49 protein-coding genes and 2 tRNA genes (1 of these 51 running past the window's edge) are annotated in these 57,671 nt (G+C 62.7%); 35 read left to right on the plus strand and 16 right to left on the minus strand.

Annotated features, from left to right (window positions below):
* Window positions 1–171 precede the first annotated feature (171 nt).
* The gene (locus tag RBH19_RS02795; RefSeq protein ID WP_306727302.1) at window positions 172–966 is read right to left on the minus strand and encodes an inositol monophosphatase family protein; all 795 of its coding nucleotides are present in this window, start codon (window positions 964–966) and stop codon (window positions 172–174) included.
* Between the two features lie 269 nt (window positions 967–1,235).
* Between RBH19_RS02795 and RBH19_RS02800 the strand changes: the two genes are divergently transcribed.
* Window positions 1,236–2,027 carry an RNA methyltransferase gene (locus RBH19_RS02800; protein WP_445353960.1) on the plus strand — a complete coding sequence of 264 codons (792 nt, stop codon included), beginning with the start codon at window positions 1,236–1,238 and terminating at the stop codon, window positions 2,025–2,027.
* Window positions 2,028–2,037: 10 nt separating this feature from the next.
* Here RBH19_RS02800 and gshA read toward each other — a convergent pair whose 3' ends face one another.
* Window positions 2,038–3,612, minus strand: a complete 1,575-nt coding sequence (gene gshA / locus RBH19_RS02805) for a glutamate--cysteine ligase (RefSeq protein WP_306727303.1) — start codon at window positions 3,610–3,612, stop codon at window positions 2,038–2,040.
* A 171-nt stretch (window positions 3,613–3,783) separates the two neighbouring features.
* On the opposite strand from gshA, the gene RBH19_RS02810 reads away from it, so the two are divergent.
* The 11 genes from RBH19_RS02810 to RBH19_RS02860 all read left to right on the plus strand — a co-directional run bounded on the left by RBH19_RS02810 (window position 3,784) and on the right by RBH19_RS02860 (window position 18,215).
* Window positions 3,784–4,290 carry a GspH/FimT family pseudopilin gene (locus RBH19_RS02810; RefSeq protein WP_306727304.1) on the plus strand — a complete coding sequence of 169 codons (507 nt, stop codon included), beginning with the start codon at window positions 3,784–3,786 and terminating at the stop codon, window positions 4,288–4,290.
* On the plus strand, window positions 4,283–4,741 hold the full coding sequence (gene pilV / locus RBH19_RS02815; protein ID WP_306727305.1) for a type IV pilus modification protein PilV: 459 nt from the start codon (window positions 4,283–4,285) through the stop codon (window positions 4,739–4,741). Before RBH19_RS02810 ends, pilV begins: the two co-directional genes overlap by 8 nt.
* Entirely contained in the window at window positions 4,725–5,861 is a 1,137-nt protein-coding gene (locus RBH19_RS02820) for a PilW family protein (protein WP_306727306.1), read from the plus strand. The genes pilV and RBH19_RS02820 overlap by 17 nt, the downstream gene beginning before the upstream one ends.
* Entirely contained in the window at window positions 5,861–6,439 is a 579-nt protein-coding gene (locus RBH19_RS02825) for a pilus assembly PilX family protein (RefSeq protein WP_306727307.1), read from the plus strand. The genes RBH19_RS02820 and RBH19_RS02825 overlap by 1 nt, the downstream gene beginning before the upstream one ends.
* Before the next feature lie 31 nt (window positions 6,440–6,470).
* Entirely contained in the window at window positions 6,471–10,265 is a 3,795-nt protein-coding gene (locus RBH19_RS02830; protein WP_306727308.1) for a pilus assembly protein, read from the plus strand.
* A gap of 12 nt (window positions 10,266–10,277) precedes the next feature.
* Window positions 10,278–10,703, plus strand: a complete 426-nt coding sequence (locus tag RBH19_RS02835; protein ID WP_306727309.1) for a type IV pilin protein — start codon at window positions 10,278–10,280, stop codon at window positions 10,701–10,703.
* Window positions 10,704–10,837: 134 nt separating this feature from the next.
* The gene (locus RBH19_RS02840) at window positions 10,838–13,399 is read left to right on the plus strand and encodes a fused MFS/spermidine synthase (protein WP_306727310.1); all 2,562 of its coding nucleotides are present in this window, start codon (window positions 10,838–10,840) and stop codon (window positions 13,397–13,399) included.
* A gap of 50 nt (window positions 13,400–13,449) precedes the next feature.
* Window positions 13,450–15,111 carry an acyl-CoA dehydrogenase family protein gene (locus RBH19_RS02845; protein ID WP_306727311.1) on the plus strand — a complete coding sequence of 554 codons (1,662 nt, stop codon included), beginning with the start codon at window positions 13,450–13,452 and terminating at the stop codon, window positions 15,109–15,111.
* Between the two features lie 86 nt (window positions 15,112–15,197).
* On the plus strand, window positions 15,198–16,883 hold the full coding sequence (locus tag RBH19_RS02850; RefSeq protein WP_306727312.1) for a carbon starvation CstA family protein: 1,686 nt from the start codon (window positions 15,198–15,200) through the stop codon (window positions 16,881–16,883).
* Window positions 16,880–17,155: a cory-CC-star protein gene (locus RBH19_RS02855; protein WP_306727313.1), complete on the plus strand. Its 276-nt coding sequence runs from the start codon at window positions 16,880–16,882 to the stop codon at window positions 17,153–17,155. Before RBH19_RS02850 ends, RBH19_RS02855 begins: the two co-directional genes overlap by 4 nt.
* Window positions 17,156–17,330: 175 nt before the next feature.
* A complete protein-coding gene (locus tag RBH19_RS02860) occupies window positions 17,331–18,215 on the plus strand; it encodes an ArsA family ATPase (protein WP_306727314.1) in 885 nt (294 codons plus the stop codon).
* 11 nt (window positions 18,216–18,226) lie between these two features.
* Here RBH19_RS02860 and RBH19_RS02865 read toward each other — a convergent pair whose 3' ends face one another.
* Complete coding sequence (locus tag RBH19_RS02865; protein ID WP_306727315.1) at window positions 18,227–19,909, minus strand: ExeM/NucH family extracellular endonuclease; 1,683 nt, start codon at window positions 19,907–19,909, stop codon at window positions 18,227–18,229.
* A gap of 92 nt (window positions 19,910–20,001) precedes the next feature.
* Between RBH19_RS02865 and RBH19_RS02870 the strand changes: the two genes are divergently transcribed.
* Complete coding sequence (locus tag RBH19_RS02870; protein WP_306727316.1) at window positions 20,002–20,904, plus strand: 5'-nucleotidase; 903 nt, start codon at window positions 20,002–20,004, stop codon at window positions 20,902–20,904.
* On the opposite strand, the gene RBH19_RS02875 is transcribed toward RBH19_RS02870, so the two are convergent.
* On the minus strand, window positions 20,901–22,265 hold the full coding sequence (locus RBH19_RS02875; RefSeq protein WP_306727317.1) for a TIGR04283 family arsenosugar biosynthesis glycosyltransferase: 1,365 nt from the start codon (window positions 22,263–22,265) through the stop codon (window positions 20,901–20,903). The two genes, RBH19_RS02870 and RBH19_RS02875, sit on opposite strands and share 4 nt — an antisense overlap.
* Window positions 22,255–22,791: a protein tyrosine phosphatase family protein gene (locus RBH19_RS02880; protein ID WP_306727318.1), complete on the minus strand. Its 537-nt coding sequence runs from the start codon at window positions 22,789–22,791 to the stop codon at window positions 22,255–22,257. The genes RBH19_RS02875 and RBH19_RS02880 overlap by 11 nt, the downstream gene beginning before the upstream one ends.
* Window positions 22,792–22,955: 164 nt before the next feature.
* On the opposite strand from RBH19_RS02880, the gene RBH19_RS02885 reads away from it, so the two are divergent.
* The 5 genes from RBH19_RS02885 (at window position 22,956) to RBH19_RS02905 (ending at window position 31,457) form a co-directional block, all read left to right on the plus strand.
* Entirely contained in the window at window positions 22,956–24,341 is a 1,386-nt protein-coding gene (locus RBH19_RS02885) for an MBL fold metallo-hydrolase RNA specificity domain-containing protein (protein WP_306727319.1), read from the plus strand.
* A gap of 356 nt (window positions 24,342–24,697) precedes the next feature.
* Complete coding sequence (locus RBH19_RS02890) at window positions 24,698–25,600, plus strand: DmsE family decaheme c-type cytochrome (protein WP_306727320.1); 903 nt, start codon at window positions 24,698–24,700, stop codon at window positions 25,598–25,600.
* Window positions 25,597–27,825, plus strand: coding sequence for an MtrB/PioB family decaheme-associated outer membrane protein (locus tag RBH19_RS02895; protein WP_306727321.1), 2,229 nt, complete (start codon window positions 25,597–25,599; stop codon window positions 27,823–27,825). Before RBH19_RS02890 ends, RBH19_RS02895 begins: the two co-directional genes overlap by 4 nt.
* Before the next feature lie 446 nt (window positions 27,826–28,271).
* A complete protein-coding gene (locus RBH19_RS02900; RefSeq protein ID WP_306727818.1) occupies window positions 28,272–29,591 on the plus strand; it encodes a S8 family serine peptidase in 1,320 nt (439 codons plus the stop codon).
* 63 nt (window positions 29,592–29,654) lie between these two features.
* Window positions 29,655–31,457 carry a hypothetical protein gene (locus RBH19_RS02905; RefSeq protein WP_306727322.1) on the plus strand — a complete coding sequence of 601 codons (1,803 nt, stop codon included), beginning with the start codon at window positions 29,655–29,657 and terminating at the stop codon, window positions 31,455–31,457.
* Window positions 31,458–31,583: 126 nt separating this feature from the next.
* On the opposite strand, the gene RBH19_RS02910 is transcribed toward RBH19_RS02905, so the two are convergent.
* The 3 genes from RBH19_RS02910 to RBH19_RS02920 all read right to left on the minus strand — a co-directional run bounded on the left by RBH19_RS02910 (window position 31,584) and on the right by RBH19_RS02920 (window position 36,043).
* On the minus strand, window positions 31,584–31,949 hold the full coding sequence (locus tag RBH19_RS02910; RefSeq protein ID WP_306727323.1) for a cytochrome b5 domain-containing protein: 366 nt from the start codon (window positions 31,947–31,949) through the stop codon (window positions 31,584–31,586).
* Window positions 31,946–33,259, minus strand: coding sequence for a ferredoxin reductase family protein (locus RBH19_RS02915; RefSeq protein ID WP_306727324.1), 1,314 nt, complete (start codon window positions 33,257–33,259; stop codon window positions 31,946–31,948). Before RBH19_RS02915 ends, RBH19_RS02910 begins: the two co-directional genes overlap by 4 nt.
* Window positions 33,260–33,334: 75 nt before the next feature.
* Entirely contained in the window at window positions 33,335–36,043 is a 2,709-nt protein-coding gene (locus RBH19_RS02920; protein ID WP_306727325.1) for a cation-transporting P-type ATPase, read from the minus strand.
* 198 nt (window positions 36,044–36,241) lie between these two features.
* Between RBH19_RS02920 and recQ the strand changes: the two genes are divergently transcribed.
* The 3 genes from recQ to RBH19_RS02935 all read left to right on the plus strand — a co-directional run bounded on the left by recQ (window position 36,242) and on the right by RBH19_RS02935 (window position 39,907).
* Entirely contained in the window at window positions 36,242–38,392 is a 2,151-nt protein-coding gene (recQ, locus tag RBH19_RS02925) for a DNA helicase RecQ (RefSeq protein WP_306727326.1), read from the plus strand.
* Window positions 38,393–38,438: 46 nt separating this feature from the next.
* The gene (locus tag RBH19_RS02930; protein ID WP_306727327.1) at window positions 38,439–38,876 is read left to right on the plus strand and encodes an NfeD family protein; all 438 of its coding nucleotides are present in this window, start codon (window positions 38,439–38,441) and stop codon (window positions 38,874–38,876) included.
* A gap of 77 nt (window positions 38,877–38,953) precedes the next feature.
* Window positions 38,954–39,907: an SPFH domain-containing protein gene (locus RBH19_RS02935; protein WP_306727328.1), complete on the plus strand. Its 954-nt coding sequence runs from the start codon at window positions 38,954–38,956 to the stop codon at window positions 39,905–39,907.
* A 108-nt stretch (window positions 39,908–40,015) separates the two neighbouring features.
* Here RBH19_RS02935 and RBH19_RS02940 read toward each other — a convergent pair whose 3' ends face one another.
* From RBH19_RS02940 to RBH19_RS02950, 3 genes are all read right to left on the minus strand, one after another.
* Complete coding sequence (locus RBH19_RS02940) at window positions 40,016–40,855, minus strand: DUF547 domain-containing protein (protein WP_306727329.1); 840 nt, start codon at window positions 40,853–40,855, stop codon at window positions 40,016–40,018.
* Between the two features lie 84 nt (window positions 40,856–40,939).
* Window positions 40,940–41,584, minus strand: coding sequence for a VTT domain-containing protein (locus RBH19_RS02945; protein WP_306727330.1), 645 nt, complete (start codon window positions 41,582–41,584; stop codon window positions 40,940–40,942).
* Window positions 41,581–42,699: a PQQ-dependent sugar dehydrogenase gene (locus RBH19_RS02950; RefSeq protein ID WP_306727331.1), complete on the minus strand. Its 1,119-nt coding sequence runs from the start codon at window positions 42,697–42,699 to the stop codon at window positions 41,581–41,583. The genes RBH19_RS02945 and RBH19_RS02950 overlap by 4 nt, the downstream gene beginning before the upstream one ends.
* Window positions 42,700–42,762: 63 nt before the next feature.
* On the opposite strand from RBH19_RS02950, the gene RBH19_RS02955 reads away from it, so the two are divergent.
* Window positions 42,763–43,221 (plus strand): hypothetical protein, encoded by a 459-nt coding sequence (locus RBH19_RS02955; RefSeq protein WP_306727332.1) that lies wholly within the window; start codon window positions 42,763–42,765, stop codon window positions 43,219–43,221.
* A 51-nt stretch (window positions 43,222–43,272) separates the two neighbouring features.
* Window positions 43,273–43,491 carry a type 2 periplasmic-binding domain-containing protein gene (locus RBH19_RS02960; RefSeq protein WP_306727333.1) on the plus strand — a complete coding sequence of 73 codons (219 nt, stop codon included), beginning with the start codon at window positions 43,273–43,275 and terminating at the stop codon, window positions 43,489–43,491.
* A 487-nt stretch (window positions 43,492–43,978) separates the two neighbouring features.
* On the opposite strand, the gene RBH19_RS02965 is transcribed toward RBH19_RS02960, so the two are convergent.
* Both RBH19_RS02965 and ispB read right to left on the minus strand, forming a co-directional pair.
* Window positions 43,979–44,055 (minus strand) — tRNA-Pro (locus RBH19_RS02965).
* Window positions 44,056–44,114: 59 nt separating this feature from the next.
* The gene (ispB, locus tag RBH19_RS02970) at window positions 44,115–45,083 is read right to left on the minus strand and encodes an octaprenyl diphosphate synthase (RefSeq protein ID WP_306727334.1); all 969 of its coding nucleotides are present in this window, start codon (window positions 45,081–45,083) and stop codon (window positions 44,115–44,117) included.
* Window positions 45,084–45,334: 251 nt separating this feature from the next.
* On the opposite strand from ispB, the gene rplU reads away from it, so the two are divergent.
* The 3 genes from rplU (at window position 45,335) to cgtA (ending at window position 47,225) form a co-directional block, all read left to right on the plus strand.
* The gene (gene rplU / locus RBH19_RS02975; protein WP_306727335.1) at window positions 45,335–45,649 is read left to right on the plus strand and encodes a 50S ribosomal protein L21; all 315 of its coding nucleotides are present in this window, start codon (window positions 45,335–45,337) and stop codon (window positions 45,647–45,649) included.
* 66 nt (window positions 45,650–45,715) lie between these two features.
* On the plus strand, window positions 45,716–45,973 hold the full coding sequence (gene rpmA, locus RBH19_RS02980; RefSeq protein WP_306727336.1) for a 50S ribosomal protein L27: 258 nt from the start codon (window positions 45,716–45,718) through the stop codon (window positions 45,971–45,973).
* 169 nt (window positions 45,974–46,142) lie between these two features.
* Window positions 46,143–47,225, plus strand: a complete 1,083-nt coding sequence (gene cgtA, locus RBH19_RS02985) for an Obg family GTPase CgtA (protein WP_306727337.1) — start codon at window positions 46,143–46,145, stop codon at window positions 47,223–47,225.
* A 64-nt stretch (window positions 47,226–47,289) separates the two neighbouring features.
* On the opposite strand, the gene RBH19_RS02990 is transcribed toward cgtA, so the two are convergent.
* Window positions 47,290–47,376 (minus strand) — tRNA-Leu (locus RBH19_RS02990).
* Window positions 47,377–47,512: 136 nt separating this feature from the next.
* Here RBH19_RS02990 and rnr point away from each other — a divergent pair.
* The 8 genes from rnr (at window position 47,513) to alr (ending at window position 55,638) form a co-directional block, all read left to right on the plus strand.
* Window positions 47,513–49,786 carry a ribonuclease R gene (gene rnr / locus RBH19_RS02995; RefSeq protein ID WP_306727338.1) on the plus strand — a complete coding sequence of 758 codons (2,274 nt, stop codon included), beginning with the start codon at window positions 47,513–47,515 and terminating at the stop codon, window positions 49,784–49,786.
* Window positions 49,779–50,501 carry a 23S rRNA (guanosine(2251)-2'-O)-methyltransferase RlmB gene (rlmB, locus tag RBH19_RS03000; protein WP_306727339.1) on the plus strand — a complete coding sequence of 241 codons (723 nt, stop codon included), beginning with the start codon at window positions 49,779–49,781 and terminating at the stop codon, window positions 50,499–50,501. Before rnr ends, rlmB begins: the two co-directional genes overlap by 8 nt.
* Window positions 50,502–50,807: 306 nt before the next feature.
* Window positions 50,808–51,173: a 30S ribosomal protein S6 gene (gene rpsF, locus RBH19_RS03005; protein WP_306727340.1), complete on the plus strand. Its 366-nt coding sequence runs from the start codon at window positions 50,808–50,810 to the stop codon at window positions 51,171–51,173.
* A 33-nt stretch (window positions 51,174–51,206) separates the two neighbouring features.
* Window positions 51,207–51,437 carry a 30S ribosomal protein S18 gene (gene rpsR, locus RBH19_RS03010; RefSeq protein WP_306727341.1) on the plus strand — a complete coding sequence of 77 codons (231 nt, stop codon included), beginning with the start codon at window positions 51,207–51,209 and terminating at the stop codon, window positions 51,435–51,437.
* Between the two features lie 65 nt (window positions 51,438–51,502).
* Window positions 51,503–52,411 carry a YybS family protein gene (locus RBH19_RS03015; protein WP_306727342.1) on the plus strand — a complete coding sequence of 303 codons (909 nt, stop codon included), beginning with the start codon at window positions 51,503–51,505 and terminating at the stop codon, window positions 52,409–52,411.
* Window positions 52,412–52,435: 24 nt separating this feature from the next.
* Window positions 52,436–52,885, plus strand: a complete 450-nt coding sequence (gene rplI, locus RBH19_RS03020) for a 50S ribosomal protein L9 (protein ID WP_306727343.1) — start codon at window positions 52,436–52,438, stop codon at window positions 52,883–52,885.
* Window positions 52,886–53,035: 150 nt separating this feature from the next.
* Complete coding sequence (dnaB, locus tag RBH19_RS03025; protein WP_306727344.1) at window positions 53,036–54,427, plus strand: replicative DNA helicase; 1,392 nt, start codon at window positions 53,036–53,038, stop codon at window positions 54,425–54,427.
* A 137-nt stretch (window positions 54,428–54,564) separates the two neighbouring features.
* Complete coding sequence (alr, locus tag RBH19_RS03030; protein WP_306727345.1) at window positions 54,565–55,638, plus strand: alanine racemase; 1,074 nt, start codon at window positions 54,565–54,567, stop codon at window positions 55,636–55,638.
* 23 nt (window positions 55,639–55,661) lie between these two features.
* On the opposite strand, the gene RBH19_RS03035 is transcribed toward alr, so the two are convergent.
* Both RBH19_RS03035 and RBH19_RS03040 read right to left on the minus strand, forming a co-directional pair.
* Window positions 55,662–56,321, minus strand: a complete 660-nt coding sequence (locus RBH19_RS03035; protein WP_306727346.1) for an FHA domain-containing protein — start codon at window positions 56,319–56,321, stop codon at window positions 55,662–55,664.
* 60 nt (window positions 56,322–56,381) lie between these two features.
* On the minus strand, window positions 56,382–57,212 hold the full coding sequence (locus RBH19_RS03040) for a Stp1/IreP family PP2C-type Ser/Thr phosphatase (RefSeq protein WP_306727347.1): 831 nt from the start codon (window positions 57,210–57,212) through the stop codon (window positions 56,382–56,384).
* A 158-nt stretch (window positions 57,213–57,370) separates the two neighbouring features.
* Between RBH19_RS03040 and radA the strand changes: the two genes are divergently transcribed.
* Window positions 57,371–57,671, plus strand: the 5' portion of a protein-coding gene (radA, locus tag RBH19_RS03045) for a DNA repair protein RadA (RefSeq protein WP_306727348.1). Its footprint extends 1,079 nt past the window's final position; the window shows 301 of its 1,380 coding nt (coding positions 1–301); it begins with the start codon at window positions 57,371–57,373; its stop codon lies off the right edge, out of view.

The raw sequence follows: 57,671 nt of genomic DNA on the forward strand, positions 1-57,671 counted from the left end.
CCCTGACCAGAACCGTGGGAAACAGGGATGTTTCCCTCGAGCCTACAGGGACGTATTCACGGCGTGTTCTGGGCAGGGCCGCCAAGACCCGCCCCGGCAACCACGCCCGAACTTCCTCCCCGCTTTTCCGCGAAGAACCTTTTCTATGAGGCAGGCAGTGGCGGAAGGTTCTTAACGCATTTCCGCGGGCAGATGAGGGCGGATTTCCCGTGCCAGGGCGGCAAAGACCTTGGGGTTGCCGGCCATGATGTGGCCGCTCTCCAGGTAATCGGTGCCGCCGGACAGGCTGCCCACCATGCCGCCGGCCTCGCGAATCAGCAGGGCGCCGGCCGCGATGTCCCAGGGCTTGAGGCCCATTTCCCAGAAACCATCGAAACGGCCCGCTGCCAGCCAGGCCAGATCAATGGCGGCCGCGCCGGGGCGACGAACACCGGCTGTTTTCTGGATGATGGCCCGGAACATGGCCAGGTATTCATCCAGGTAGCGGTGGTCGGTGTAGGGAAAGCCGGTGCCGATCAGGGCGCCGTCCAGGCCGCGCAGATTGCCCACGCGAATGCGCCGGTCGTCCAGGAAGGCGCCGGAGCCGCGGCTTGCGGTAAAGAGCTCCTGGCGCACCGGGTCGTAGATCACCCCATGCTCCAGCTTGCCCTTGTACTGATAGGCAATGGAGACGGCAAAGACGGGCAGGCCATGCAGGAAATTGGTGGTGCCATCCAGCGGGTCGATGATCCAGAGGTGATCGGAGTCGCCGCTGCTGCCGCTTTCCTCAGCCAGAACCGCGTGGTCACGATGATTCCGCCGGATCAGGTCTATGATCAGGCCCTCGGCCTCGTGATCCACTTCGCTGACGAAATCGTTGCGTTTCTTGCTGGAGACGGACAGGCGATCCCGGTCACCCATGCGGCGGATGATATGGTCACCGGCGCTGCGCGCCGCGCGCACGGCAATATTCAGTAACGGGTGCATCGACTCCCGACCTCCAAGGCGTTCTGGCTGATTGTTAACATCCCGCGAGCCCAATCAAAAAGCGCCCATCTGGGATGGAGAAGGGGCGTAGGATACCATGTCCGCAAAAATCGTTGTCGTTGTCGTTGTCGTAATCGTAATCGGGTTTTTTGATTTCCTGTCGAAAGGCGAAAACCCGATTACGACTACGACTACGATTACGACAACGACAACGACAACGACAACGACAACGAGCCGGTGGGGGGTGGGATGGAACTCGGAGGTAGATTGTGAGATTGGGTGTCAGGATAGTTCTTGTCGGGACGACGCATCCCGGCAACATCGGTTCGGCGGCGCGGGCCATGAAGACCATGGGTCTGCATGATCTGGTGCTGGTGAATCCGAAATACCCGCCGGATGACGAGGCCCGGGCCAGGGCCTCCGGGGCGGACGACGTGCTGGCCTCGGCCCGCATCGTGGGCAGTCTGGAAGAGGCCGTTGCCGATTGCGAGTTGGTCCTGGGGGCCAGTGCTCGCACACGTCGTCTAGGGGTGGAACCGGTGGGCCCGCGTGAGGCGGTGGCTTCGGTCATGGCTCTGCCGGTGGCTTCGAAGGCGGCCCTCGTCTTTGGCCGCGAGCGCACGGGCCTGACCAACGAAGAGCTGGATCGCTGCCACCAGCTGCTGCACATCCCGGCCAACCCGGAATACAGCTCACTCAACATTGCCTCGGCCGTGCAGGTATTGAGCTATGAGTTGCGCATGGCCGCCCTCGCCCTTGTCGGCGATCGGTTCACCCAGGCCGATACCACCCCAGGTGCTCGGGAACGCAAGCAGCCACTGGCCTCCGCAGGTGAACTGGAGCAGCTCTATGGGCACTTCGAGAAAGTGCTGGTGGATATCGGTTTTCTCGACCCGGACAATCCGCGCCAGTTGATGCGCCGCATCCGGCGCCTGTTCGCCCGCGCCCGGCCCGACCGCAATGAGCTCAACATCTTTCGGGGCATACTCAGCGCTGTGGAAGGTCGGGGCTCGGCTCCGCGCCGCCGCCAGCAACGTGGTGAAGGAGGAAAGCCGGACTAGGGGGTGTGCCCTAGCCCGTGGCGGTGAAATAGCGTGTCAGATAGGTGTGGAAATCCACCTCATCGTCTGCTTCCCGCTGGCGCTGGGCCGCCAGTGAGGCTTCGGCCAGGGTGCACAGCCGCTGCTCGCTTTCGGCGCTGAGCGGGTGCTTGAGGTGATGCTGCATATGCGCCTGGCTCAGGCGCATGGCGTAATCGAAGAAGCCCTCGCCTCGTTCCCGCATCTCCGCCAGCATGCGGGCGGAAGGGGTGCAGTCCGGATCGTCCAGCTTGGCCTTCTGGGCCCTGAGCGCCTCCGAATAGGCCTGCTCGCCATGGTTGGCATCCAGCAGCTCGCAGATGCCCTCCATGTCCGTGAGAATCTCCCGTGCCCAGCTGTCGAGACGCTGGTTGTCGCCATCCCGCAGCAGATGCAGGCCCGGCTGGCGGCCGCGGCAGGCCACTCGCTGCTGATTGACGTCGATCTCCCGCTCCTCCTGCTCGCTCAGGGGCGGGCTGTCCATCAGCAGACAGTAGATGAGGAAGGCCTCGACGAATCGCAGCTGGCTTTCGTGTACACCCAGGGGGTCGAAGGCACTCACGTCCAGGGCCCGAACTTCGATGTATTCCACCCCCCGGCGTCGCAGGGCATGCACCGGCCGCTCCCCCGGTCGTGTGGGTTGCTTGGGCCGGATGAAGGAATAGTACTCATTCTCGATCTGCAGCATGTTGCTGTTGAGCTGTCGCCACTCGCCGTCCACCTCGACCCCGATGCGCTCATATTCCGGATCCGGGGTCCGGGTCGCCCGTTCCAGTGAATCCGTGTAGCTCTTGAGATCGTTGTAGGAAATGCCCAGGCCCGCCTGGTTCTTGTTCTTGTAGCCGATGTCGCTCATGCGCAGGGAGGTGCCCCAGGGCTCGAACAGGGTGTGCTCGTCGAAGGCCTCGAAGTGGCTGCTGCGGCCTTGCAGGAAGGACTTGCAGACGGCGGGGGAAGCGCCGAACAGGAAGGGGATCAGCCAGCCGCTGCGCTGAAAGTTGCGGATCAGGCCGAAATAGTAGGTATCCCGCTGTTCCCGCAGCACTTCGGGGTCGCGGCTGTCGCTGAACAGACGCCAGAAGTTCTCCGGCAGGGAGAAGTTGTAGTGCACCCCGGAGATCACCTGCATGGCCCGTCCGTAGCGGTGGGCCAGGCCGTGGCGGTAGATGTGCCGCATGGTGCCGGCGTTGGAAGAGCCGTAGCGGGCGATGGGAATGCCCGCATCCTCGCCGATGGCGCAGGGCATGCTGGTGGCCCACAGCAGCTCGTCATCCGCCGCCAGGATTCTGGCGGTGAAGGCGTGCAGATCCTGGAGGTTGGCCAGGGTCTCGGACACATCCGTGAAGGGCGGGGTGACGAACTCCAGCAGTGCCTCGGAGTAGTCCGTGGTAATGTAGTCGTGGGTCAGCGCCGAGCCCAGGGACCCGGGGTGGGGAGTGAGCGCGATTCGGCCCTTCGGGGTCACACGGAGGCTTTCCTTTTCGATACCGTGCCGTCCATTCCGCAGGCAGTCGACACAGCCCTGTTCCCGCAGTCGTTTCAGGCGCTGTTCGACGCGCTTGGCCACCTCAGGCTCCTCGGATCTCGTCAAAAGGGCCTGCAATGATCCGGGCCCGGCCCTGTGCCGTCAAGCACCGATAAACGGGGCTTTGTGGTATTCGTCCCACTTGTCGGAATTTTCGTCCCGTCCGTAGCACACGGGGCTGCAAGGGATTTCAAAGGGCATAGAGTAGTGCACATGAAACAGCAGCGCGGTATCACATTGCTGGAGCTCATCATCACCCTGGCGGTGGTGGGGATACTGATCGGCCTTGCCACCCCCAGCTTTCGGGCGATGATCCAGAACAACCGCATCACGACTCAGGTGAACGAGTTCGTGACGGCGGTCAATATGGCGCGCAGCGAGGCGGTGCGCCGTGGCGACCCCGTGACCCTCTGTTCGTCCGAGGATGGGCAGAGCTGCACGGGGCAGGATGACTGGGCCATTGGCTGGATCGTGTTGGGGCAGGATACAGACGGTAACGACGAGGTGCTTCGGGTCTGGCGGGCACCCAGCGGCCAGCCGGTCATGGCCGAACAGGACAATGAATCCGAGGTGATCTTTCTGCCCAATGGCATGGTGGATCGGGAACTTCGGATCCGACACAGCATTCCCGATGCCACCTGCGACCAGGTGCGCATCATCCGCTTGATTCGCGGCGGCCGAACGGACATTCGCCGCCTGGAGTGTGACGAGGATGGCTAATCAGAGCGACAAGTTGCCATGGCCCGGGATGACACGTGGCTTCAGCTTCATTGAGGTCCTGATCGCCGTGCTGATTCTGGGCATTGGCCTGCTCGGCGTGGCCAGCCTGCAGGTGGTGGGGCTGCAGAACAACCAGGGTGCCTATGCCCAATCCCAGGCCACGACCCTGGCTTACCAGATCACCGATGCCATGCGGGCCAACCGACAGGCGGCGGTTGCCGGACACTACAACCTGGCCATGGGGGACGATGCGCCGACGGGCAATTCCGTGGCAGTGCAGGATCTGCAGGACTGGGTGGCCAATGTGCGGCAGTTGCTGCCCGATGGCCAGGGTGCGATTCGGGTAACGGGGGGCGGCGAGGTCCGGGTTCGGATTCGCTGGCTGGATGACCGGACACGGGAAGATGAAGCGGAACGCAGGCGGACTTATGAATATGCCACGGAAATCTGACATCCAGCGGCTGCTGCGACAGCGCCAGGGCGGCTTGACCCTGGTGGAGCTGATGATTGCCATGGTGCTGGGCTCGCTGCTCATGATCGGCGCCGTGCAGCTCTTTTCGGGCATGCGCACGGCCTACCAGCTCAACGAAGGGCTGTCCCGGGTGCAGGAGTCCGGTCGTTTTGCCATCGACCTGCTCAGCCAGGATCTGCGCATGGCCGGCTACATGGGCTGCACCTCCAACCCCAATTTCCTCGATATCGGCATCGCCCCCTACCTGGCCGATGATGATGTGGATCAGTTCTACCTCAATTTCACCCGTGGTGTGGAAGGCTATGAAGCGGTGGATACGGGGCCCGATGCAACTCTCACCATCACCACCCTGGCTCCCGGCGCCGGTGCCCTGAGCGATTGGAATCCGAGCCTGCCGAATGTCTTTTCGGGCGAGAGTGTCCGGCCCATCGCCGGCTCCGATGTTCTGGTCATCCGTTACATGGATCAGGACGCGGTTCGCTTCGTGCCGCCGTATACCAAGGGTAACCAGTATCACGTTACCAACAGCGAGCAGTATTTGCAGGATGATCTGCTTTTCGCCGCCGACTGCCAGGGAGGTGGGTATCTCTTCCGCAGAAACAACTCCAACAAGGCCGGTGGCAACATCCAGCCGGGACAGGGCACCGATCCGCAGTACCGCACCTTTGGTGCTGACGCTGAGTTGGGTCGTGCCCGCATGGTGATCTATTTCATTGGCGTCAATGTTAGCTCGGACAACCCTGACCCACGGCCCACGCTCTATCGGCGCTCCCTTACCGAGTCCGGTCAGAACGTTCAGACCGATGCCCTTGTGGGCGGTGTCGAAACCATGCAGGTCATGTACGGAATCGATGGGGGGGGCAACCGCGCCATCGATGATTACCAGACCGCTGGCCAGGTTCACGCAGGCAATCGCTGGAATTCGGTGAGCAGTATCCGGGTAGGCCTGCTGGTGCGCAGTGAGCAGCAGGTCGTACCGCCTGGCGAACAGACGCCAAAGCAGTTCAGCATTCTGGGAACGGACGTCACGGTGGACATTGACGACGACCGTCGCCATCGACAGATGTTCACCACCACGATTCAGGTGAGGAATCGCTGATGATCCCGAATTACCCACGGCCACGGCTCACCGCACCCCGGCAGCAACGCGGGGCGGCCCTGCTTTTTTCCCTGATCATCCTGCTGCTGCTGACCGTGATCGGGGTGACCGCGCTGCAGACCACGACCCTGCAGGAGCGAATGGCCGGTGCCCAGCGTGACCGTTACATCGCCTTCCAGGTGGCCGAGGCCACCGTTCGCGAGGTAGAGCGTTTTCTCGATCAACTGGTACTGCCGACCTTTGATGGAACCAACGGCCTTCATCACCATGCCTCATCACCACTCAATCTGGTGTATGAAGACGACAAGCGCCGCGTGGACTGGGTGGCAACGTTCGCGCAAAGCTCGGTCAACCCGAGAAGCTATGACGGGGCGGTAATCCAGTCCGCTCTGCCCGATGGTGCGGTCCGGCCCCTCTGGGTGGTGGAGGAAGTGCCCAGTGCCGGAGCAGGTGGGCCGGTTGCAGCAGATGAGGCCAGTGTCGAAGGCAATATTTATCGCATCACCACGTTGGCCAGGGGCCCAAGCGGCCGCTCCCTCGTGGTGTTACAGGTGGTCTACCGGCGAGGTGGCTGGTAACACCGAGTAGGCAGGAATGAGAGGAAAGACCATGAACGTTCATGCTGAAGGCCGAATGATCCGGTTTTCCCGCGACATTGCTCTTGCCATGTTGTCACTTGCTGTCCTGTTTTTTCTGGCTGCGGCCCCCAAGACAGCGACCGCAAGTGACGTGGCCCAGACGCCATTGACGGTGAGTACCGCCCGGGTTGCCCCGAACCTCATGTTCAATCTGGATGACTCCGGCTCCATGATCTGGGAGCTGACCCCGGACGACATCATGGCTGGTGGCGGTGTCATGTGGCTTTATCTGCCTGAAAGTGTCGATGCCACCGAGGCCACGGGGTACAATTTCGAAGTCACTCAGGTTGTTGCCCGGAGACAGTCGTTCTTCGATGATAACCAGTGTGGCGAGTGGGTGAACGAGCCCTATGAGCGCCAACATTGTCTTTACGACTGGGGCTATCCCAATGTGGCCACAGCCTGGGTGGATGACTGGTATGCGCGTTTTTCCCGAAGCCCGCAATTGAATGCTTCCTATTATGATCCCCGTCAACGGTATGAGCCGTGGACGCGATCAGATGGCACTCTGATGCCCGATGCCGACCCCGAGGCCGCGCCGGCGAGACCAGGTTTTGATTATAGTGATGGCCGCAATCTCAAGGAATTCCAGACCGAGTTGGCGAACTGGTGTACGGATTATGATGGTCGCTTTGGAAGGCCTTGCGGTGATGAAACCTATTGGTCAGCCGATTATGACTTTCTCCAGTGGGGCAGCGGGCACTATCAGACGGAGCAGACCTATTGGCCGGCCATTTACTGGGAGTACCGGGGTGATCCGAATAATCGGGACGAATATACCGATATCAACAATTACCATGCCGTCGTCATTGCGCCCGAAAGCCGGCGCCCTCTGGAGCTGGATTTCTCATCGGATCTGACTCAGGCCTTGACGAGTGTGACCAATAATGGTCACGACCCCTACGTGTACCCCAGGTATCCGAATCGAACCGACTGTGCTGCGGATCCTTGCACCTATGCCGAGGAAATCCAGAATTTCGCCAATTGGTATACCTATCACCGTTCACGCATTCTTGCCGCCCGAGGTGGCATAGGCAAGGCCTTCAACGACCTGGATGAGATCGTGCGTGTCGGTTATACGGCGATCAATGATGCTACGGTGCGCATGGGGGTGCGGCCATTTAGTGGTGAGAATCGGGAAGCGTTCTATAACTCGCTTTATAATGATGACATTGGAGGTGGCACCCCCTTGCGTCGTTCCATGCGCACAGTCGGGGAGTACTTCAGCGATGGATCCGCCGGCGGCCCCTGGAGTACGAATCCTGGGGACAGTGGCTCCAGTGAGATTCTGGAATGTCGTCAAAGCTTCCATATTCTGATGACCGATGGCTACTGGAATGACGGCTTGAGCGAGTCCATCGGGAACGTGGATGGCAGTGATCATGATGCCATCCCGAACCCGGATGGTGTGGACTTCAAATACACCGCCAAGCCCCCGTTCAAGGATGCGTATTCCAATACGCTGGCCGATATGGCCATGAAGTACTGGGTCAACGATCTCCTTCCGGATGTCGAGAATCGCGTCCCCACCAGCTCCATTAACCCCGCCTATTGGCAGCATCTGGTGACATTCGGTGTAGGACTTGGTGTTGAGGGAACGATTTCACCTGATGAAGCGTTCAAGGCGATCGAGACCGGCGACAATATTGACTGGCCGGATCCCCTGAGCAGCAATGCGGCGAAGATTGACGATCTTTTGCATGCGGCAGTGAATACAAGAGGTGGTTTCTTCACGGCTGGTGATCCGCAAACCTTTGCGGATGAGCTTACCGGAACATTGTCTTCCATCATTGACCGAACTCAGGCTTCGGCTGCCTCAGTGGCCACCAACTCGACCCGACTCGATGCCGATACCATGGTGTATCAGGCCCGCTTCAACACCGTCGACTGGTCCGGGGAGCTGCTTGCCTTCCCGGTAGATCCTGCCACCGGTGAATTGGAAGACGCGGCCTGGGACGCCGGGGACTCCATAAGCTGGTTCGGTCGTAATGTTGTGACCTGGAGCCCGGAGGAAAAACGGGGCATCAACTTTGTCTGGTCCGAGCTGACTGACCTGCAGAAGAAGGCACTGAACACGCCACCCGGAGGCACGGTTGATGATCTCGGCGAAGAACGCCTGCAGTGGTTGCGCGGGGATCAGTCATGGGAGCAGCAGAATGGTGGTGATTTCCGTGACCGCGGTACCCTGCTGGCTGATATCGTCCACTCCAGCCCGGCATTTGTCGGTCAGCAGGATTTCAATTATTACCTCCTGCCCGACAGCAAGCGCTCGGCCTATGTGGAGTTTCTGGGGAACACGGTGATGAATCGTGAGCCCATGCTCTATGTGGGGGCGAATGACGGAAAACTGCACGGCTTCAATGCCGTCACCGGTGAAGAGGTGTTTGCCTACGTCCCCAACTCTGTGTTCGACAATCTTTCCCGGCTCCCGGAGCCGGATTATCAGGAGAATCACCGCTTCTACGTGGATGAAACACCGCGCCATAGTCATGCCTATATCAATGACGAATGGCGGCATATCCTCGTGGGTTCTCTCGGCGCGGGTGGTGCCGGGGTATTTGCGCTTGATGTGACCGATCCCGCGAATCTCGGCCCTGATAGCGTTCTCTGGGAACTGACCGATGCTGATCTTCCCGATCTCGGCTATACCATCGGTTCGCCCACCATTGCCCGTACCCGGGTTTCCACGGACGGCGAGTTCGGTGATGAAGACCTGGATTCCGATACCCCGGGGCGCTGGGTTGCCATTTTTGGCAATGGCTATGAGAGCAAGAACGGCAAGGCCAAGATCTATGTGGTGGATCTTGCTGATGGTAGTCTGATACGCAGCTTTGATACGGAGGAGGATGGCGGTAACGGGATGTCCGAGCTCTTGCCGGTCGATCTGGATGGCAGTCGCATAACGGACATTATCGTTGGCGGTGATCTCAAGGGGAATCTCTGGCGTATTGATGTCCGTGACGCCGATCCGGCCAACTGGGATTTCATGGATCGCCGGAACCAGGGGCCTTTGCCGATGTTCAAGGCAGACGGCCGACCGATTACCGTTCGCCCTCAGGTTGCATCCTATGACGGCGGTAAGCACATGTACCTCTTCGGTACTGGTCAATATTATCGCGTTGGTGATAATGACCCGGGTAGCAATCCGCCTGTTGATACCTTCTATGGCGTCATTGCTCCCGGCACCAATTCCAATCCAGGAGGCATCGGTAACCTGAATTCGGTTCTGGAACGCGATGACCTGCAGCAGCAGGAGATCCTGGCGGAAGTGGCTTTTGAGGATTTCCAGGTGCGAGTTACCTCGGATGAGGAGGTCGGCAATAACGACGGCTGGTATCTGGATCTGGTTTCTCCCGTTACCGGGCCGGCGGGTGAGCGCATCATCTCCAATCCCGTATTGCGGGGTAGCCGTGTGATCTTTACCACGGTAATTCCATCGGATAATCCCTGTGCGGCTGGTGGTGAGAGTTGGCTCATGGAAATTGATGCGAAATCCGGTTCCAGGCTGGAGTATTCGCCGTTCGATCTCAATGATGACGGCGAATTTGACGAAAGCGACTACGTGACGGTGACGGTCAATGGAGAGACGATCACTGTGCCGGTATCCGGCCTGCGTTCCCGCGTGGGCGTGATTCGTACCCCGGGTATCATCTCGGCCGGTGGCACCGAGTACAAGTATGTGGCCGGTTCCACGGGGCAGATGGAGCGGATCGTCGAGCGTGGTGACTTTGCCGATGGCCGCCAATCCTGGCGACAGTTGCGATAAGGAGTAGATGACATGAAGGATCTGGCGAGACGGCAGTCCGGCTTTACATTGGTCGAGGTGTTGATCGTGGTTGCCATTCTCGGCATCATCGCGGCCTTCGCCTTCAATACCTTTACCCGCCAGGCGGATGAGAGTCGTCGGTCGGATGGCGCCACGCTTTTGATGGATGCCAGCCAGCAACTGGAGCGTTGCTATACGCGTTTCTATGACTATGATGCCGCGGAATGTAATGCCTTGCCTGGCGAGTCTCCCAGCGGACACTATCGCCTGGATGTGCAGAGAGATCAGACTACCTACAGGCTGCGCGCCATTCCCCAGGGTGCTCAAGCGGATCGTGACGTGGAGCGTTGTGCCTTTCTGGAGTTGGACCACACCGGTCGCCGTTATGCCGAGGATGGCGATGGCAATGATGTTACCGACGATTGTTGGCGTACCTGATAAGTAGTCCTGTCCTCTCACAGCCCCGCCGGGAAACCGCCGGGGCTTTTTAGTGCTCGTTCGGGGGGGTCCTGCTTTGGGGTGTGTGGCGGCTTCGGATATGCTGGCTCTTTGACGGTGAGGGAGAGATTCCTTTGAACTGGCAACGCTGGATCTTTCCGGTTTTCTTTACCTCCGGTGCCCTGGCGCTGATCTATCAGATGGCCTGGGTGCGGGCGCTGACACTGGAGTTCGGTTCCACCACCCTGGCCGTGGCCACCGTGGTGGCGGTGTTCCTCGCGGGCCTTGGCATCGGGGCGAAACTGGCTGGTGACCGGGCGGATCATTGGCGGCGACCGCTGGGTGTTTATGCCCTGCTTGAGCTGGGCGTGGCCTTCTGGGGCCTGACGTCACTGCTGTTCATCCACTTCCTGCTGCCGCTGTTCAGCGGTTTGGCCAGCAGCCTGGGAGGTGGGTTCTGGACAGTATCCCTTGTGCGTTTGCTGCTTGCCATGGTCATGCTGCTTCCCCCCACCATTCTGATGGGGGCCGGCTTGCCGGTACTGGCCCGTTTCTACGTTCGCATGCAGGGGGAAGGGCGTCGCGGCAGTGGTCTTCTCTACGGAATCAACACCCTGGGGGCCTTTCTGGGTGTCCTGCTGGGGGGGCTGTACTTCCTTCCGGTTCACGGACTTGTTCAGACCATCGTGATTGTCAGTGCCCTGAATACCCTGCTGGCCGCGGTGGCCTGGGTCGGTTTTCGCCAGACCGAGGTGCCTGAGACAGGTTCGGCGAGCCACGTTTCTCAGCGGGAGGGCCGTAGGGTCTCCGGTGAGGAGTCGGTCATGGTCCGGCTCTGGATGCCAATGGCCATCGCTCTGACTGCTTTCGCCGCCCTGGTATGCCAGGTCGCCTGGGTTCGCGTCATGGAGCTGGTGCTGGGGGCATCCGTGTTCGCGGTGACCATTGTGCTCGGCCTGTTTCTGGCCGGTCTGGGCCTGGGTGCCTTCGCCGTAGCGGCGCTGTTGCGACACGGGCAGCTGTTTGCACGGGCGGTGTTCATCATCCTGGCCTTGCTCTCCGCTCTGGCCATTCTTGCCTCCACCTGGCTCTTCCAATACCTGCCGGAACTCTATGTGCAACTGCATTCGGCCTGGTCCATCGCCCAGGTGCCGGGCCGGGTGTTGCAACTCCAGTTTCTGATTGCCGCCCTTGTTGTGTTTCTGCCCACCGTTTTTCTGGGTGGCCTGTTTCCGGCCAGTCTTCAGGTGGTCATCGCGCACAACGCCCAGACCAGTCGTCACACCGGTCGCCTGTTTGCCTGGGATACCGTGGGCTCCATTGCCGGCTCCGTGACTGCCGGCTTCTTGCTCATCCCGCTTTTGGGCATCGACAACAGTCTCCGGACAGCCATGCTCCTGTTGGTCCTGGCAGCAGGCGTGCTGGCATTGGCGGGGCGCGAGCGCCGGCTTCTGCGGGCGGTTGCACTCCCTGGGTTTCTCTTGCTGATGATCGGGACACTGCTGATGCCCGCCTGGGATCGTGCACTCATGACCAGCGCGGTGTACCAGTACAGTAGCGCCTACCTGCAGCATGGTGCGGAGAATCTTGCCAGTCACCTGCGCGGGCAGAGCGAGGTGATTTATTACCGGGATGGTCTGACTTCCACTGTGACGGTGCTGGAGGGCCGGGGCGGTGATGGCGAATGGCGGGCCATCGCCGTGAACGGAAAGATCGAAGGCAGCAGTGAAAGTGATATGCCGAGCCAGCGTTTGATCGCGCATATCCCGCTGTTGATGAGGCCGGTGACCGAGTCCGTGGCCGTGATTGGCATGGGTACCGGGTCCACGGCGGCGGCCGTCGCCACGCATCCGGTCAAAACGGTGGATGTGGTGGAAATCGAAGCGGCCATGGTGGAGGGCGCCCGGCTGTTTCATGATGTCAATGCACAGGTTCATGAGAATGAAAGGGTGACCCTGCATGTCACCGATGGTCGCCTGTTTCTGAACATGCACCCGGATCGCTACGATCTGATCATTTCCCAGCCTTCCAACCCGTGGATGGCCGGTGCCTCCGATCTCTTCACCCGGGAGGCCTTCCAGCGGGGTGCCCGGGCACTGCGCGAGGGTGGTGTTTTCGCCCAGTGGGTTCAGATCTACAACCTGTCACCCCAGAACCTGACCCTGTTGCTGCGTGGCTTCTCGGATGTCTTTCCCCACGTCTATGTATTCAAGACATTGGAAGATTCGGATCTGCTGTTGTTGGGGGCATTCGAAGAAATCACGATGGACATGGCGGCCATGCGGCAGCGTCTTCAGCAACCGGCGGTGGCGCGGGATCTGCAAGGCCACTACACGCAGACAGACGATGTCTTTGATGTGGCCGGTCGTCTCATTCTCGGGCCGGATGATGTGCCGCTGCTGGTGGGGACAGGGGAGTTTCACAGCGATGATCGACCCCTGATCGCCTATCGGGCCCCCTTCAACCTGTTCATGAATACCCGCCAGGTGAACAAGCAGTTGCTGGCTAATCATGCAGGTAACCCCCTGCGCTACCTGACGGGCTTGCCAGAGGGTGAGGATGAGCGTCGGGAATGGTTGCAGAAACTGAGGGAAGCCTGCGAGACACGGGTGGGAATTTATGAGCTGTGCTTGCATTATCGCCCTGGCAGGTCGATGGGTAATGAATTGAACAGCACGTCGCCCGACTTGCCGTGATTCTCCCTTCCCGGTTAGCTTGATGATCCCAAGCGAGCGAGGATCGACTCATGGCCAGATTCTTTCAGTCGCCGCCGGAACTGATGCACCCATGGAGTGACGATGCAGTGATGCAGGCCTGGTTGCGGAGCCGGGTGCCGGAGCATTGCCGTCAACGCTGGGAAGCCGGACTGGAATCCCTGGGACATCGCGCCAGGGAGGAAATGCCGCCGCTGGCTGAGTCTGCCGAGCGCTGCCCCCCGGTGCACATCTCCTTCGACCCCTGGGGCCGGCGGGTGGATGAGATCCGCGTGTCGGATGCCTGGACACGGCTGGAGGGCATCGCGGCGGAAGAGGGGATTGTTGCCACGGCCTACGAACGGCTCGATGGAGCCTGGTCGCGGGTTCATCAGTTTCTTCGCCTGTATCTCTATCACCCCAGCTCTGCCATTGCTTCCTGCCCCATGGCCATGACCGACGGCGCCGCCCGGGTCATCGAGCGCCATGGTGATGAGGCACTCAGGGAGCGCGTCCTGCCGCATCTGCTGAGTCGGGACCCGGTTTCCTTCTGGACAGCGGGGCAATGGATGACCGAGCGCAGTGGGGGTTCCGATGTCTCCCGCTCGGAAACGGTGGCCGTGGCAAGGGGCGAGGACTATCGCTTGTACGGTGACAAGTGGTTCACCTCGGCCACCACCTCCCGGGTGGCCATGACGCTGGCACGAGTGCAGGAAGGGGCGGTCGCTGATGAGCGGCTGAGCCTGTTTTTCGTCGAATTGCGGGATGAAGACGGTGCGCTGCGAAACATCCGCATCAACCGCCTCAAGGACAAGCTCGGTACCCGGGCCCTGCCAACCGCCGAACTGACGCTTGAGGGGGTGCCGGCCCGACTGATCGGCGAGCGGGGTCGCGGTGTACCCGCCATCAGCAGCATTCTGAACATTACCCGCCTCTACAATGCCTGCTGCGCCGCCGGCTATATGGGCAGAGGCCTGATGCTGGCCCTGGATTACGCCCGCAAGCGCGAGGCCTTTGGCCGGCCTCTGATTGATCAGCCCCTGCACCGGGAGACCCTGGCGGATCTGACCATGGAGCATGCGGCGGCCTTCGAGCTGGTCTTCGAGTGCGCCCGACTCCTGGGCCGGCAGGAATGTGATGAGGCGGACGAAACGGAGGCCGCCTGTCTGCGCCTGCTGACCCCGGTGGCCAAGCTGTACACCGGCAAGCAGGCCGTGGCCGTCTGCAGCGAAGTGCTGGAGTGCTTCGGCGGGGCAGGCTATGTGGAAGATACCGGTCTCCCGGTCCTGTTGCGTGATGCCCAGGTGCTTTCCATCTGGGAGGGCACCACCAATGTGTTGAGTCTCGATCTGCTGCGGGCCCTGTCGAAGGAGAAAGCCTGGGACCTGTTGCTCGAGTCGCTGAAAGTGCGCATCGCGGCGCTGAATGATGAATCGGCCTGCGCGCTGGGCGCGGCCCTTGAGGCGCTCGCGGGTCTCCCCTCACAGCTGCAAGCCCAGGGCGAGGAATGCTTGCAGGCCAATGCCCGTCACCTGGCCTTTCGCCTGGCTGCCGTGGTTTGTGGCATCCTGCTGCTGGAAACAGGCGAGGGGCTGACGGGGGAGGCGGCGACCCGGCGCCGCATTCTGGCGCATCGCTGGATTCGGCTGAAGGTTCGTCTGACGGTGGAGCCGAGCCCGGCCGGTGAGGCGGCGAGCATTCTCGGACTCGATTGAATCCAAGGAACCTCTGATTAATCCGTTGCCTGTGAACGCGAATGGATTGATCAGAGGTTCCCTAACAGCATCGAAGGAGCGGTAGCATGTGGCCAAGCCTGGTGGCCCTGGGCGGCTTTCTGATTTTCTTTCTTGGCTGGCGTTTCTATTCCCGTTTCGTCGCCCAGCGTATCTATCGCCTTGAAGCCGATTTCGAAACCCCGGCCCATGCCTACAACGATGGCCTGGACTTCGTGCCCACCAACCGCTTCGTGCTCTGGGGTCATCACTTCACCTCCGTGGCCGGTGCCGCACCCATCATCGGGCCCGCCATTGCGGTGATCTGGGGCTGGGGGCCGGCCCTGGTCTGGATCATCCTGGGTACGGTCTTCATTGCCGGCATGCATGATTTCGGCACGCTCTGGACCTCGGTGCGCCACCGGGCCCGTTCCATCGGCAGTATTGCCAGCGAAGTGCTGGGCCCCCGTGCCCGCAGTCTCTTCCTGCTGATCATTTTCTTCCTGCTGCTGATGGTGAATGCCGTCTTTGCGGTGGCCATCGCCACGCTCTTCGTCAATTTCCCCGAAAGCGTATTGCCCTACTGGCTGCAGATTCCCATCGCCATGACCATCGGCCTGCTCGCCTATCGCAGCCGCATGCCCCTGTTGCTGCCTTGCCTGATCGGTCTTGCCCTGCTCATCGCGCTGGTGTTCCTTGGCGTTCAGGTGCCGGTCTCCCTGCCCGAGGACCCGGCCGGCGTGCCCACCATTGCCTGGTGGGTCATGATCATGCTGGGTTACGGGGCGATTGCCTCGCGCCTGCCGGTCTGGCTGCTGCTGCAGCCGCGCGACTTCATCAATGCCCATCTGCTCTTTCTCGGGCTGTTCGTCATCTACCTCGGTCTGTTCGTGGGGCGCCCGGATTTCGCCGCCCCCATGTTCAACCAGGATGTTCCGGCCGATGCCCCGTCCCTTATTCCCCTGCTGTTCGTCACCATCGCCTGCGGGGCCATCTCCGGTTTCCATGGCCTGGTCAGCTCGGGGACCAGCGCCAGGCAGTTGAACCGGGAACCGGATGCCCGCTTCGTGGGTTATCTGGGCGCCACCGGGGAGGGCCTGCTGGCCCTGGCCGCCCTGCTGGCGGTCTCCGCCGGTTTTGCCGGCATGGCGGAATGGCAGGGCCACTACGATTCCTGGGCGGCCGCCAGTGCCGGGGGCATCGCGGCCTTCGTGAACGGAGCCGGCAGTCTGCTGGCCAATCTGGGGATTCCCCCGGCAGTCGGCACCACCATGATCGCCATCATGGTGGTCGCCTTCGCCGCCACCACCCTGGATACATCCATGCGGCTGCAGCGCTTCATCCTGGCCGAGATCGGCCGCGACTATGGCCTGAAGTTTCTCTCCAACATCAATCTGGCGACCGTCATCACCTTCCTGCTCTGTGCCGGTCTCGCCTTTGGTGCGGACCCGGCCAACCCGGGTGGTGGCGGCATGGTGCTGTGGCCGCTGTTCGGTACCACCAACCAGTTGACCGCCGGCCTGTCCCTGCTGGTGCTGAGCCTGATCCTGTGGCGCTTGGGTCGCCCGGTGATCTTCACCGTGCTGCCCTTCCTCTTCGTCGCCACCATGACCACCTGGGCCATGGTGCACAATCTGCTGCGCTACTTTGGCGACGGCAACTGGCTGCTTCTGACCATCGGCAGCCTGATCTTCGCCCTCAATATCTGGCTGATCCTGGAAGGTGTTCTGGCCGTGCGGCGTGGAAAACAACAGGCCGAGGTGCAGCCCTCATGAGCGGCGCCTCGAAGATTCGAACGTGGCTGAAACAGGCCCTGGCGGCCTATCAGGCCTTCTACGAACAACCCCTGCGACGGGCCGTGGCACTGGAGCAGCGCCGCCGTCAGGATTTCTTCCGTCTCATGGTCATGTCCGAGAGCCTTGGTCTTCCCAATCCCGCCGGCTGGTACTGCCTGGAACTGATGCCCTTTCTGATCGAGGATTACCATGAATGGCATCGGCGAATGGGCATGGAGCATTCACCGCCGGGTGGCTTTCGATGCTGCTGACAAGCCTGCAGCCTCACAGTCGTTGTCGTTGTCGTTGTCGTAATCGTAATCGTAATCGGCCTTTCGATAAGACGAAAAATCCGACAACGACAACGACAACGACAACGACTACGACTACGAGAAAACCTGACTGGCATTTACCCTTAGGTGCGCGATGACCGCTTGCGGCCCTAACGTGCCCCCGTTACCCCCCATCCTCTTCCTCGGCGGCAAGGGTGGCGTTGGCAAGACGACTCTGTCCGCCGCCCTGGCACTGGCCCTGGCCGAGCAGGGCGAAAAGGTCTTGCTGCTGTCCACCGATCCGGCCCATTCCCTGGCCGATCTTCTCGAGCAACCGCTCGGGGACAGGCCGGTCGAAGTTCGTCCGGGCCTGTTCGTTCGTGAACTCGATCCGGAGGTGGCACGGCGCCAGTACCTGGAGCAGGTGCAGGAAAACATCCAGCAGTTCACCCAGCCGGAATTCCTGCAGGAAGCCGAGCGACAGATCGAGCTGGCGGGGCAGCACCCGGGGGTGATGGAGTCAGCCCTGTTCGAGGCCCTGTGTCGTACCCTGGATGAGATTGATGCCTGGGACCGCATCATTGTCGATACCGCACCCACCGGCCATACCCTGCATCTGCTGACGCTGCCGGCCAGCATGCGCGCCTGGACCGAAGCCCTGCTGTCCCGTCATGGCCAGGGGCAGGGCGGGCCGGAGCAGGCCCGCTGGGATCGGGCGCGGACGGTGCTGGAGCAGCGACGGGCTCTGTTCGAACGCAGCCGCGAACGCTTGCAGGCCCCGGCCACCACCGCCTTTCTGCTGGTGGCCAACGACGACCGCCTGAGCGTGCTCGAGGCCGAACGCGCTCGCCAGACCCTGGAACAGGCCGACGTCGCCATCCCCTGTCTCTTCATCAACCGCGCCGAAGCCGGTACCGACGACCTCCACCAACGCCTGCAAGCGCGCTTCCCCGGGCAACGCCTTCATCCCATTGAAGCCAGCAAGCCGCCACCGCTGGGTTTGAACGGCCTGCAGGCACTCTCCCGACAACTGGCCGGCGTTCTCTGCCTCAAGGAATAAGGGGCCTCTGATCAGTGGTTCCTTAGATCAATGATCACCGGGTCGTGGTCGGAGCTGCGCCATGGGCCGGGTTGCTGGAACTGGAGGAAGCGGGGTTCATCGGCGTTGATGGGCCAGAAGTGTACGCGCTGGATGTCGTCGGCCAGTTCCGGCGAAGCGATGGCCGTATCCAGGTAGCCGGATTCACCCCGGAACACATAGCTGTAGCGTTGTTCCGCGGGCACATGGTTGGCCACCAGATCCACATAGCCGGCATCCCGCAATGCCTGCACCGGGTCTTCACCACCGTAGCTGTTGATATCGCCCATGATGATGACCCGGTTCGTACCGGTCTTCTCGCGCTTGCGGTCGAGGAACTCGATCAGGGCCTCGGATTGCCGGGTGCGGCGTTCATTCCAGCAGCCCTGGCCACGGTCGATGTCGCCACTCTCCGGGCAGCCGGACTTGGCCTTGAAGTGAATCACGGCCACCAGTTTGCCCGGTCCCTCTCCGCCCAGACGGAAATGGCCGGCCACCACCGGTCGGTGATGCACGCGACGGTCATCGATGAAGGGGCCGGCCAGTTTCTCCACCCGCTCGGGACGCCAGGCAAGCACGCTGCGGATGGCATCCGTGCCCACCGCTTCACCCAGATTGAAATGGTGATACCCGCCATGTTCCAGTCCCTCACCAAGGCGATTGAGCAGATCATGCACCGCCATCGGGCGGTTCTCCACCTCGATCAGGCCGACCAGGTCAGCGTCCAGGCCAGCCGTCACGGCCTGCAGGGCACGCCGCTGGGCAGCCAGCTCCTGTTCGTCGCTCGCACCCCGTTCGCCCAGGGTCAGGAAGTAATTCTCCACATTGAATGCCGCCAGGCGGGGGCCGCCGTGGCGGGCCGGCGGTGGTGGGCGCGGATTGCTGTCCTCGAAGCGAAGGGTGTCGGGCGCGAGGGGGTGAATCCGCCATCGCCCGAAGGCGTGGGTGAGAATGCCCTGCAGGGAAGGCAGCTGGCTGCCGACCCGGCGCGTGCCGTTCTCATCCAGGTAGGGCGTGGGATCGGGATGCTGACGGTAATGGGCATCATCCAGAATGATGCGGTAGGCGGCATGATCCCGGCTGCGCCTGAGGGCTTCGGGTAGGCCGCCGGGGAAATTGCCCGGGCGGAACAGGCGGGGACCGGCCACCAGGTCGAGGCTGCCGTAGCGCGCCAGTTCGAAGCTGCCGGTGACGGTCAGCGGTCCCTCGATCTCCACCAGGCGGCCCTCGAAGCGCTGCCACTTCTGCCGGTCGGCCTCGGGCAATTCCAGGGGCAGGGGATCGGGCAGACCCGGTTCACCGCAGACCAGGATCTGGCTGACTCGGCCAAGCTGCCTCTGGCCACGAAACTCGCCGGCCCGGGCCGCGATGACCACGTCCTGACCACTGGCAATGACGGGCTCGGCGGGGGAGAGGCCGGGGGCATACACGAAGATGCCCGTCGCCGGCTCCCCGGACTGCAGGTAGAAGCCGTTCAGCTGCTCTTCTCCCCGGAAGTCACCGGTGACAATGCCGCGTACCAGCACCCGCTCGCCCTCCTGCCGGGCTCCGCTCTCACCCTTGAGCTCGGCAATGGGGGTGAGGCCCTCCACCGGGCAGTCGGCCCAGGCCGGTGTGCATAGCAGGCTGAACCAGGCAAGGAAAACGACGATCAGGGATTTATTGACGATGTCCATGCCCGCATTATGACACCGCCGGGGCGCGGCCGGATGCGACATCGCCTGTCGGACAGGGCTGATATGATGGGTACGTACAGGAGGACATGATCATGCCGCAGCGACTCGACAATCGACTGGTGATCGGGATCTCTTCCCGCACCCTGTTTGATCTGGAAGACAGCCACCGCCGCTTTGAAGAGGAGGGCGTGGAGGCCTATTCGGCCTTCCAGATCGAGCACGAGAACGACATTCTCGAGCCGGGGGTGGCCTTCCCCCTGGTGCGCAAGCTGCTGCACCTGAACAAGGGGCGAGAGGAGCCCCTGGTGGAGGTGATCCTGCTCTCCCGCAACAGCGCGGACACCGGCCTGAGGGTCTTCAACTCCATCGAGCATCACAAACTGGGCATCACCCGGGCCGCGTTCACCAACGGGGAATCACCCTGGCGCTACATCGGGCCTTTCGGCGCGGATCTCTTTCTGTCCGCCCACGGCAGTGACGTGGGGGCGGCCCTGCGTGCGGGCTGCGCCGCCGCCACCCTGGTGCCCTCGGCGGCCGGAGCCAATGATTCCGACCAGATCCGCCTGGCCTTCGACGGCGACGCGGTGTTGTTCTCCGACGAGGCCGAGCGCATCTTTCGGGAGAAGGGCCTGGATGAGTTCCGCAAGTCGGAAAAGTCCTCGGCGCGCCGGGCCCTGTCCGGCGGCCCCTTCCGCAACTTTCTCTCCGCCCTGCACCGTATTCAGCAGGCCTTCCCCATCGAGGACAGCCCCATTCGCACCGCCCTGGTCACGGCCCGGGATGCCCCGGCCCATGAACGGGTGATCCGCACCCTGAGGGAATGGGACATTCGTATCGATGAAGCCATTTTCCTCGGCGGCATGGACAAGACGCCTTTCCTGCAGGCCTTTGGCGCGGACATATTCTTCGACGACCAGCGTGCCCATGTGGAACGGGCGGCGAATATCGTGGCCACCGGCCATGTGCCCCATGGCATCGCCAACGAGGGAAACTAGGCGCTTTTCCGTTCAGGGCCTCGCAGCAGTCGCCGTCGCAGTCGGGCCAGCCGGGGCAGGGGAACGCCCAGGGCGTGACCGATCAGCACCAGACGGTGGGCAAGAAAGACCCGCCAGAAGCCGGCCCGCTCCCAGTTGCGCGCCGAACTGAGCGCCGGCAGTGGCAGCAGGTGGATGCGTCCTTCACGGCGCAGGCGTTTCACCAGCAGGTAATCTTCCATCAAGGGGGTCTCGGGGAAGCCGCCCACGCGGAAGAAGACTTCGTGGCGGCAGAACAGGCCCTGGTCCCCGTAGGGCAGGCGCAGCAGACGGCAGCGCAGGGCCACCAGCCACTCCATCAGACGATAGCGCAGCCCTCGGCCGTCGACCTTAAAACGAAAGGCGCCGGCCACCACGCGCTCACCCCCGCCTGCCCCGGACAGGGCGGCGAACAATGGATCCCGCCAGCCCTCGGCCAGCCGTGTGTCCGCATGCAGGAAGAGCAGCAGGGGGTGGCGGGCCTCCCGGGCGGCATGGTTCATCTGTACGGCCCGCCCGGGAGGGGTGTGGATTACCCTGGCCCCGGCTTCCGCCGCTGCTTGAACGCTGCCATCCTCACTGCCGCCGTCGGCCACGATGACCTCGTCTGCACCCTCGGCGAACAGGCGGCGTACCTGGGCCGGTATCCGTTCCGCTTCATTGAGTACCGGCAGGATGACGCTCACGCCGTCGTCGGGCGACAGGGCAGGGGCCTGTCGCCGGGCCCGTCGCCAATGCCCCAGATCGGCCGCTTCATCCACATCGTCCAGAGTTGGGAGCAGGCGGCAGGACAGGCCCGCCTCGGCGGCCCGCGCCAGGGTCAGACCCAGCACTTCCGGCCCGCCCCAGGGCATGGAATGGAACAGGGCCGGTGGCAGCTCGCGCCCCAGGCCGATCAGGTAATAGCCGCCGTCCCGGGCCGGGCCGAGAACCAGCTCCTTGTCCTGGAGGGCATCCAGGGCCTGTTGCAGTCGTTCGACGCTGAGGCCGGGGATGTCACTGCCGATGATCAGCTGCCGGCTCGCACCCGCTTCCAGGCCGGCACGAAAGCTTGCCGCCATGCGCTCACCCAGGTCGCCACTGGCCTGGGCTTCCACTGGAAGCAGCCGTCCGAAGCAGTCCGTGGCGCGTTCCAGGGGACCGGACAGCGCCAGGCGGGCCTCCAGGCCCGGGCGACGGCGAGCGCACAGGCAGGCCAGGGTGATCGCACGCAGGCTCATGGCCTGTTGCAGGCGGGCGGCACCGTCGGCACCCAGGGCCGGGATCAGTCGTGTCTTGCTCTGGCCCGGCAGGGGCAGGCGGCTGAAAACCGTCAGGCGTTCACGGCCTGACTCAACGGCCATCCGGAATCCGGCCGGATTCGATCATCTCACGCACCTGGTCTTCCAGCCCCGTCAGCCCGTGTTCGCGGCCGATTCGCAGGGATTCTTCCAGCCCCGCGCCTTCAATGAGATGCGAACGCAGGGCAAACATGGCCCCAACGCGGTTACCGCTGGCGCAGTGGTAGAGGGCCGGCTGGTCACCGGCAGCGGCGATGGCCCGGTCGAAGGCCTCGATGGCCGGTCGTGTCAGCCCGTCGGCACCGGCCACGGGGATAGGGATGTAGAGCATGCCGAGAGATGTGACAACATCACTCGGCTGCCAATCGCCATATTCACTGACGCCACGCAGATCCACCACGGTGCGGATGCCGGCATCACGGGCTTCGCGCAACTGTTCCTGATCCGGTGGACCGCCAATCAGCGTGTTCTCGTCCACTTGCGTCTTGTGTGGGATGTCGGGCATCTCCGTACCTCCGGCTTCGGCCGGGTTGCCCACCGGGGAAAGCCAGACAAAGATCAGTGCCAATGCCAGAATAAGGGTTCTCATCAGGATCTCCCGCAGCGAGTGTCTTGCGGATATTGTCGACGCCCGTTTAATCGTGGTCAAACTCCGGGTTCATGCCATTCCACGATGCCGGGATGATAACCTTGCAGTCAGTTTGACTCTGCCAGATTGACAGCAGCGGGCAAGAGAGCGAAGGAGAGGGTGAGGTGCCGGAAGTCCAAATCCATGGTGCTGCAGGGACGGTGACCGGCTCCTGCTTCCTGCTTCACTTCGAGAGTCGTCGCATTCTGCTGGATTGCGGCATGGCCCAGGGGCACCCCGACGAGGAAGCCCGTAACCGCGATGCCTTTCCCTTTGATCCCGGGAGCATTGATGCCGTGGTGCTGAGCCACGCCCATCTGGATCACTCTGGCCTGTTGCCCCGCCTGGTTCAGCAGGGTTTCACCGGCCCCATCTACACCCATCGGGCCAGCCGCGACATCGTCGGTATTCTGCTGGAAGATGCGGCCTGGCTGGCGGAGCGTGAAGCCGAGTTCCTGGGTCGGCGGGACAATGGCAAGAATGGTGATTCGGTCGAGCCCCTGTTCACGATGGAGGATGTGCGTGCCTGCATGGCGCAGATCCGGCCCCTGGATTACGACAAGGTTTACGACATTCTCCCCAATGTCCGGTTACGGCTCCAGGATGCCGGGCATATCCTTGGATCCGCGGTGGTCAGTATCGATACCCGTTCAGGCGGTGCCTGGCGTCGTCTGATCCATACCGGCGACCTGGGGCAGAAGGGCAGTCCGCTGATGCCCGACTGGAAGACACCGGAGGCAGCGGATCTGGTGCTGATGGAATCCACTTACGGAGATCGCTGCCATCGCAGCCGCCAGGAAACGGACTTCGAGCTCAAGCAGATCATTCAGTCGGCGTCCGAAGGTCGTGGCAACATTCTGATACCCGCCTTCGCCGTTGGCCGTACTCAGGAGCTGCTCTATCTTTTCGGAAAGCATTACGGTGACTGGGGGCTGGACGGCTGGCAGATCTTTCTGGACGCACCCCTGGGCATCAAGGCCACGGAAATCCATGCCCGCCATGACCGCTTTCTGCGGCCCGAGGCGGCGGCCTGGGTGCGCCAGACACGTTTCCGTTTCCCCAATCTTCGTTTCACCGAAAGCGCGGAACAGTCCATGGCCATCAACCGCATACAGAGCGGGGCCATCATCATCGCCGGCAGCGGCATGTGTACCGGCGGCCGTATTCGGCATCACCTCAAGCATCAGGTTGGGCGTTCGGGAACCCAGATCATCATTGCCGGTTTCCAGGCCGAGGGCACCACCGGCCGTCAGCTGGTGGATGGTGCTCCCAGCATTCGCCTTTGGGGCGAGGAGTACCGTGTCAATGCTCGCATCCACACCGTGGGCGGCATTTCCGCCCATGCCGATCGCGACGGCCTGTGTGACTGGTATCGCGGCTTCACCCTGCCGCCCGCTGTTGCCTTGATTCATGGGGAAGAAAAGGCTCGTGAGGCCTTGGCGGCCACTCTGCGCGAACGCTTCAGTGTCGATGCTGCCTGCCCGGAACGGGGTGATCGGCTCGACTACTAAGGAACCTCTGATTAATTCATTCGCGCCCGCAGCCAACGGGATTTTTCCTCTCGCGAGGCGCGACGAGCGTAGTGTAGCCTCTGCGCTACATGAGTGAGGAGTAACGAAGTCGAGAGGGAAAATCCCGTTGGCCCACAAGGGGTTGGCGCTGAGAGCTGCTGATTCTGCGTTACAGCGCTTGCCCGTAGCGCAGAGGCTACTGTGCTGCGCGCTGCGCCTTGACTCAGCAGCTCTCAGCGCCAACTGCGGGTGCGAATGAATTAATCAGAGGTTCCCTAATGAATTGACCCGAATCAACTCCTCTCTCGTGAATTGGGCTACGCTTTGCGATGGAGGGATCAGCTCTGGGAGGGAAGATGATACTCGGGTATCTGCTGTTGCTGGGGACGGTCTGGTCCGCCCAGGATTACCCGGTGGAAGCCGGCTATGCCCCGGGTGGTGAGCGCGCCTGTGTCATGTGCCACATGCGGGAGCCGGATCATCCCCTGGCGGCCATCAACAAGACGCCCCATGGCATGCTGGGAGACCCCCTGAGTCCGGCGGCCGACCGCCAGTGCCAGGCCTGTCACGGCCCCAGCCTTGCCCACCTTTCCGTGCGAGATGGTGTGCGTCCCCCACCGGCCGTTTCCTTCAACCGGAACACGCCGGCGGCGGACGCCAATCGCGCCTGCCTCAGCTGTCATGACGATGCCGCCCAGCGCCATTGGCGGGGCAGCGCCCACGAGTTCAATGACGTTTCCTGTACCGACTGTCACCAGTCCCATGTGGCCCGTGATCCCATGATGGCGAGAGCGAGTCGTGACCGGGTCTGTCTGGATTGTCATACGCGGGTGCGTGCCGAGATCCACCGGCCTTCCACTCACCCCATGCGGGCGGGCCAGATGAGCTGCAGTGACTGCCATGCCCCCCACGGCAGCATCAGTACGGGCGAGCTGCGTTCAGCCTCCCTGAACGAAACCTGTTACAGCTGCCATGCCGAATATCGTGGCCCCTTCCTCTGGGAGCATCCGCCGGTGCGCGAGAGCTGCAGCAACTGCCATGAGCCCCACGGTGCCGTGCATGACAATCTCCTGCGTTCCCGCGGGCCACAGCTCTGCCAGCAATGTCACTCGGCCGCCTTCCATCCCAGCACGGCCCTGCACGGCGGTGATGTTCCGCCTCGTGGTGCGTCGGCCTCCATGCTCCAGCGCAACTGCATGAACTGCCACACCCAGGTGCATGGCTCCAACCACCCCTCCGGCGTGGGGCAGACACGATGAGTCTTTCGCCCCGGTCGGGTCGCTACTGGCTGCCAGTGCTGCTGCTGGCCCTGTCCTGGCCACTGGCGGCCGAGCAGAGCAGCGATGGGGACACGGGCTGGCTGCTGATGGACCTTGATCTTGGCCTGGGTTACCAGGACGGCGAGCTCACGGGTCTGGGCCGCAGCGACTACCTTGCTTCCGAAGGCTGGCGCGGGATTGGCGGCCTGTGGCTGGACTGGCGCAGTGAGCGGACTTCCGACGATCCCGCCCATTTCTTGCTGGACGCGGAAAGCCGCGGCCCCACAGGCCGCTGGCTCGACATGAGCTATAACCGCCAGGGAGTCCATCGCACCCGCCTGCATTACCTGGGCCTGCCCCGCCGGCTGGGTGATGGGCTGACGCCTTACAGCGGCGCCGGCGGGTATGAGCTGCGTCTGCCCGACGACTGGGATGCCGCCGCCGGCACCTCCGACATGGGCGGACTGGATGAACCCCTCATGGTGGCCCCCTACGATCACATGCGGCGGGAACTCCGCCTTGCCCACGAGCGCACTCTGGATCAACGCTGGCAGCTGGGCACGGATTTCCGTGTCGAGCGCCGCGACGGGACCCGTCCCGTGGCGGCGGTCATGGGCATTACCGGCGGCAATACCCGTGCGGCACTGGTGCCGGCGCCGGTGGATTACGAGACCCGTGAAGCTGAAATCACCCTGCGTTATCAGCGCGAGGGTTTCCATGCCGAAACCGCCTACTTTCTCTCCCGCTTTGATGGCGGCCGCAATCACATGCGTTTCGACAGCCCCTGGACGGATGTGGGAGGGTGGTCACCAGCTGCGTTTCATCCCGATGGCCGGGGCCATCTGGGCCTGCCTCCCGACAATCAGAGCCAGCAACTGCGTTTCGGTCTTGGACAGGTGCTGTCGTCCACCCTGCGACTGTCCGCCGACATGGCCATCGGGCGCACGGAACAGGACGAACCCTTCCTGGCCTACACCATCAATCCCGACCTGACGGTGGAAGAAGGCCTGCCCCGGGACAGCCTGGAAGGGCGGATTGATCTGTTGCGGATTCACGGCCGCCTGAACTGGCAGCCCATGCCCCGCCTGCGGGTGGATCTGCGTTATCGCCATGAAGACCGGGACAATCGGACGCCGGTGGATGTGTTCAATTACGTGGGTGGGGATGCCGCCAACCAGACGCCCGGTTCCGCCCATGGCCGTGCCCGGCTCAACCGGCCCATCAGTTTCACCGAGGATCGCCTGGATCTGGACACGGCCTGGCGACTCGCCGAAGGCGGGCAGCTGTCTGCCGGCTACCAGCGCCAGGCTATCCGCCGGGATTACACCGATGTGGGGCGTACCGAGGAAGACCGCATTCGCCTCGGACTTCGGCGCCCCCTGGGCGAACGCCAGCAATGGTCCTTGCGACTGGAACAGGCCTGGCGACGGGCCGATGATTACGATGCCACGGCCGATTACTTTCACAGCCATACCAGCGAATACATCGACACCGTGGACGAGGCCCTGCGCTTTGACAACCATCCCCTGATGTATCGCTACAATCTCGCGGATCGTGATCAGCAGCGGGTGGAATTGCGCTGGGATCTTTTCGCCGCCGATGAGCTTCAGTTGGGCGCCGGCTATCAGTTCAGCCAGGAAGACTACGACAACTCACCTCTGGGGCTGGAGCGTGGCCATCGCCAGGGCTTTACCGCCGACATGGGCTGGCAGATCGGCAGTGCCTGGGCGCTGGATGCCTTTGCCAGCAGTGATCTCATGGAGGCGGACCAGAGCAATCGCAGTTTCCGCGGGGGTGGTTTCCTGGCCAGCGAGTTTCAGGATCCGGCCCGCAACTGGCGGGTGGAGAATCGTGACCGCTATCGCAGCCTCGGCAGCGGCCTCAACTGGCAACCACAGGACGCCGGCTACCGCATCCGCCTGGAATGGGTTGAAAGCCGCAGCCGCAGCACCTTCGACCTCTTCAGTGGTCCCGCCCTGACACTGGAACCCCTGGATCCCGTGCGCACCCGCGGCCGGGTCATCACCCTCTCGGGCGAACATGAGCTTTCGGAGCGCATGGCACTGCGCTGGGAATGGTACCGCGACCACTTCAGCAGCGACGACTGGGCCTGGGTCGACGTGGCACCGGACACCATCGAACGAGTCATCGGCTCCGGGCAGAGCCTGGGGTATGAAACCCTCGATTGGGTCAGCCTGAGCCTTCGTTGGTCCTTCAAGCCCTGACCCACAATCGTTGTCGTTGTCGTTGTCGTTGTCGTTGTCGTAATCGTAATCGTAATCGGCTTTTCGAACCTGGAAAATGCCGACAACGACAACGACAACGACAACGACAACGACAACGACAACGACAACGAGAGAAGACCCTCGTGCTTCAGTCTTCCTCTTTCAACCTCCCCACTAACATCTCCTTCAATATCGCATCCGCCTTGCGGCTGTCCGTACGGCTATTGCTTCCTGCCATCGCTTGCGGGAGGGGGAAGGCTCGTGTAGCGTTAAAAAGGTCACTGAAAAGGGGGTGACAGGATAGTCAAAAAATGCAAGGAGCATTTAAATGCGTAAGCTATTGATCTCTCTCTCTCTCTCTCTCTCTGATAGCCAGCCCGTTTGCCTCGGCTGAGGCAGCGAGCATTGAAGCCGGGCAGGTCAACGGCGAAGAGACCAGTCGCTGGATTGTTGTCTTTAATCGCAGTTCTGAAATTCCCGCCGATGCGGTGCCGGACCTGACTGCACAACTGACGAAACGCATGGCCGTAGAGCCCTTGATGGTCTACCGCCATGCCGGTAAGGGTTTTGTGGCCGAGATGACGGGCCAGCAGGCAGCCACCCTCGCCAGCAACCCCAACATTCGACGGGTAGAGCGTGATCGCCGTGTGAGTGTACACGGCGCGGGCACCACCAGCTCCGGTGAGGACACGGTTCAGTATGGAGCCGACTGGAGCCTGGATCGCATTGATCAGCGTGATGGCAACCTGTCTGGTTCCTATGCCTTTGCCCATGATGGCAGTGGTATCAATATCTACGTTATCGATACCGGTGTTAACGAGAACCACTCGAACTTCTTCACTGGCCAGGTCGAGCGAATTCATGACCGCTTCACTGATGAGGAGTTTGATGCCAGCTGCGTGAATAACGACCCCGAGCCGCCTTGCCCGCCGTATGAATGGCCGTGTGGTGACGATGGAATTCACGCCAATGGTGTCCATGATGAAGGGAAGCGATGGCATGGCACATCCGTGGCGGGCAAGGCGGCCGCGGCAACCTACGGGGCAGCGCAAGGCGCCTATGTCAAGGATCTGCGCGCTTTCGATTGTCGGGGGATTTCGTATGTCAGCGAGGTGAATGCTGCCCTTGACAGTGTTGCGGAGCATGCTCAGGCTCATGGCCAAGCCGCGCCCCTCGTGATGAGCTTTGGCTTCGATGAGACTACAAGCAAGGTGAGTAGTATTGAGGACAGTATCCGGGCACTGCCGGATAACGTCCTGCCAATTGCCTCGGCGGGTAACAGCAATACGCTGGCCTCGACCCAGGTGCCAGCCCGGATGTCGGGGGTGATTACCGTCGGGGGCACCAATAGCAGCGATATGCGCTACAGTAATTCCAACTACGGCAGCGCCGTCGACATCTTTGCTCCAGGCAGGGACGTGCAGACCCTGTGGGGTGACGGTGATTCGGAAACCATCACCGCCACCGGTACTTCCTATGCTGCCCCGCTGGTGGCGGGGGTGGCCGCCATCCACGCGAGTTCACTGAATGGCGAAATTAGAGCCGATAACCTGCGTCAGGCGATTCTCGGCAATGCCACCGAGGGTGCCCTGGGTAATCTCGAAGGCTCCCCGGATCTTCTGCTTTACCAGTGGTATCAATCAAACGACGACGATGATGGCGGTGGTGACGACGACGATGATGATGACGACGAAGACGGCGGTGGTGGTGACTGGGGCGGCTGCCCCTACCAGAATGAAGACGGTGAATGGGTAATGTGCCCCTGACCTCGACTGTGCTGTTATTTATTTTTGAATGATGAATCCTGTCCCCCTTTTTCGGTGATTGTGATGCGTGTTTTGAAATGCTTGTTGATCGCAAAGATGGTCCTCGCTGTCTCGGCGGTGGCCGCGGAGGCGCCGGATGACCTGCTGCCCTCGGGCGGTGCTTTGGTGCCGGCAGAAGATCTGGGCCGCTTCAATCGGGTCGAAGGCAGTGATGATTATGTGGTGATCGGCAATACCTGGGCCATCGGCGATCTCGGGGGTGTCCTTGTCATGGCGCCCGACGAGAGCGGTCAATGGGTTGAGGAGAGCTGGGTACCGGGCACGATGACGGATGCCTCGGCCGGCGCGGGTTTGGGCTCGGCCATTGCCATTGACGGTGACCGCTTCATTGTCGGCGCCTTCAACGAAGGTTATGTCCCCGGCCGCCGGGAGAGTGGGGCGGCCTTCGAATTCCGTCGGGACCCCTCAAGCGGGACAGTGGAGTTTCTGCGCCGGATTGACCGCCCCGAGCCGGACACCTTCTTCTTCGGAACCGGTGCGGCGATGGAGAATGGCTGGCTGGCGGTGGGCGCGGCTTTCGGTGAGCAGTTGCCCGACGAGCAGTATGGCGCCACCTATCTGTTTCGCTGGTCGGAGGCGATGGACGATTGGGAATACGTTCAGAAATTGCTGGCGCCGGATCGCGAGGACGGCGGTGACCGGGATGATTTCGGCACGGAAGTCCGCATGGCCTATCCCTGGCTGGCGATCGCGGCGCGCAATGCCTGGGTGGCGGATCAGGACGACCGCCTGGGTGCGATCTACCTTTATCGGCATGATGCCGACAGCGACGAGTGGCGCTTTGAACAGAAACTGGTGGGCGATCCGCCCGAAGGGGGCCGTCAGCCGGGCAAGGTGCGGTTATTGTTCATGGAAGAGAGGCATGTGTTGATGTCCGGTAATGAAGTAACAGCGGATACGCTGCTAAATAGGATGCACTTATATGTTTACGAGTTAGATGAAAATGATGATCGCTGGGAGAAATCAGCGGTGCTATCGGAGGCAGACCCGCCACACGACCGGAATTCAAGTTTCGGTCGTGGCGGAGCCGTTTTTGGTGACGGAGAACGGTTGGCGGTGACCCATTCGACTCGATTGCGATCTTCCGGGGAAATGGATGGCGCGCTGCACATCTATGAGCGGGATGATAGTGCCTCTCAGGGCTGGGCGTTGATGGAAAGTCTCACGCCACCATGGCCTTCCTGGGGTTCCGGCCACGCACTGGCCTCGATGGTTGCGCCGGCGGGCCCGGAGGGTCTGGCGGCCCTGGCCGCCGGAACCGGTTCTCTGGGCCACTCCCGGGGCACGGTGTTTGTGTTTCAGCCGGAAGCGAAGCCGGTTCGCCTGAATGTGAGCGACGCCTGGCCGGATGGCGATGGTGAGCCAGTCAGCGGACGTGAGTTTGAGTATCACTGGCGGGTGGCAAACGACGGTCCGGCCACCGCGACCAATGTCCACCTGCGTCTGGACCTGTCTTCGGACGATTTCACGCTGGCGGGGGGCAGTGAGCCCTGCTGGTGGGACAGCAGTGCCGATGTCCATGTCTGCCTGATCAAGCGCATCCCACCGGGGGGCTATGAAACAGTGACCATCAAGCTGATTCCCGAGGCGGCCGGGGATTACGGGATTGACAGCCTGGTGGTATCGGATCAGCTTGACGAGCATCCGGAAGGTCGTGAAGCCCGCTTCAATCTCGGCGTGGCCGAGCCCGCCAGCGGCTCGAGCTCGGGTTGCAGTCTGGGCCGGGGGCCTTATGAACTGCTGGTGCTCGTGCTGCTGGCGCTGGCCCGACCTCGGGGGAGGAAGCGGGAGCCTGGATCAGCCTGACCCTTCGCTGGTCCTTCAAGCCCTGACCCACAATCGTAGTCGTAATCGTAATCGGTTTTTCGAACCTGGAACATGCCGACAACGACAACGACAACGACAACGACAACGAGAGAAGACCCTTCTGCTTCAGTCTTCCGCTTTCAACCGCCCCACCAACATATCCTTCAACATCGCATCCGCCGCCTTGCTGTGCGGGCGGCCATAGCCTTTCGTGTCATAGGCTTCGGTGCTTTCCCGGCCACACCATTCATACATGATGGAAGGCGGGGTGGGGTGGTCGGGAATGTAATCGGTCACGTCATAGACCTTGCCGTGGATGGCCTTCCAGCAGCTGTCCTTGTTGTCGTGCTTGGCCAGCTCTTCCATGGTGATGAGAGGCAGTTCATCCTTGTCCTGGTCGGCCTGGGCCTGGGGTGACAGGCCGCTGACGATCAGCATTGTGGCGACGGCCGCCCAGAAGGCGACGAAAGCGGTGTAGGCAGTCTTGTTCATAGGAAATCGAACTCCTCGGAATGAAAGGATGAAGAGGGCACGCCCAGTTCCCGGGCGATGTCACGGGCGATACGTGTCAGGGCCGGGGGGCCGCAGACGAACCACTCCCGTTCCGCCGCATCCGGGCAGTGCTGGCGGATGAAATCGGTGTTCAGCGGGCCATGCTCGACGAAGTAATGTGACTGGATGGCCAGTTTTGGATGGTCTTGAGCCGCCTGCTGGAGCTGCTCCAGGTAGTAGGCCCGGCTTGGATCATTGGCGCAGTTGATCAGCAGTGCCTCACCCCAGTGCTCGGCCCAGTCGCCCTGGTGAATGGCTTCGGCTGCACTGACGAAGGGGGTGATGCCGATGCCACCGCCAATCCAGAGCTGCTTCCTGTGGCGGCTCTCCGGCGGAAAGAACAGGCCGTAGGGGCCTTCCACCGAGGCTTCGCTACCCTCGTTCAGGGACTGCAGGGCATGACTGGCATCACCCAGGTCCTTGACCGCGATTTTCAGTGTGTCCCCGCCGGGGGCCGAACTGATGGTAAAGGGGTGTTCCTCGTTTCGCCCGGCCGAAAGCGCCGGGTCATGCGGGGTGAAGTAGATGAACTGGCCCGGCTCGAAATCCATTCGGCGATGCCTTGTCGGGCGCAGTTCGATTTCCACGATGCGATCGGCCAGAGTTCTTACCGCTTCCACCCGCCAGGGCTGGCGCATGAGTGGCCGGGCGATGAGGGCGCGCCAGAAGAACACCAGGATGGCCAGGCCGCCCAGCCCGCCCCAGACGAGCAGGGTCATGGGCAGGTTGAATGTCCGGGTGAGGGGAACAGCGTGAATCACACCCGCAACGAGTGCCAGCCCGGCGAGAAAATGAATGGCTTTCCAGCGCTGGTAGTCGGGTCGGCCGAAAAACTGAAAGCTGGGCGCCAGAAAGATCATCATGGCGATCAGGGCTACCCAGCCGGCCCACATATAGGCATCGGCCATCGGTGGCAGCAGCACTTCCTGCATGGCCGGCAGGCCCCAGGGCAGTCGCGAGAAGGCCATCAGCAGCACATGGGCCATCAGCAGCAGGAGACTGGCCAGGCCCAGGTAGTGGTGCTGTTTCCACAGCCGGGTCAGACCACCGAAATGGCGGTCCAGTCGTGGCAGCCGCACACTCATGATGGCCGCCACCAGCAGGCAGGCGAGGCCGCCCACCCCGGTCACCCGGCCCAGCCAGCCAAGGAGCTCGGGGATGCTGGTGCCGCCTGGCCAGCCCAATACCGCCGACAGGCCAATGGGAAGCCCCACCAGCACGGTCGTCAGCCAATCGCCCGAATAACGCATCTACTCACCCGCGGATCAGTGGTTCATGGTCAGAGCTTAGCAGGCTGTGGGCGCCAGGATTTGACCCGGATCAATTCACTCCGTGGTCCCCTTCAGGGCGGCGCGAGCCTGGCGCTGCATCAGCCATTTTTCCAGTTCCACCACGAACAGCACCGGCAGGCTTACAGCCAGGATCAGGGTCATGCTCTCGCGTGACAGGGCCTCGGTCTGGAACAGCTGCTGCATGAAGGGCAGCCAGGTAAAGCCGGCCTGCAGGGCCATCACCAGCAGAATGGCGCCAGGTACCCAGGGGTTGCCGAACAGGCCGCCCCGCGCAAACACGGTGCGGGTGAGGTAGCGGCAGTTGAAGAGATAGAAGATCTCGCAGGCCACCACGGTATTCACGGCGGCCGTGCGTGCCACCTCTATGGCATAACCCTGGTCAAGGTGCCAGTGGAAGACCCAGAAGGTCGCCGCCAGGATCAGGAAGGAGACAAACACCACCCGCCAGACCAGAAAGGGGGTGAGGATGGGTTCGCCGGGTGGCCGGGGCGGCCGCTGCATGACATCCGGCTCGGCGGGTTCGAAGGCCAGCGCCAGCGCCAGCGTCACGGCGGTGACCATGTTCACCCACAGCACCTGCACTGGTGTGACCGGCAGGGACAGGCCGAGCATCACCGCCACCAGGATCAGCATCGCCTGTCCGCCGTTGGTGGGCAGGATGAACAGCAGGGACTTGCGGATGTTGTCGTAGATGCCGCGGCCGATGCGAACGGCACTGGCAATGGTGGCGAAGTTGTCGTCGGCCAGCACGATTTCCGAGGCTTCCCGTGCCGTTTCCGTGCCTTTCTGGCCCATGGCCACACCCACATCCGCACTGCGCAGGGCAGGGGCGTCATTGACCCCGTCGCCGGTCATGGCCGTCACCTGCTTCTGCTCCCGCAGGGCGCGCACCAGGCGCAGCTTGTCTTCCGGACTGAAGCGGGCGTAAATGTCGGTGCGCTCCACGAAATCAGCCAGTTCCTCGTCCCGATGTTTCTGAAAGTCACCACCGCTCATGCCCTTGCGACCATCACCGATGCCCATCTGCCGGCCGATGGCCATGGCGGTACCCAGGTGGTCACCGGTGATCATCTTCACGCGGATGCCGGCCTGCTGACAGTCCCGGACGGCATCAATCGCTTCCTTGCGCGGTGGATCTTCCAGGCCCACCACACCCAGCAGCACCAGCCCCGTTTCCACATCGGATTCTTCCAGACTGCGTTTGTCGCTCGCACAGGATTTCATGGCCAGGGCGAGGGTGCGTTGTCCCTGCTCGGAGAAATGCTTCAGTGTGTCTTCCCAACTGTCGTGATCCAGATCGACGGGCTCGCCGTCACTGCCAAGTGCCTTTCTGCACAGGGACAGGACCAGTTCCGGTGCCCCCTTGAGCAGGATGCGCCCGTTGCCCTTGTGATCATGGTGCAGGCTGGCCATGTAACGCCGTTCGGACTCGAAGGGGATATTGTCCGTGCGTGGCCAGTCCCGGCGCAGCTGGCGGGGGTCCTGTTCCGATTTCTCGGTCAGAACCAGCAGGGCTGCTTCCATGGGGTCACCACTGATCTGGCGCCCGTTCTCGTCATCTCGCAGCTCGGATTCATTGCACAGCGTGGCGGCCAACAGCAGTTCCTGGATTGCCCTGTCGTCGTCCGGGCCGGAGGCGATCTTCAGGCTGCCCTCCGCCACATAGCCTCCGCCGCTGACCTCCACCTGGCTTGCCGCGGTGCGCAGGCCGCGTACGGTCATTTCGTTCCGGGTCAGGGTGCCGGTCTTGTCCGAGCAGATCACCGTCACGGAGCCCAGGGTTTCCACTGCCGGCAGGCGGCGCACGATGGCCTGGCGGCTGGCCATGGCCTGCACCCCGAGGGCCAGGGTAATGGTGATGATGGCCGGCAGGCCCTCGGGAATGGCGGCCACGGCCAGGCCCACGGCGGCAAAGAACATGTCCGCCATGGCCTGTTCCCGCCACCAGACGCCCAGCGAGAAGGTCAGGGCGGCGAGAATGAGAATGACCACGGTGAGCTGACGGCCGAACTGATGGATCTTTTTCAGTAGGGGGGTGGTGATGGCTTCCACCGATTCGGTGGCCCGGCTGATGCGACCGATCTCGGAACGCTCGCCGGTGGCTACTACCACGCCACGAGCCTGACCGGAGGCCACCAGGGTGCCGGACCAGGCCATGCTGGTCTGTTCGGCCAGCAGGGTGTCGGCTTCCACCGGCTCGGTCTGCTTGTCCACCGGCACGGATTCACCGGTCAGGCTGGATTCATCGGTTCGCAGGCCGCGGGCGTGGATCAGGCGCAGGTCGGCCGGCACCCGGTCACCGCTCTCCAGCAGTACGATGTCGCCAGGCACCAGTTCCACGGCATCGATTTCCTGCATTTCCCCCTCACGCCTTACACGAGCCCGCGTGCGCAGCATGCGCCGAATGCTGTTCATGGCCTGTTCGGCGCGGCCTTCCTGAATGAAGCCGATCAGGGCATTGATCACTACCACCCCGAAGATCACCGCTGCATCCACCCAGTGCTGCAGCAGAATTGTGATGGCACCCGCCACCATCAGCACGTAGATCAGAACATTGTGAAACTGCAGCAGCAGGCGCATGAGTGGGCCGCGCCGTCGGGGTTCCGGCAGGCGGTTCTCGCCATGTCGCTCACGCTGTTCGGCGACCTGCCGGTCGGAGAGGCCGTCCTCCCGAGTTTCAAAATGGGCCAGGGTGTCAGCGACTGACAGGCTGTGAAAGCTCAGGTTCTCCTGGTCCGGCATGCGGATTCTCCCTGTGTCGGGGTGCGGGAACGGTCTGGCTGATTATCCGCGTAAGCCGGGGTTGCCGGTCAAGTCCTTCCGTATTGGGGCATCCTGACAGTCGGTGTCGGCGATGGCTGACAGAAGCGCGCCCCGATAACAGTGCCTTTTGGTGTAGCCTTGTCGACCACGTTCATTGCCTGCCCCATTGGATCGAGGATGAGCCAGACCGCCGCCGACAATCAGACTTCCGTGGATTCACGCGCCCATGAGGTGCTGCGCGAGACCTTCGGCTTTCAGCAGTTTCGCGGCAGCCAGCTGGCGATCATCCGCTCGGTGGTGGGCGGCGACAATGCCCTGGTACTCATGCCCACCGGGGGCGGTAAATCGCTCTGCTACCAGATTCCCGCGCTGTTGCGGCCCGGCACGGCCATTGTCATCTCGCCCCTGATTGCCCTGATGCGCGATCAGGTGGAGGCCCTCACGCACAACGGGGTGCGCGCCGCCGTCCTCAACTCCAGCCTGGACGCCGAGACCCGGCGCCAGACCCTGTCCGATCTCATGGGCGGGCGTCTGGATCTGCTCTATGTGGCCCCGGAGACCCTGCTGTCGGGCTTCATGCTGGAGCGTCTGTCCGAGATTCCCCTGGCCCTGTTCGCCATTGACGAGGCCCATTGCGTGTCCCAGTGGGGGCATGATTTCCGCCCCGAGTACATGCAGCTGGATCTCCTGCGTGAACGCTTCCCGGGTGTGCCTCGCATTGCCCTGACCGCCACGGCCGACGAGCGCACCCGGCGGGAGATCGAGCAGCAGCTCCTGCCGGACGGTGGCCAGACCTGGGTCTCGAGTTTCGATCGTCCCAATATCCGCTATCAGGTGGGGGTCAAGCACAATGGCCGCCAGCAACTGCTGCAGTTCATTCGCCAGCGCCACGCCGGTGACTCCGGCATCGTCTATTGCCTGAGCCGCAAGCGCAGTGAGGCCACGGCAGAATGGCTGACCGAGCAGGGCATCGAGGCCATTCCCTACCATGCCGGCCTGCCGCCGGAGGTCCGTCGTCGCAATCAGGAGCGCTTCATTCGCGAGGAGGGCCTGGTGGTGGTGGCCACGGTGGCCTTCGGCATGGGCATCGACAAGCCGGATGTGCGCTTCGTGGCCCACCTGGACCTGCCCAAGAGCATGGAGGCCTATTACCAGGAAACCGGTCGCGCCGGCCGCGATGGTCTGCCGGCCAGTGCCTGGATGGTCTACGGCCTGCAGGACGTTTACCAGATGCGCCAGTTGTTGGCCCAGTCCCAGGCCCCGCTGGCCCAGCAGCAGGCCGAACGCCAGCGCCTGGATGCCCTGCTGGCCTTCTGTGAATCCCCCGAATGCCGGCGCCAGAGCCTGCTGGCCTATTTTGCCGAGCAACACGATGGCAATTGCGGCAACTGCGACAACTGCCTGGAGCCGCCCGCCACCTGGGACGCCACCGAGCCGGCCCGCAAGGCCCTGTCCTGTGTCTGGCGCACCGGCCAGCGCTTCGGCGCCCTGCATGTGATCGATGTCCTGATGGGCCAGGCCAATGAGCGCGTGCGCCAGTGGGGGCACGACAAGCTGAGCACCTTCGGTATCGGTGGCGAGCTGGACAAGCGGAGCTGGCAGTCCCTGTTCCGGCAGCTGCTGGCCCGAGGCTATCTGCAGGCCGACGCCGAAGGGCACGGGCGCCTGAAGCTCTCGGAGGGCTGCCGGGGTCTGCTGCGCGGCGAGGAGTCCATCACCCTGCGGCGGGATGCCGTGCCCACGCGCCGAAAGGCCTCGGGGACTGCGGCGGCCCGGCACCCGGCCGGTTGGGAAGCCCTGCGCCGCTGCCGCCGCGAACAGGCCGAGGCCGAGGGCGTGCCGCCCTATGTGATCTTCCACGACGCCACCCTGATGGAGATGCTGCGCCTGCGTCCGCGCACCCTGGAGCAGATGGCGAATGTCTCCGGGGTGGGGGACAGCAAGCTGCAGCGCTACGGCCAGCAGTTCCTGGATGTGCTCAACAGCCTGGACGAGCCGTCCGGCGAGGAGAGCTGGCAGGAAACCGGGGCTTTGCTGCGCGAGGGCTTGAGCCCGGACGCGGTCGCCGCCCGCCGGGGGCTGGCCATCAGCACCGTACACGGGCATATGGTCCAGTGCGTGGAAAGCGGGCAGCTGGCCCTGGATGAGGTGCTGGCCTTGCCGGAAGGCGAACTCAACCGCATTCGCGACGCCCTGATGGAAAGCGGCGAGCCCGCGCCGCGCCTGCGACCAGTCTATGAGGCCCTGGGCGAGGCCCATGAATTCAAGACGCTGCAGCTGGTGCGGGCCGATCTCATCCGTCAGCTTGACGGGCAGCACTCATTGTAATGAGCAGGGCGTATAATCCGCCCATCATGTAACGGGGGAAATGAATATGCAGGCATGGCATCTCTGGGCGATCGCCGCCCTCCTGCTGGGTCTGGCCGAACTGATGGGCGGGCAGTTCATTCTGCTGGGTCTGGCCCTGGCGGCCTCGGTGGTCATGGTGGTCATGATGCTGGCTCCCAATACGGGCCTGGGTGGACAGCTGCTGATCTTTGGCGTGTCGGCGGCGGTGATCGTGCCACTGATTGTCATTGTCTTCCGCCAGTATTTCCCGGGTGACCGTTTCTCGGTCATGAACGAGCCCAGCGATGAAGCCTCCGTGCCGCGTGATGTGGTGGAGCGGGATGGCCGAATCGGCGTGGAGATCTACGGGGATTTCTACCCGGCCGAATTTCGCAGTGGTCTCAAGCCGGAGCCGGGCATGGAAGTCGTGGTGGTGGAATTTCGCGGCATCGTCGCCCTGGTTCAGGCCACGCAAACCGATTGATGATGAGGTGTTGCTCGCCGGCCCGCTGAGAACCGGGCTGGCGTTTCTTTTCTTCTATTCCTGTTGGGGGAACATTCATGGAAATGAGCATTCTTGTATTGGGTCTTCTGGCGGTTCTGATCGCCGTCTTTCTGGCGCAGGGTCTGCGCATCGTGCAGCAGTCCGAATGCATGGTCATCGAGCGTCTCGGCAGCTTTCACCGGGTGCTCAACCCGGGCATCAATCTGATCATCCCCTTCGTTGATCAGCCGCGCCAGGTTACGGTGCAGGCCTACACCCGTACCGGTCAGCGCATCATGACCAACACCAATCGCATCGACCAGCGTGAAACGGTGCTGGATTTTCCCGGTCAGCCCATGATCACCAAGGACAACGTGGCCGTGCGGGTGAACGGTGCCATCTACTATCAGGTGGTGGATCCGAAATCCGTGGTCTATACGGTGGAGAATTTCGTGCTGGCGGTGGAAACCCTGACGCGCACCACCCTGCGTTCCGTGGTGGGTAACCGTGAGTTGGACGACCTGCTGGAAAACCGTGATGAGGTGAACCAGCGCCTGCTCACCATCCTGGATGAAGCCGGTGAGAAATGGGGCGTGAAGGTCACCCGCGTGGAAATCCAGGACATTGACTTGCCGGCCGAGGTGGAAGAAGCCATGCGCGCCCAGATGACCGCCGAGCGTAAGCGGCGCGCCACCGTGACCGAAGCCAATGGTATGCGGGAAGCGGAAATCAAGCAGGCCGAGGGTGACAAGGAAGCGGCCGTGCTGCGCGCCGACGGCGATCGTGAAGCCGCGATTCGCCGTGCCGAAGGTGAGCGCCAGGCCATTGAGACCATTCTGTCAGCGGGCGGCGATAAGGGCCTGGATGCGGAAAAGGTCACTGGCTATCTGCTGGGCCTGGAGTACCTGCGCACCCTGCCGAACATCGCCCAGAAGGGCGACCGTGTCTTCCTGCCGGCCGAGTTCAGCCAGCTGGGCAGCACCATCGGCGCCTTCAGCGAACTGGCAGGCAAGATGCGCAGCCAGGGCTGATTCCCGACCTTCGCTTGTCATTCGACGGCACCCCATGCAGGGGTGCCGTTTTTTATTCGAAGCCCCCTGCAGGCGCGGATTTATCCGCGCAATGGCCTGAATCCGACGTTAATCAAACTCGGAAAAATTCCCCGGCTTGTTCAGTTTCCAGTCATAGCTGATGTAGCGAATACGGTCGGTCTCATCGATTTTCTCGCCCACCCGATCATCGGCATGCGCCTTGATCCAGTCACGCACCGAATCCGCCTCCCACTTGAAGTGATTCTCGTACCAGTCGAACAGGCGGGTCAGATAAAGGGTGCGGCCATCCACCTTGAGGTGACGTTCGGTGTTCAGGGCGCGCCGGGTGTTTTCCGCCAGCAGCGCCCCCAGATTGTCGGCGGTGTAGATCTGCTTGCGCAGGGGCGGGCAGCCCACCGAGGCGCAGTTCACCGCGAAGTGCACCCGGGCATCGGCCCAGTCCCGCTCCTGAAAGTCATCCCCTAGCAGGGTGTCCTTTTCCATGCCGTCCAGGCTGTACTGCCGGCCGCCGATCTCGAACAGCTCGCGCTCGAAGACGTTCTTGCGCAGGGGGTTGTAGCGCCCGCCGTAGTCCCAGACGGATTCCACCAGCTTGCCGTCCGGCTTCTCCTCGAGAATGTGGGCAATCATGAAGAAGTTGTAGGCGTTCAGCCAGAAGGCGTTGGCGGCTTCCCGCTCGTCCAGTGTGTCGGGATCGAAGTCCTTCAGCGCCTCGCGCTGTCGGCTCACCCGCTCCATGCTGTCTTCATCATCCAGGGCCGCCTGATAGTCGAAGGCCGAAACCAGGCCGTCCTGGTCCAGATCCTTCTCACTCAGGTGTTTTTCCAACAGTGCCTGGTAATCGGCGAACAGTGCCTCCATCGAGTCGGCGGACGCCGGATGGAGGATGAAGAACAGCAGAAGGGCGGTGAGCAATCGAATGGTCATGGTCTCTCCCTGATCACACTTGTCTGAGCTGTCTGACGGTCTTGACGCCGGGATGTTTCGTGACGTCGCCGTTGCCCCCGTGTCTCAGTGGCGCTTGCCCATCAACCTGGGGCGCAGCCAGGCTGCCAGCAGGAACAGGCCGGCGAGCAGGAACAGGGGCAGCAGCTGCCAGACCGACAGGGCGTCCTCGCCCTGGGCGGCACTGCCGATCCCGTAGATGGCCACCGCATACACCGACCACTTGCAGCCGAGACCAATGACGACCGCCGTGATATAGCCCGGCAGCGGTAGCCTCAGCAGGCCGCCGGCATAGTTCACCACCGAGTGGGGAAAGCCGGGCAGGGCGCGCAGGGCAATTTGGGTGAGTACATCGCCGCGTTTCTCCAGCAGATCGATGATGGCCTGGGCCTGGCCGCCCGGTTGCCAGTTTCGTGTCAGGCGGTCGGCAAAGAGATGCGCCCCCAGGGCGCCGAGCAGACTGCCGGCAATCAATACCGGCACACTGATCCAGGGAGCCTGGAAGGGCGCCACGACCCAGACCAGGGTGCTGCCCGGCAGGGCGAAGGTGAACAGCAGGCCCTGAATCAGAATGATCAGCAGCAGGGCCAGGGGATTGCCGGTGAAGCGTTCACCCCAGTGGAACAGGGTGTCCAGATCCACCGGTTGCCAGACAGCAATCAGCAGGCCCGCCGCCACGATGCCGATCAACAGGAGCAGGCGCGGGTTCATGAGGCGTCCCGCTCAACCCGCAGCAGCTTGCCGTCCCGGCTGTCGGTGAGCAGATAGATCGCTCCGTCCGGACCGACCCGCACATCCCGCATTCGCTCGCCGACTTCCCGGAACAGGCGTTCTTCTTCCCGGGCCGATTCACCATCCAGGCTGACACGAAGGATGGCCCTGGCCACCAGGCCGGCGATCAGCAGATCGCCCTCCCACTCCGGAAACTGCTCGCCGCGATACTGGCTGAGGCCCGCCGGGGCGATGGCCGGTGTCCACACCAGCACGGCTTCTTCCATGCCCGGCAAGGTGCGATGGGGGCTGATGCGGGCACCGGAGTAGTCAATGCCATGGGTGGCGGCGGGCCAGCCGTAGTTGGCACCGGGCCGGATGATGTTGAGTTCATCACCGCCCCGCGGGCCGTGCTCATGGGACCACAGCAGGCCGCTGCCCGGATCGTGCACGATGCCCTGGATATTGCGATGCCCGTAGCTGTAGATCTCCGGGCGCCGCTCTTCATCGTCCACGAAGGGATTGTCCGGTGGCACGCTGCCTTCGTCGTTCAGGCGGATCAGGGTGCCGAGATGATTGTCCGGCTTCTGGGCCTCTTCCCGGTAATCGAAGCCATCGCCCAGGCCCAGCAGCAGGCTGCCGTCGGGCAGAAAGGCCATGCGCCCGCCATAGTGCACCGGTGTCGAACGGGTAGGCTCGGCGTCAAACAGCACTTCCACATCCACCAGTGCATGCTCCTGCAGGCGCCCGCGCACCACCCGGGTGGTATTGGCGCGGGCCGTGCCATGGGCCAGGCTCAGGTAGAGCCAGCCATTGTCCTCGTACGCCGGGTGGGGCAATACCTCGAACAGGCCGCCCTGGCTGGCCACATAGGCCTCGGGCACGCCCTCGACAGGCTCCGGCTGCAGCTGGCCGTCGGCATCGATCAGGCGCAGCCGTCCGGCACGTTCGGTCACCAGCATTCGGCCGTCCGGCAGAAAGGCCAGCGACCAGGGATGATTGAGGCCATCGGCCACGGTTTCGATGCGGTAGTTCACCTCACTGGCCTGGGCCGGGACGAGCAGCAGCAGGCCAAGCAGGGCAGATACAGTCACAAGGAGGCGTTGGGTGATCATGGCGAAAGCGTTCCCGAATGGATAGGATGCAATGAAACTACCAGAATATGGCCGGGAGAACAGATGATGCGGACGTTCCTGTCCTGGGTAGGGCTGTGGTTGGCTGCCGCCCTGACCACCGCGGCCCTTGGCAGTCTGGTGCAGAGCTGGCACAACATGAGCGCCATTGCCGCCTTGGGTGTGCCCGTCACGGCGGGAGAGCGTCTGGCCGCCATGGGCGCCGACCTGATCACCTTCGGGCCGGTCTGGGCGATCCTGGTGGCCCTGGCCCTGCTGCCGGCCCTGCCCATCGCCGGGCTGATCACCCGACGGCTGGCGTCACTGTCCGACCCCATCCGCCGGCAGACCTTCTACGGGCTGGCCGCCTTCATCGCGGTGCTGGCCCTGCTGCTCATCATCAATACCCTGGCCCCCATGACCCCCATCGCCGCCACCCGCAGTGCCAGCGGCCTGCTGGGCATGGCCCTGCCGGCCCTGGCCGGTGGCTGGCTGTTTGCCCGCTACAGCGGCGGGAAACATTGAACCGCGGGCGGCGTCGGAATCGGCAGGTCTCAATGAATGGGAGCACACCCCATGAATGAGAAAGAGAAAGCCCTCACCCCGGAAGAAGGCGATCGCCTGCTCGACGAGGCGCTCAAGGGCGGGCATCGGCAACTCATCGTTCCCCCGGACCATGCCTTAAGCCTGCAGGCGACTCGCCAGCTCAAGCCCTGCAAGGACGAAGCCTTCTCGCTCCATGACGACGGCACCGCCTGGGCCTCCGGAAGCGGTGATGGAACCGGACTCGAGTAGGCAATGGTGTTGGCGATGCCAGTGGGGTGATGATTGCGGTTGCCGGTGATCGGGATCACGGGCATAAAAAAGCCCACTGCCGGGAACAGTGGGCTACAGATTAGTGGTCGGGGTGAGAGGGCCAGGCGAGACCGAAAGGCCGGTGGCCTTTCGCAGCTCGACTGGCGCCCGGTCCATGGACGGACCGGGCCGGGCTTCCCGTCGCGGAGGCAGGATGCCGTAGCAGGGAAGTGAACCGTAGGTTCAAATCCTCCCCTCTATTGGCCGGGAACCTCGCCCCCCTTTTCTCGCGCCCACAGCCAATGGGATTTTTCCTCTCGCGAGGCGCGACGAGCGTAGTGTAGCCCCTGTGCTACATGAGCGAGGAGCAACGAAGTCGAGAGGGAAAATGCCATTGGCCCAGAGGGTCAACTGTGGGTGCGAGAAAAGGGGGGCGAGGTTCCATAATAAAAAAGCCCACTGCCGGGAACAGTGGGCTACAGATTAGTGGTCGGGGTGAGAGGATTTGAACCTCCGGCCCCTGCCTCCCGAAGACAGTGCTCTACCAGGCTGAGCTACACCCCGACGACAGGCGCGGAATCATACGGGATCGCACGGCGCCTTGCAATCGTTGCCCGCCGGCTTCAGTTCTTGCGCCGGGCGGAGAGGTGAGCGAGGGCGGAAAGGGCCTCACGGAAGTTGCTGGCGGGCAGACAGTCCAGGGCGGACAGCGCCCGTTCCACGGCGGCATCCGCCTGCTGGCCGGCATAGTCCAGGGCTCCGGTCTCGTGGATGGCGGCGGTCACGGCCTCGATGCGTTCCAGGCCGCCCTGTTCGATGGCTTCTCGGATCAGCTGGCGCTGCTCGGGGCTGCCTTCGCGCATCGCGTGGATCAGCGGTAGGGTGGGCTTGCCCTCGGCCAGGTCGTCGCCGACATTCTTGCCCATGTCCTCGCTGGAGGCGCTGTAATCCAGCACATCGTCGGTGATCTGAAAGGCCTCGCCCAGGGCCATGCCGTACTCGCTGAGCCCGTCCTGAACGGCTTCCTCGGCGCCGGCCAGCAGGCCAGCCGTGCGGGTACCCGCGGCAAACAGGGTCGCGGTCTTGCGGCGAATCACCTCCAGGTAGCGTTCCTCGGTGGTGTCCGGATCATTGCAGTTGAGCAGCTGCAGCACCTCGCCCTCGGCGATGCGGTTGGTGGCATCGGCCATGATGTCCATGATGCGCGGCTGGCCCAGGGACACCATCATCTGGAAGGAACGGGAATAGAGGAAATCGCCCACCAGCACGGCGGCTTCATTGCCCCACAGGGCGTTGGCGGTGTCCCGCCCCCGGCGCAGCTCGGAGGCATCCACCACATCGTCATGGAGCAGGGTGGCGGTGTGGATGAACTCGATCACCGCCGCCATGGTCACGGGTTTCGCGCCCTGGCCACCGGCGGCACGGGCGCCCAGCAGCACCAGCAGCGGGCGCAGGCGCTTGCCACCACTGTTGACGATGTAGTGGCCGAGCTGGTTGATGAGGGCGATGTCGGAGTTGAGCTGGGCATGGATTTCCCGGTCGACGGCCGCGAAATCGTCCTCTACCAGTGCGCGAATCTGTTCCAGGGTCATGAGCTGATCGAGTATCCGGGAGCGGTGACGGGCGCTGATGCTAGCAGTCCGGCGCGGGGCCGACAAATGCCGCCTTCCCAGGGTCGCTGGCACCGTGCGCACCGGCGGCAATTAAGGGCGCGCGGGTATTTGACCCGGGCGCCGGCACGGGCTAGAATGCGCGGCTTCGCTCAAGGGCCTTTGCGACCCTGGTCCTGGGGAATCCTGGTCTGGGCCGGGGTTCAACAAGCTTTATCTGGAGACAAGTCCCGATGTACGCCGTAATCAAAACAGGCGGGAAGCAGTACCGCGTCAGTGAAGGTGACACCATCCGCGTGGAGACCCTCGGCGCTGCCGAAGGTGATTCCATCGAGTTCGATCAGGTTCTGATGATCGGTGAGGAAGGCAAGGAGCCGAAGATCGGCGCCCCCTTCGTGGACGGTGGCAAGGTCACGGCAACGGTCAAGGCTGAAGGCCGCCACAGAAAAATTGACGTGATCAAGTTCAAGCGGCGCAAGAACTATCGCCGCCACTATGGTCATCGCCAGCCCTACACCGAAGTTGAAATTACCGGCATCAAGGGCTGACAATTGGCGTTTCCGGGCGGGCCCGGGACGTGAGATTCGCCAGACAGCATTTCGAGGTAGCGCAAGATGGCACATAAAAAGGCAGGCGGCAGTACACGTAACGGTCGCGATTCCGAGTCAAAACGGCTGGGCGTCAAGCGCTTTGGCGGCCAGGTCGTGAGCGCCGGCAGCATCATCGTGCGCCAGCGGGGCACCCAGTTTCACGCCGGTGAAGGCGTGGGCATGGGCAAGGACCACACCCTGTTCGCCACGCGCGACGGCAAGGTGTCCTTCATCACCCGCGGCCCGAAGAACCGCAAGTTCGTCTGCATCGAAGCAGACTGAATTCAGACGGTTTTTCAGGATGTGCAGACCCCGGTAGCGATGCTGCCGGGGTCTTGTCGTATGTGGGATTGGCAAGTGGCGGCGAGCCACGAGCAGCGAGCGACGAGCAGGCACTGCCTGGTCGTGTCTGTTCGCTCGTGGCACGTCACTTTCAGCTCGGAGCTTTCCAGTGAAGTTTGTTGATGAGGCGACAATCCAGGTGCAGGCCGGGGACGGCGGCAGTGGCTGCGTAAGTTTCCGGCGCGAAAAGTACATTCCCAAGGGCGGTCCGGACGGGGGCGACGGCGGGGATGGCGGCAGCGTGTGGCTGGTGGCCGATGAGGGCATCAACACCCTGTCGGACTTCCGAGTGACCCGCACCTTCAAGGCCCAGCGGGGCGAGGATGGCAAGGGCCAGAACCGAACCGGTGCCAGTGGTGATGATCTGGAAGTGCCCGTGCCCGTGGGTACCCTGGTGCACGATGCGGAAACCGGGGAGCTGATCGGCGATCTGGTGGAGCACGGGCAGCGTCTGATCGTGGCCCATGGCGGCTGGCACGGTCTGGGCAATACCCGTTACAAGAGCAGCGTGAACCAGGCCCCGCGTCAGTTCACCCGCGGCACCCCCGGTGAGCGGCGAAAACTGGAGCTGGAACTGAAGCTGCTGGCGGATGTGGGTCTGCTGGGCCTGCCCAATGCCGGCAAGTCCACCCTGATCCGTGCCCTGTCCAATGCCCGGCCCCGGGTGGCGGATTACCCCTTCACCACCCTGCACCCCAACCTGGGCGTGGTCTCCCTGGGGCCGTTGCGCAGCTTCGTGATGGCGGATATTCCCGGCTTGATCGAGGGGGCCGCCGAAGGCGCCGGCCTGGGTATCCGTTTCCTCAAGCATCTGCAGCGCACGGGGCTGCTGCTGCATGTGGTGGACGTGCAGCCGCCGGAAGGGGATCCCGTCAGCCATGTGCGGACGGTGGTTACCGAGCTGGAGAAATTCAGTGAGGAGCTGGGGGATCGTGAGCGCTGGCTGGTCCTCAACAAGATGGACACCCTGGCACCGGACGAGCGGCCGGAGATGGAACGTCTGATGGTGGACGAACTGGGCTGGCAGGGGCCGGTATTCAGCATTTCGGCGGAGAGCCGGGAGGGCACGCAGAGCCTGGCCCAGGCCATCATGAATCGCCTGGAAGAAAAGCGCGAAGCCCAGATGGAAGCCGAACGACAGGCCGGGGCCGATCTGTCCGAACAGGGGGCCTCCGGAGAGGAAGGGGCCTGAGTCCGGGTGGTGATTGAACGGGGCCGGAACGAAAAAGGGCTCCCGATCGGGAGCCCTTCGAAGATGGTGCCGAGGAGAGGACTTGAACCTCCACGGGGTTACCCCCACCAGCACCTGAAGCTGGCGCGTCTACCAATTCCGCCACCTCGGCAGTGACCGGCGGTGCCGATCAAGGCCGCGAACTTTACCGCCAGCCGTGGCGATTGTCAACGCGCCCATGAGCACAAATTCAAAATTTCGCCCGGCGGCCCTGTTGGCTGTCGGGGCAACAATGAGACAATGAAAGAATGACAAAAGAAAATAGCAACAAGACACGCTGGAAAGATGATCCGAAGGCGGGCCGGGAGGCGCGCCGTTACGAAAAACCCATTCCCTCGCGGGAATACATCCTCAAGTGCATGGAAGAGCTGGGTGAGCCCCAGGCCTTCGAGGATTTGACCGAAGAGTTGGGTCTGATTGATCCCGAGGAAGTCGAGGCCCTCACCTTCCGCATCCGCGCCATGATCCGTGACGGCCAGATCATCACCAACCGTCGCGGGGCGCTGTGCCTGGTGGACCGGGTGGGACTGGTCACCGGCATAGTGACCGCCCACAAGGACGGTTTCGGTTTCTGCATCCCCGACGACGGCCAGGAAGACGTGTTCCTCCCGCCCCGGGAGATGCGCGAGATCATGCACGGCGACCGCGTCGCGGTTCGCGTGGTGGATATCGACCGCCGCAATCGCCCGGTCGGCTCCCTGGCACGCATCCTGTCCCGCAATACCGAAGACCTGGTGGGGCGTTATTTCGAGGAATCCGGTATCAGTTTCGTGGTGCCGGACAACAGCCGCTACAACCAGGACATCTTCGTGCCGCCGGAAAAGCGCGGCGGAGCGAAGCACGGCCAGATCGTGCGGGTCATCCTGGAGATGTATCCCAGCCGCCGCAATCAACCCATCGGCCGGGTGGACAAGATTCTTGGTGATCATCGGGATCCCGGCATGGAAATCGATATTGCCGTGCACTCCCATGGCCTGCCCCGGGAATGGCCCGATGGAGTGGAAGCCGAGGCGAAATCTTTCGGCGAATCCGTGCCGGATTCCGCGGCCGAGGGGCGCAAGGATTTCCGTGACGTTCCGCTCATCACCATCGATGACGAAACCGCCATGGACTTTGATGACGCGGTGTTCTGTGAGCGTACGGAGAATGACGGCTTCCGCCTGCTGGTGGCGATTGCCGATGTGGCGGAGTACGTGCAGCCGGACAGCGCCCTGGACGCCGAGGCCTTCCGTCGCGGGACCTCCGTGTACTTCCCCGGCACCGTCATCCCCATGCTGCCGGAAGTGCTGTCCAACGGTCTCTGCTCCCTGAACCCGGACGTGAATCGTCTGACCATGGTCTGCGAGCTCTTCTTCGACGAGAACGGCAAGGTCAAGAGCAGCCGTTTCCATGAAGGCATCATCCGCTCCCATGCCCGCCTGACCTACAACAAGGTCTGGGCCATGCTGCAGGGTGACAAGGAACTGCGCCGGGAATACGAGCACGTGCTGGGCAATGTGGAAAATCTGCACGATCTGTTCCGCAAGTTGCTGAGCCGTCGCCATCAGCGTGGTGCCATCGACTTCGAGACGGTGGAGACCAAATTCCTCTTCGATGACTTCGGCAAGATCGAACGCATCGTACCCACGGAGCGCAATGATGCCCATCGCCTGATCGAGGAATGCATGATTGCCGCCAACGTGGCGACGGGTGAATTTCTGGCGAAACACCGCATGCCGACCCTGTACCGGGTGCATGAGGGGCCGGAGCAGGAGAAGGTCACGGATCTGCGGGAGTTTCTCGGCAAGCTCGGTCTGAAGCTGGGCGGTGGCGAGTCACCGGAGCCGAAGCATTACGCCCAGGTTCTGCGTGATGCCCAGGGGCGCGAGGATGATACCCTGATCCAGACGGTGTTGCTGCGCTCTCTCAAGCAGGCCATGTACAGCCCCAAGAACGTGGGCCACTTCGGCCTCTCCCACGACACCTATCTGCACTTTACCTCGCCCATTCGTCGCTATCCGGATCTGCTGGTGCACCGGGCGCTGAAACATGTTCTGCGCAAGGAGCCGGAGGATGAATACGCTTACGGCTTCAAGGACATGGAACGCATCGGTGGCCATTGTTCTTCCACCGAGCGCCGGGCTGACGAGGCCACCCGTGATGCGGCCGATACCCTGAAGTGCGAGTTCATGCAGAGCCGAGTGGGTGAGGAGTACGAGGGCATGATCGTGGGAGTGACCTCCTTCGGCCTGTTCGTGAAGCTGAAGGAGGTCTATATCGAGGGCCTGGTTCACGTCACCTCCCTGCCCAACGATTACTACAAGTTCGACGCCGCCGGCCACCGCATGGTGGGCGAGCGCTCCGGCCGGGTGTTCCGTCTGACGGACAGCCTCAAGGTTCGCGTGGTGCGTGTGGACCCGGACGAGCGCAAGATTGACCTGGAGCCGGCCGAGGCGGAGGCCGACGGCGGCCGGGGCGGCGATGGAGGCCGGAAGGGACCGAAGGGCCGCAAGGGTCGGAAAAAGGGCAAGCGGCGTGACTGACATCGTTGCCGGCATTCATGCCGTCCGGGCGGCCCTGCAGGCCGGGCGTGTGACCGAATTGCATGTGGCCGTGGGCAATCGTCGTGTTCGAGAACTCGTCGACATGGCGAATGCGGCCCGCATTCCGGTGATGGATGCCGACAAGCAGCAGCTCATGATCATGGCCGGTACCGATCGGCACCAGGGGATTGTGGCGAAGGCCGAAGCCGGTGGCAGGGTGGCTGACCTGGACGAGCTGGTGACCCGGGCCGAAAACGGGGATTCATTGCTGCTGCTGGTGCTGGACGGGGTTCAGGACCCGCACAATCTTGGCGCCTGCCTGCGCACGGCGGATGCGGCGGGGGTGGATGCCGTCATCGTGCCGAAAGATCGTTCCAGCCCCTTGACCCCCGCCGCCCGCAAGGTCGCCGCCGGGGGCGCCGAGTCGGTGCCCTTCCTGAGCGTGACCAATCTGGCCCGCACCCTGGAACGGCTGCGCGAGGCCGGCATATGGACAGTAGGTCTGGCCGGGGAGGCCGGCCAGAGTCTCTACGAGCTGGATCTGCGCGGTCCCCTGGCCCTGATCCTCGGTGCCGAAGCCGATGGCCTGCGCCGTCTGACCCGTGAAAACTGTGATTTTCTCGCCGCTTTGCCCATGGCGGGGCAGGTGGAGAGCCTGAATGTGTCGGTCACGGCGGGTGTCTGTCTGTACGAAGCCGTCCGCCAGCGGGCCTAGCAACGCAAAGGCCGGAATTCGCCCCAATCCTACGAAATCGTTGTCGTTGTCGTTGTCGGCCTTTTTGCCTCGTTAGAAGAGCAGAAACCCGATTACGACAACGACAACGACAACGAATACGAGGACCAGGGCAATCCTCCCCCCTTTGGGCTTGCGGACCTCTCGCAATTCCCCTAAAATTCGTCGATTAATCCCCGGGCCGGCACCGGGGCTTTTGTTTTTGTGGCGTTTCCCTGTCGGCGGGTCGTCACGCTCTCTGCTTCACCGCGCAGGCGGGAGGCCGAATCCGAAGGGAGTTTTACTCGAATGCGTCATTACGAGATCGTTTTTCTGACTCACCCGGACCAGAGTGACCAGGTTCCGGCGATGATCGAACGTTACAAGTCCATCATCGAGTCCGCCGAAGGCACCGTTCATCGCCTGGAGGACTGGGGTCGTCGTCAGCTGGCCTATCCGATCAACAAGGTGCTCAAGGCGCACTACGTTCTGATGAACGTGGAATGCAGCCAGGAAGCGCTGGAGGAAATCCTCTCCGCCTTCCGCTTCAACGATGCCGTGATCCGTCATCTGGTCATCGGCCGCGAAGAAGCTGTCACCGAGCCCTCTCCGCTGTCCAAGCCGGAAGGTGAAAGCAGCCGTGAAGAGCGCGAAGAGTCCACTGCCAGCGCCTGAGCGCGGCAATAAAACCGGATAGGAGATACAGACATGTCCCGATTTTTCCGTCGTCGCAAGTTCTGCCGTTTCACCGCCGAAGGTGTCAAGGAGATCGATTACAAGGATCTCGGCACCCTGAAGGCCTATGTCACGGAAGCCGGCAAGATTGTGCCCAGCCGCATTACCGGCACCTCCGCCTTCTACCAGCGCCAGCTGTCCCGGGCCGTGAAGCGTGCCCGTTATCTGGCCCTGCTGCCCTACACGGACGGCCACACCAACTGATCCGGCCTCGCTGGCCGGAATGGACGTCTGGCCCCATGGGGCCAGATGTTTGCTGGAGCTGATGCATGCAGGCGGTCCTGTCCTGGATAATGAGCAGCCGCTGGCGAGCCGCCATCGTGGTCTGGCTCACCGGGGCGATCCAGTGGCTGAGCCTGCTGGGCGGCGGTCTGGTGGCCCTGGTGGGATTACGCCAGGGGCCGGCGGAAGGGCTCGCCGTGGCCCTGCTCGCCAGTGCGGGCCTGGTTCCCTTCGCCCTGTTCGTGGGAATGCCTCCCATTGTCATGGCGGGAACAGCACTCTCCTTGTGGTTGCCGGTGCTGGTGATGAGCTGGAACCTGCGCCGAACCCAGTCCCTGTCAGGCAGTCTGCAATTGGCCGGGCTGTTCGGGATGATGGTGGTGCTGGCCTTTTTCGCCAGTCCGGAAACGGGCGGAGAGATCAGCCGACGCCTGGTTGACCAGGTCCTGGTGCCGCTGTTTGAGGCGTCCCGCGATGGTGGGGTGCCCGGCGAGAGGGAGCTGGATGCCATGGCTCGGCTGGTGCCGGGCGTGCTGGCAACGGCACTGACGGCAGCACTGATCGTGAGTCTGATACTGGGTCGCTGGTGGCAGGCGATCCTGTATAATCCCGGGGGATTCCGGGCGGATTTTCACGAGCTGCGCCACGGTCAGGTCGCCGTTCTGGCAGGGGGTGCCCTGTTCGTTCTGGCGGCTCTGACCACCATCGGCATCATCGACAGTCTGGCTCTGGTGGCCATCCTGTTACTGATGTTCCAGGGGCTGGCCGTTTGCCATGCCCTGGTTCATCGTCGCGGCATGAGCGGATTCTGGCTGGCGCCGGTCTATCTCATGCTGGTACTGATGTCCCTTCCGGCGATGAGCCTGCTGGCTGCGCTGGCGATACTGGATAATGTGATTGATTTCCGGGGGCGTTTTGCTCCGGCCACTGGCCAGGAAAACAGCGCCAACGATTAACCGATACGATTCAGGTAGATAGCTATGGAAGTCATACTCCTCGACAAGGTTGAAAATCTCGGTGGTCTGGGTGACAAGGTAACCGTGAAGCCCGGTTACGGTCGCAACTACCTCATTCCCTATGGCATCGCCAAGCCGGCGACCAAGGAAAACATTGCCGAATTCGAGGCCCGTCGCGCCGAGCTTGAAAAGCAGGCCGCCGAGGCTCTGGAAGCGGCCAAGGCCCGTGCCGAGAAGCTGGAAGGCATGACGCTGGAGATCACCGCCAAGGCGGGTTCCGAAGGCAAGCTGTTCGGCTCCGTGGGTCCCATCGACATCGAAGATGCCCTCAAGGCCCAGGGTCACGAGGTCGAGCGCAAGGAAATCCGCATGCACGACGGTCCCCTGCGGGAAGCCGGCGAGCACAAGGTGGATCTGCACCTGCACACCGATGTAGACGTCACCATTACCGTGACGGTCATCGGCGAGGAATAATCCTGCCTGAACCAGCGGGCCGTTCCCGGTGGGGGCGGCCCGTGGCTTCTGTCTGCGTCACTTTGGTGGCAGAGTAGGGCGGAAGTGCAAGCGGTACCGGCCAGCCACTTCGGTCTGGCCTTCGGTGAGCGCCTTGCAGGAGGGCATGGTATGGTCAGTTCGGCAGAATCAATGCACAGCGGCATGGACACGGATGCCCTCAAGGTCCCGCCGCACTCTCTTGAAGCCGAACAGGCCGTCCTCGGTGCCCTGATGCTGGACAACAGCAGCTGGGATCAGATCGCTGACCGCCTCTCCGACGAAGACTTCTATCGTCGCGATCACAAGATCATCTTCAGTGCCATCGCCGCCCTGTCCGAGAAGGGCGAGCCCAGCGATGCCGTGACCGTTTCCGAACACCTGGAAAAGACCGCCGAACTGGATGATGCCGGCGGTCTGGCCTATCTGGGTGCACTCGCCAAGGACACGCCCAGTGCCGCCAACGTGCGCGCCTACGCGGACATCGTGCGAGAGCGTTCGGTGCTGCGTCAGCTCATCCGTATCGGTAACGAACTCAGTGAAAGTGCCTTCGCCCCGGACGGGCGCGGCAGCAAGGAACTGATCGAAGAGGCCGAGAAGCGGGTGTTCCAGATTGCCGAGCAGGGCAGTCGCGGCAGCAAGACCTACAGCCCCATCAAGGCCCTGTTGCGAGAGGCGGTGGATCGCATTGATGAGCTCATCCACAAGGACGAGCCGATTACCGGCGTGCCGTCGGGTCTCGACCGATTCGATGAGATGACCTCGGGCCTTCAGCCCAGTGATCTGATCATCCTCGCCGCCCGCCCCTCCATGGGCAAGACCTCCCTGGCCATGAACTTTGCCGAGCACGCGGCCATCCAGGCGAAGAAGTCCGTGGCCATCTTCAGTATGGAGATGTCGGGTGAGCAGCTCGCCATGCGCATGATCTCCTCGCTGGGCCGGGTGGATCAGTCCAAGGTTCGCACGGGCAAGATCTCGGAAGAGGACTGGCCGCGAATCACCTCAGCCGTGCATCTGATGTCCGAGGCCCCCATCTTCATTGACGATACGCCCGCACTGACGCCTACGGAGCTGCGAGCCCGCTGCCGCCGGATCAAGCGTGAACACGATCTCGGCCTGGTGGTCGTCGATTACCTGCAGCTCATGCGCGTGGCTGGCATGTCCGAAAACCGGACCAATGAGATCTCCGAGATTTCCCGTGGCCTCAAGGCCCTGGCCAAGGAGCTGGACGTGCCGGTGATTGCGCTCTCCCAGCTCAACCGCAATCTCGAACAGCGCCCGGACAAGCGCCCCAAGATGTCCGACCTGCGCGAATCCGGCAGTATCGAACAGGACGCCGACGTCATCGTCTTCATCTACCGTGACGAGGTGTACAACCCGGATACGCCCCACAAGGGCATGGCCGAACTGATCATCGAGAAACAGCGTAACGGCCCCACTGGCAAGGTGACCGCCACCTTCCTGGGCAGCTTCACCCGTTTCGAGAACTACATCAGTGATGAATATATGGATGGGGATTACTAACCCCCACACTTAACAGAATGCCCCGGCCATCGTAGTCGTAATCGTAATCGTAATCGGGTTTTCCCGAGACTCGAAAAAAAAACACGACTACGACTACGACTACGACTACGACTACGATTACGATTACGAGAGACACTATGACCCGCGCCACCCGCGCCCGCATTGATACCGATGCGTTGACCCATAACCTCACGCAGATCCGCCGGCGGGCGCCGGAGGCTCGGGTGATGGCCTGTGTGAAGGCCAACGGCTACGGGCATGGCCTGGTCGAGGCGGCGAAGGCCTTTCGTGGGGCAGATGCCTTTGCGGTGGCCTGTATCGAGGAGGCGCTGGAAATCCGCTCCTCGGGTCTGGGGCATCCGGTGGTTTTGCTGGAAGGGGTGCATTCCGCTGCGGAACTCAACCGGGCTCAGGAAAACAACTTTGAAGTGGTCATTCATGACCCCTGGCAGCTGTCCTTGCTGGAGGAAAGCCATGCCCGGGTGCCGGTGTGGATGAAGATCGATACCGGCATGCACCGCCTGGGCTTTGATCCCGCCGAGGCAGCAGAAGCCCGTGAACGCCTGCTGGGCAGCGGTGGCGTGAAGGGAGAGCTTCGCTACATGACCCATCTTGCCTCGGCGGATCTCCCCGGTGGCGAGCCGGATGCGGGTCAACAGATTCGTGACTTTCTGGAATGCGTGAAGGACTGGCCCGGGGAACGCTCCATCGCCAACTCGGCCGGTGTCATTGATTGGCCCGAAAGCCATCAGCAATGGATTCGTCCCGGTATTGCACTGTACGGGGCCACGCCCTTCGCTGATCGCTGTGGACGTGATCTTGGCCTGCGGCCTGGCATGACTGTCAGTACCGAACTCATCGCCATCAAGTCCATTCGCAAGGGCGGCCAGGTCGGTTACGGTGGTTTCTGGACGGCCCCGGAAGACATGCAGCTTGGCGTTGCCGCCATCGGCTACGGTGATGGCTACCCCTGGCATGTGGCCACTGGAACGCCCGTGCTGCTGAATGGCGAACTCAGTCAGGTGGTGGGGCGGGTTTCCATGGATATGGTCACCATCGACCTGCGCCAGCACCCACAGGCCGCGGTGGGTGATCAGGTGGTGCTGTGGGGTGAAGGCCTGCCCGTGGAGGAGATCGCCCGCCATGTGGGGACGATCCCCTACGAGCTACTTTGCGGGGTGACCCGACGCGTCAAGTTTGATGTGGTTTGAGGCAAACCGGATCGGGTAGGTAGCTACTCCCGGAAGGCCAGCCGAACCCCGGCCACCTCCATCTCATCTCCGTTCTTCAGGCGCATGGATCGCGGTCCGGTTTCCCGTCCATTGACCCGGGGGCTGCCGCCGGCCACGGGAACCAGATAGAAGCCATCGCGACGGCGGGTGACGGCGGCGACCTGTTCTCCGGCAACACCGATGGTGGTGACGGCTTCGTCCAGTATCAGGGTTTCACCGGCATTGTCTCCGCTCAAAACCTCAATGCGGATATCGTTCTTCTTGCCATTGACTGCGGTATCGGTACGGGCTGCTTCCTTCAGTGCGGAGCTGTCCGCGCCGGTATTGGCGAGGTCGTCCAGCCGCAGAATCATGGTGTCCTGGAAACTCGGGGGGGCGCTGGGCCCCTGATACTGGATACGGAACGGGCCGATGTGGAAGGCATCCCCGTCCCGCAGGCCGACCCGGCGTACCCGTCGGTCGCCCAGGTGAGTGCCATTGGTGCTGCCCAGGTCTTCCACGCAGTAGTGATCCCCCCTCAGCTCGACGATGGCGTGATGGCCACTGACCCGGCCATCATCCAGGTGGATGTCGTTGTCTTCCTGGCGGCCAAGCGTCAGTCGCTTGCCCAGCTCGAACTGCCCCACCAGTGCATCGCGGTGATGAACTGAAAGTCGTGCCATGTCGATTGCCCCTTTGGTTTTCTGTCGTATTGGTCTCTCACCGGGCGCGCAGGCCTGGCCTCAGGAGCCGGAGGGATGCTTTTCCCGGCCCAGCAAGCGCTTGAGTCCCTCCCGCAGCGTCGCCAGCGGTGAAGCCGTTTCGTCCCGGTCGCTGCCCCGGCCTGCCCGGGCCAGAATGACGGAGATATTGTCGCGCCCGCCCAGGTCATTGGCCCGACGCACCAGCCCTGTTGCCATCTCTTCCAGCGGCTGGTCTTTCTTGTCCAGCGCATATCGGATGCTGTGATCATCCATCATGTCGGTCAGACCATCCGAACAGAGCAGGAACAGGTCGCCCTCCGCCACTGGTTCCTCGTTGATGGTGGCATCCACCTGACGGTTGATGCCCAGGGCGCGGGTGATGACGTGACGGTTACTCGCCTGACGGGCCTCCATGCGGGTGTAGTATCCGCGTTCAAGCAGCTCCTGGGTCAGGGAATGGTCGGTGGTCAGGCGTTCGAGGCGTGAACGCCGGAGGCGATAGACGCGGGAATCACCCACATGGGCTATGGTCACCCGTCCGCGACGAAACAGGCAGACGACAATGGTGGTGCCCATGCCTTCGCGTTCGGGGTTCTCTTTCGCCTTGTCGAGAATGGCGCGGTTGGCCTTGGCAATGGCTTCCTGAAGCAGTCGGTCGCCGCGTTCCATGGGGCTGGCATTCTGGACGGTGTGGACGATGGTATCCACCGCGATCTGGCTGGCGATCTCCCCGGCGCTGTATCCCCCCATTCCGTCGGCAAGCACCATCAGGCCGTCCTTGATGACTACCTCGATGGCATCCTCATTGTGCGGGCGCTTTCGGCCGGTATCCGTGCGGCCGGCTGCGGTCAGCTTTCCCTCGGCAGCCATAGTTACCCCTGCTCATTGGCGGGTCCGGTCATTGCCTGATGCCAGGCCGACCGGGGCGTCATGGCTAAAGAGTATGGCATGCCGGGTATCGCCGACAAGGTCTGCTAAGATGCCGGCGCCGACATTCTCCACTTTTCCGTCCAGTCAGCGGAGTCAGCATGGCACGAGCAAAGACCGTCTATGAATGCGAAAACTGTGGCGCCCAGGCCCCGAAATGGTCCGGTCAGTGTGCGGATTGTGGCGCCTGGAACACGCTGGTGGAGAGCCGCCCGGTGGCCAGTGGCCCGGGGAGAGTGGCACCGGGTGGGCGGGCGCGCGCCCAGTACGCCGGGGCCAGTGGTGTGTTCGATCTGTCGGATGTGAAAGGTCGCGAGGCCGCTCGGGTCAGTACCGGCCTGAGTGAGCTGGATCGGGTGCTCGGTGGTGGTCTGGTGGCCGGCTCGGCCGTCCTGATCGGAG

It is taken from the genome of Natronospira bacteriovora, assembly GCF_030848495.1.
Classification (GTDB): Bacteria; Pseudomonadota; Gammaproteobacteria; order Natronospirales; family Natronospiraceae; genus Natronospira; species Natronospira bacteriovora.

Bases quoted from the DNA above. Each gene is read 5' to 3' on its own strand.
- rpsR (WP_306727341.1), top strand. From the start codon at position 51,207: ATGTCCCGATTTTTCCGTCGTCGCAAGTTCTGCCGTTTCACCGCCGAA.
- RBH19_RS02945 (WP_306727330.1), bottom strand. From the start codon at position 41,584: ATGAACCCGCGCCTGCTCCTGTTGATCGGCATCGTGGCGGCGGGCCTG.
- rnr (WP_306727338.1), top strand. From the start codon at position 47,513: ATGACAAAAGAAAATAGCAACAAGACACGCTGGAAAGATGATCCGAAG.
- RBH19_RS02855 (WP_306727313.1), top strand. From the start codon at position 16,880: ATGAGCGGCGCCTCGAAGATTCGAACGTGGCTGAAACAGGCCCTGGCG.
- ispB (WP_306727334.1), bottom strand. From the start codon at position 45,083: ATGACCCTGGAACAGATTCGCGCACTGGTAGAGGACGATTTCGCGGCC.
- alr (WP_306727345.1), top strand. From the start codon at position 54,565: ATGACCCGCGCCACCCGCGCCCGCATTGATACCGATGCGTTGACCCAT.
- RBH19_RS02950 (WP_306727331.1), bottom strand. From the start codon at position 42,699: ATGATCACCCAACGCCTCCTTGTGACTGTATCTGCCCTGCTTGGCCTG.
- RBH19_RS02795 (WP_306727302.1), bottom strand. From the start codon at position 966: ATGCACCCGTTACTGAATATTGCCGTGCGCGCGGCGCGCAGCGCCGGT.
- RBH19_RS03035 (WP_306727346.1), bottom strand. From the start codon at position 56,321: ATGGCACGACTTTCAGTTCATCACCGCGATGCACTGGTGGGGCAGTTC.
- RBH19_RS02890 (WP_306727320.1), top strand. From the start codon at position 24,698: ATGATACTCGGGTATCTGCTGTTGCTGGGGACGGTCTGGTCCGCCCAG.
- rpmA (WP_306727336.1), top strand. From the start codon at position 45,716: ATGGCACATAAAAAGGCAGGCGGCAGTACACGTAACGGTCGCGATTCC.
- RBH19_RS02960 (WP_306727333.1), top strand. From the start codon at position 43,273: ATGAATGAGAAAGAGAAAGCCCTCACCCCGGAAGAAGGCGATCGCCTG.
- RBH19_RS02810 (WP_306727304.1), top strand. From the start codon at position 3,784: ATGAAACAGCAGCGCGGTATCACATTGCTGGAGCTCATCATCACCCTG.
- RBH19_RS03040 (WP_306727347.1), bottom strand. From the start codon at position 57,212: ATGGCTGCCGAGGGAAAGCTGACCGCAGCCGGCCGCACGGATACCGGC.
- rpsF (WP_306727340.1), top strand. From the start codon at position 50,808: ATGCGTCATTACGAGATCGTTTTTCTGACTCACCCGGACCAGAGTGAC.
- RBH19_RS02910 (WP_306727323.1), bottom strand. From the start codon at position 31,949: ATGAACAAGACTGCCTACACCGCTTTCGTCGCCTTCTGGGCGGCCGTC.
- RBH19_RS02875 (WP_306727317.1), bottom strand. From the start codon at position 22,265: ATGGCCGTTGAGTCAGGCCGTGAACGCCTGACGGTTTTCAGCCGCCTG.
- RBH19_RS02880 (WP_306727318.1), bottom strand. From the start codon at position 22,791: ATGAGAACCCTTATTCTGGCATTGGCACTGATCTTTGTCTGGCTTTCC.
- RBH19_RS02905 (WP_306727322.1), top strand. From the start codon at position 29,655: ATGCGTGTTTTGAAATGCTTGTTGATCGCAAAGATGGTCCTCGCTGTC.
- RBH19_RS02825 (WP_306727307.1), top strand. From the start codon at position 5,861: ATGATCCCGAATTACCCACGGCCACGGCTCACCGCACCCCGGCAGCAA.
- RBH19_RS02850 (WP_306727312.1), top strand. From the start codon at position 15,198: ATGTGGCCAAGCCTGGTGGCCCTGGGCGGCTTTCTGATTTTCTTTCTT.
- recQ (WP_306727326.1), top strand. From the start codon at position 36,242: ATGAGCCAGACCGCCGCCGACAATCAGACTTCCGTGGATTCACGCGCC.
- RBH19_RS02935 (WP_306727328.1), top strand. From the start codon at position 38,954: ATGGAAATGAGCATTCTTGTATTGGGTCTTCTGGCGGTTCTGATCGCC.
- RBH19_RS02845 (WP_306727311.1), top strand. From the start codon at position 13,450: ATGGCCAGATTCTTTCAGTCGCCGCCGGAACTGATGCACCCATGGAGT.
- RBH19_RS02940 (WP_306727329.1), bottom strand. From the start codon at position 40,855: ATGACCATTCGATTGCTCACCGCCCTTCTGCTGTTCTTCATCCTCCAT.
- RBH19_RS02930 (WP_306727327.1), top strand. From the start codon at position 38,439: ATGCAGGCATGGCATCTCTGGGCGATCGCCGCCCTCCTGCTGGGTCTG.
- pilV (WP_306727305.1), top strand. From the start codon at position 4,283: ATGGCTAATCAGAGCGACAAGTTGCCATGGCCCGGGATGACACGTGGC.
- RBH19_RS02820 (WP_306727306.1), top strand. From the start codon at position 4,725: ATGCCACGGAAATCTGACATCCAGCGGCTGCTGCGACAGCGCCAGGGC.
- RBH19_RS02955 (WP_306727332.1), top strand. From the start codon at position 42,763: ATGATGCGGACGTTCCTGTCCTGGGTAGGGCTGTGGTTGGCTGCCGCC.
- RBH19_RS02830 (WP_306727308.1), top strand. From the start codon at position 6,471: ATGAACGTTCATGCTGAAGGCCGAATGATCCGGTTTTCCCGCGACATT.
- RBH19_RS02835 (WP_306727309.1), top strand. From the start codon at position 10,278: ATGAAGGATCTGGCGAGACGGCAGTCCGGCTTTACATTGGTCGAGGTG.
- RBH19_RS02865 (WP_306727315.1), bottom strand. From the start codon at position 19,909: ATGGACATCGTCAATAAATCCCTGATCGTCGTTTTCCTTGCCTGGTTC.
- RBH19_RS02870 (WP_306727316.1), top strand. From the start codon at position 20,002: ATGCCGCAGCGACTCGACAATCGACTGGTGATCGGGATCTCTTCCCGC.
- RBH19_RS02920 (WP_306727325.1), bottom strand. From the start codon at position 36,043: ATGCCGGACCAGGAGAACCTGAGCTTTCACAGCCTGTCAGTCGCTGAC.
- rplI (WP_306727343.1), top strand. From the start codon at position 52,436: ATGGAAGTCATACTCCTCGACAAGGTTGAAAATCTCGGTGGTCTGGGT.
- RBH19_RS03015 (WP_306727342.1), top strand. From the start codon at position 51,503: ATGCAGGCGGTCCTGTCCTGGATAATGAGCAGCCGCTGGCGAGCCGCC.
- RBH19_RS02895 (WP_306727321.1), top strand. From the start codon at position 25,597: ATGAGTCTTTCGCCCCGGTCGGGTCGCTACTGGCTGCCAGTGCTGCTG.
- rplU (WP_306727335.1), top strand. From the start codon at position 45,335: ATGTACGCCGTAATCAAAACAGGCGGGAAGCAGTACCGCGTCAGTGAA.
- RBH19_RS02915 (WP_306727324.1), bottom strand. From the start codon at position 33,259: ATGCGTTATTCGGGCGATTGGCTGACGACCGTGCTGGTGGGGCTTCCC.
- dnaB (WP_306727344.1), top strand. From the start codon at position 53,036: ATGGTCAGTTCGGCAGAATCAATGCACAGCGGCATGGACACGGATGCC.